Below are 57,671 nucleotides of genomic sequence, written 5' to 3'. Positions count from 1 at the left end.
GCGGCAGCGATGACAACGCCCCGCCGCCGCACTACTAGATCAGCCCTACTAGAACTGAATCCGGCCGCCGCCCTGGCCACCACCGCCGAAGTCGCCCTGACCGGGCACCTGAATCTGCTGGCTCTGCTGACGCTGCATTTCCTTGAGTTCCTCGATGGCGCGCTCGGCCGCGGCATTGACCGCATCGGGGAACTTGTCGATGGCACCGGAGAGCGAATCCGCATCCAGTTCGAACGACAGCGGCAGGCTACCCGCCGGCGTCATCAGGCTCGCCTGACCTTCGAAACGGGTCTCGCGCGCGGGGTCGTCGTCGCCCTCGGCGGTGACCGGCACCAGCCGACGGATACTGCCGACCTTAAGGTCCGTGAATGATTCCTCACGGAACATGTTGTCGGGGTCGATCTTGATTTCTGGCATGTCGTTGGCGGCCATGACTACGGTCCTTGGTTCAAATTATTGCGGCAAGGATAACAGCGCCCGCGGCGTCAGAACGATTGCTGACTCAGGAACGCGGCCGAAATCCGCGCCTTCAGCTGACGCTTGAACGCGTCGCGTAGCCGTGCGCTCGTTTTCTGCTCGTCGCTGCCCTGGACCAGTACCTGCTGCAGGCCGTTATAGATCGAATAGGTCTGGACGACGCCGTCGTGGTCGCGATCGTCGGTGCGCAAAAGCTGGGTGGAGGCCGATGCCGACAGCGTCACCTCGTCGCTGCCCGGTTGCCGGTGAACGATATACAGGATGCGAAGTACATACACGCCCGGCGGCAGCGTCTTGTCGCCCATAACAATGGCCGACCGGTTCATCGACGCCAGCTTGTCACGCGCCATGTCCGCGATCAGGTCATCGGACAGGCTCGAATGATTAGGATTGGCTACCGGGCGGATATCCAGGTAGACGGGCCGCTGTTGCGCGCTCTGCGGCGACTGAGCGAGGGCCGCACCGGCCATTGCCAGCATCGAAATCGCGACCAGGAGGGCAGCCAATCGTGTGTGGTTGTTCTTTTTTTTCATGAAGATACTTAAAGGGTGAGTGAATAAACGGCCGGCATCATGCGTACCCGTCGCGATCGCCTGAAGCGCGCGCAGCACCGAACAGACTGGCTGCTGTGCCTTCTACGCGGCGCTACGAAACGCCGACCGGAACCATGCGGCGAGCCGCCCTGTGGACGAAGGCGCGCGGCAATACAGGCCACCGCGATTGCCGCGGACACACCAGTCCTCAGAGCGCCTGGGCGTTCTGGAAGGCTGACGAAATACGCGCCTGCAGTTCTTTCTTGAACGCGGCACGCAGCAGTGTCTGCGCACGATCCAGATTCGGCCCCTGAACCAGGGTCTGCTGCATGCCGTTATAGACCGAGAAGGTCTGCACGCCGCCGTCGCCTTCGTTGGCCGTGCGCAGCAGTTCGGTCGAGGCGGCGGCAGCTAGCGTCATGCCGTTCTCGTCGGGCTGCTGATGGACGATATACATGATGCGCAGCACGCGTACACCCGCCGGCAGCGCCTGGTCCTTCATCCGAATCGTGGCCTGGCGCGCGCCCGACAGCGCTTCGCTGGCCATGGCCGCGACCACGTCCTCCGGCAGGATCGCGTTGTCGGCGTCGGCCACCGGCATGATGTCCAGATAGACCGGACGCTCGGGCGTGTCGGCCGTGGGGCCGGCCTGCGCCGCCATGGCGCTCTGCGAGAGCAGCATCACGGCCACCACAGGCAGCAGGCGGGCGATCCAGGTCATTCGATTCATGGTCATTTCCGGTCGTCAAAGCAAAGCCGGCTCGAGGCGTATGCCCGAGCTCGTGGCGTTAGCCTATCGCCTCGAACCGAAACCGCAGATTAACCGGTATTGCGCATGCCCGCGGCGATTGCGTTGATCGAACGCAGCACCGGGTCCAGCCAGGCGCGGTCGCCCTGCTCCCGGTAGCGCGCGAGCGCGACGATCTGGATATGATTGAGCGGATCGAGATACGGTCGGCGCCGATCGAGCGACGTCTGCAGCACGACATCGTCGTCGAGCAACGCCTGTTCGCCGGTGATCGCCAGCACGCCGGCGACCGCGCGATCGTATTCGGCGCGAATCTCGTCGAACACCGGCGCGTGCTCGCCGGCCAGCCGCGCGTAGCTGGCAGCGATCGGCATGTCGGCCTTGGCCAGCGACATCTGCACGTTATCGATGATGGTGGCGAAATACGGCCAGTCCCGATACAGCTGACGCAGGGTATCGGCGTCGACACCGGCCTGCGTGAGCGCGGTGCCCAGCCCCAGCCAGCCGGGCAGCGTATGCCGCGACTGCGCCCAGGCGAATACCCAGGAGATCGCGCGGATCGAGGATTTGTTCATCTTCGCCGAGGACGGCCGCGAGCCGGGCCGCGAGCCGATATTGAGCGCGCTGATCTCGGCCGTGGGCGTGGCGGCCTGAAAATAATCGAAGAAGGCATCGGTATTTTCGGTCAGCTCGCGGTAATAGCGTTCGCCGGTTTCGGCCAGGGTATTGGCGACGGCCGAATGATCGGCGTCGTCCGCGGCGATGCCGCTGGCCTTGAGCGTGCCGGTGACGCCGAGCGTGAGCTCGTGGATGGCGGTTTCCGGGTTGCTGTACTTGGCGAAGATCATCTCGCCCTGTTCGGTGAACTTGATATGCGAGCGCACCGTGCCGGGCGGCTGCGACATGATCGCCTGATGGGTCGGGCCGCCGCCGCGCCCGACCGTACCGCCGCGGCCATGAAAGAGCACACAGTCGATGCCGTGGTTTTCACAAAGCGTCACCGCGATCTGCTGCGCCCGGTAGAGCTGCCAACGCGAGGTCATGATGCCGCCGTCCTTGCAGGAGTCCGAATAGCCGAGCATGACCTCCTGGCGCAGGATATCGTCATCGCGCTTGCCGGCCGCGATGAAGGCGCGGTAGGCCGGATGCGCGAGCAGCGTATCGAGCACCGGCTCGATGTGTTCCAGATCGGCCACGGTCTCGAACAGCGGCGAGATCGCGAGCGCCGGCTCCTGGGCCTGGCCGGGCTCGTAGACGCCGGTCACGCGCATGAGCCACAGCAGGGCCAGCACGTCGGAGACGCTATGGGTCATGGAGATCACATAGCTGCCGAAGGCCGCCGTGCCCAGCGTGCGGGTGAATTCGCGCACCACGTCGAGGCTGGCCAGCGTATCCGCCACGTCGGCGGACACATCGAGCCGAGCGATGGACGGCGCGTGGTCGCGCTCGAGTTCGCGACCAAGAATTGCCACCCGCTGCGACTCGTCGCCGTCGGCGTAGGCCGTCTCGATGTCGAGCGCGCGCAGCAGTTCATCCACGCACTGGGTATGACGGGTGGATTCCTCGCGCAGATCCAGGCGCGCCAGATGAAAGCCGAAGGTCTCCACCAGCCGCTGCCAGTCCTTGATCTCGGCGTTGGCGATGGCGCCGTCGCCGTGGCTGACCAGCGATTCGCGCATGATGCGGATATCGTCGAGCAGCGCGGCGGCGCTGTCGTAGGCGATCGCGCTGCGTTCGCTGCGCTCGGCGCGCAGGCGCAGTTCGGTCTGGATCTGGTCCACCATCGCCTCGATGCGCTGGCGGATCAGATAGAGCTTGCGCCGGTACGGCTCGGCCGCGAAGCGCTCGGCGCGCACGCCGGTATGCGACGCAATCAGGCGTTCGTCGGCGTCGAGCGCCGCCCAGAAAGCGTCGCTGGGCGTACACCAGCGCGTGGAGAACGCCAGTCGGCTGGAGAGATTGTCGATACGGCGCAGATATTCGGACAGCACCTCGCGCGCCTGCATGCGCAGCGCATAGCGGGTTTCGCGCGCGGTGACATAGGGATTGCCGTCGCGGTCGCCGCCGATCCAGGAACCGAAGGTGAGCACGTTGGGCGCTTCGACATCCTCGTCATAGGCGTTCTTCAGCGCCCGTTCGAGGTTGCGGTAGATCACCGGCACGCTGGCGAACAGCGAGGCGCGGAAATAATACAGGCCGTTGCGAATCTCGTTCTCGACCGTCGGGCGGCTGCCGCGTACCTCCTCGGTCTTCCACAGCACCTGTATGTTCTGGCGGATATGCTCCTCGATCTCGGCTCGCCGCAGCGTATCCGGTGAGCCGAAAGTGAGTTCGTGAAACCATTCGAACAGACGACGCAGCGCATCCAGCACGGCGCGCGGCTTGGCCTCGGTCGGATGCGCGGTGAATACGGGCATGAACGACAACGACTCGAGCCGCTGCAGCGCGTCCTGCAGGCTGTCGCCGTTGGCGGCCATATCGGTGAACGTGCGGTTGAACGACCCCAGCCACTGCGGGTTGCCGTCGGCCGCCAGCGCGCGCCGCGTGCGATGCGCATGCAGTTCTTCCAGCAGATTGGCCAGATTGAAATAGATCGCGAAGGCGCGCGTGACTTCGGTCATGGTCTCGGCTGGCAGATCGTCGATCAGCGCCTGCAGTTCGGCGCGCTTTTCGGCGTCCTCGATCTCACGCAGGCCGATATAGCCCTGGCGCAGCGTCTCCACGGTATCGAACACGTCGGCGCGTGCCTGCGAACGCAGCACATCGCCCAGCAGCGCGCCGGCCGAGCGCACCTGGGAGCGCAGTTCATCGTCCTGCTGGCGAAGGTCGGCCTGACTTGCGGCCGGGTGGTTCTCGTTGATCGCTGGATTCATCGTTCAATCGTCACCGTTTCAAAGCGTTGATTCGAGCATAGCAGCGCTATCGCAGCTACAGACGTCGTCGCCTGACAGACATTCACTGCTCAGGCTTCTGCTACCCTTCACGATCTATGCCAAAACCCATGTCCTTCTGTCCCAACTGCGGCGCGCCGATCGAATTCCGCGTGCCCGAGGGCGACGATCGCAAGCGCAATATCTGCAGCGCGACCGGCGAAATCTTTTACCAGAATCCGGTCAACGTAGTCGGCTGCATCGTCGAGCACGAGGGCCGGATCCTGATGTGCCGGCGCGCGATCGAGCCGCGGCTGGGCTTCTGGACGCTGCCCGCCGGTTTTCTCGAGCTCGGCGAGACGATGCGCGACGGCGCCGCGCGCGAGACGCGGGAGGAAGCGCAGGCCGAGGTGGTCGACGCGCAGCTGTTCACGATGATCGATGTCACCCATATCGGTCAGGTGCATGTGTTCTATCGGGGCCGCCTGGCCGGTACCCACTACGGCGCCGGTCAGGAAAGCCAGCTGGTGGCCCTGCTGAACGAAGACGAGATCGACTGGCCGCAGCTGGCGTTTCCGACCATTTATCGAACCCTCCAGCACTATTTTGCCGACCGCCGTGCGGGCGAGTTCAGCCTGCACACGGAAACGCTGGGCGTCGACGACTGGAAAGCCATGCATCTGGCGCGCGAGCCCGACGTATCGTCGGGCAGCTGATAAACTTACGCGCAATTTTCCAGGCTTTATGACGAGGATTCCGGCATGACGTTCGTTGTCATCGAAAACTGCATCAAGTGCAAATACACCGACTGTGTCGAAGTCTGCCCGGTCGACTGTTTTCACGAAGGCCCGAACTTCCTGGCCATCGACCCGGAAGAGTGCATCGACTGCACCCTGTGCGAGCCCGAATGTCCGGTGGAGGCGATTCTGTCCGAGGACGATCTGCCGGCGGATCAGGCGGAATTCCTGCAACTCAACGCCGATCTGGCCGCCGAATGGCCGGTGATAACCGAGGTCAAGAAACCGCCGGAAGACGCCGACGAGTGGGCCGACAAGCCCAACAAGCGCGAGCTGCTCGAACGCTAGTCAGCGACCCGCGTCCGGCCCGCGACCATCACGGCCCGCGCCGGGCGATCAGCAGATCCATATAGGCGCCCTCGACCAGCGACGCGTCATCGATCGCGAGTGCACGCATCAGTGCCGCGGCTTCGGCCTGGCCGGCATTTTCCGGCTCTCGTTCGGCGAGCACCACCTCCAGTTCGACGAAATCACCCAACCCCTGGACCCGGTCGATATGGATGCGCGTGCGCCCGGCCATGAACAGCATCCGCGTCTTGATCACCTCGCCGAGCACGCCCAGCGCATCGGCAAGCGTCTGGCGCAGGCCGGCCGGGTCATCAGTGGCGGTACGCCGGTAGAACGACGGCTTCGGCCCGGCGGCGTCGGCGCGCCGGTAAAAGATCAGCTCGCCGCTGGCATCGCCGAAGTCACGCAGCTTGAGCCGACCCTCGGCGCAGGCGAAAAACGTATCGTGCTGTCGGATTTCGTACGGCCCGTCGTCAGCCACGGCCACCACGGCGCGAAGCAGCGATTCGCGATCGTCGATACGCGCCTTGATTTCGATATTACGGGCCATCCATCAGCCACGCGGATGATGTTCGGCGTGCAGCGCGGCCAGACGCGCGCGGGCGACATGGGTATAGATCTGGGTGGTCGACAGGTCGGCGTGGCCTAGCAGCATCTGCACCGCCCTGAGATCGGCACCGTGATTGAGCAGATGAGTGGCGAAGGCATGGCGCAGGGCATGCGGTGAGACCTGTGAATTGATGCCCGCCTGGTCAGCGTAGTGGCGAATCCGATGCCAGACGTTCTGGCGCGTCATGCCGCCACCGCGCCCGGTCACGAACAATGCATCGCTGGCCGCGGCGCCCAGCAGCAGCCCACGGGCGCTGCGCAGATAGTTCTCCAGCCAGGCCACGGCGGTATCGCCGAGCGGCACCAGCCGTTCCTTGCCGCCCTTGCCGGTGACCCGGATCACGCCCTGGCGGGTGTTGACCTGGGCACGACTGGCATTGACCAGTTCCGATACACGCAGGCCGGCGGCATACATGAGCTCGAACATGGCACGGTCGCGCAGGCCGAGATCGGTTTCGGTCGCTGGCGCATTCAGCAGCGCCTCCACGTCGGCCTCGGTGAGCGTCTTGGGCAGACGCCGCCCCTGGGTGGGCATGGCGATGAGCGCGGTCGGATCTTCCTCGATCGTGCCGGCTCTAAGCTGATAGCGATAATACTGACGCAGGCTCGACAGCAGGCGCGCGGCACTGCGCGGGCTCGAGCCCGGCGTGTTGCGCGCCGCCAGATAAGCCTGGATATCGCTGCGCTGGGCGCGCTCGATCAACGGTGCGTCACCGAGCCAGCGGGCGAAATGGGCCAGGTCGTTGCGATAGGCCGCGAGCGTGGCATCGGCCAGCCCGCGTTCGGCCCAGAGGCCGTCCAGGAAGGACTCGATGCGCAGCGCGGTATCGTCGTCGAGAGCGTCGATGGCAGCCATGGACGCGAGGGTATACTGGAGCCCATTTTTTGGCGAGACGACAAACCATGGCAGACGGAGACCAGACGCCGCGGACGCCGCGTGCGCGCTACGAAGCCGACCTGAAGAACGACGGCTTCAGCCACGATCCGGAACAGGCGAAAGCCGTCGATGCGCTCCAGGCCATCTACGACGGGCTGGTGGCAAACCGCAGCCACAAGAGCCTGTTCGGCAAGACCCGGCGGGAGCCGGTCAAGGGGCTGTATCTGTGGGGCGGCGTGGGCCGCGGCAAGACCTATCTGATGGACTGCTTCTTCGACGCCCTGCCGTTCGAGCAAAAGACACGGCTGCATTTTCATCGTTTCATGCAGAAGGTCCACGAGGCGCGCAAGCGCTACGCGAACCGATCCGACCCGCTCAAGCTGATCGCAAAGGAATGGGCCAGCGACCGCGTGCTCTGCTTCGACGAATTCTTCGTCTCGGACGTGGCCGACGCGATGATCCTGGCGCGGCTGAGCGAGGAACTGTTCGAACGCGGCGTCACCCTGGTGACCACCTCCAACGTCGACCCGGACGATCTGTACCGCGACGGCCTGCAACGCGAGCGCTTCCTGCCGGCGATCGAGCGCATCAAGCGTTATTGCCGGGTCATGCATCTGGCTGACGGCACCGACTACCGGCTCGATCATATCGACGAGTCGGCCACCTACCAGACACCGCCGGGCGAACGGGCCGACGCGGTGCTGGCCGAACATTTCGACCGCCTGGCCGCGCGCCAGCACGAAGCCGCCAACAACGTGAAGGTACTGGGGCGCAAGATCCCGATCCGCCGGCGCGGCGACAACGTGGTCTGGTTCGATTTCGAGGATCTGTGCCGCTCCAATCGCTCCGCCAACGACTACATCGAGCTGGCACGCGAATTCTCGACCATCATGATTTCGAACGTGCCGGTATTCGACGACAACGAGAACAATGCGGCCCGGCGCTTCATCAATGCCGTGGACGAATTCTACGACCGCCGCGTCAAGCTGTTCTGCACCGCCGCCGCCGAGCCGGACGATCTCTACGACGGCTCGCGTCTGTCCTTTGAATTCGAGCGCACCGCCAGCCGCCTGCACGAGATGAGCTCGACCGACTATCTGGGCGAGCCGCACCGGGCCTGATCGCGGGCCCGCACCGCGCATGCATCGGCGCGGTGCGTTATGCGTACACTCATCGAGTCGAGCGCACAGCGCGCGGAGGCACGATGAACCAGAACAACAACCCCGGTGCGGCCCCGCGTGTGGTCGTGCTGGTCATGGCTCTGTTGCTGACACAGGCGAGCACAGCCGATACGACCGCGCCCGGCGACGAGGCCACGTCTGCCCCGCTGCCCGGCCATCTGGTCGACGTCGCCGGCCACCGCATGTACCTCGACTGCGAAGGCTCCGCCGTCGATCACGGCGCGACCGTGATATTCGACTCGGGGCTGGGTGACAGCGCGGTCGTCTGGGCCCGCGTGCAGCCCACGATCGCCGGTTTCACCCGTGCCTGCAGCTACGACCGGGCCGGCTACGGCGAAAGCGATGCGCGCCGGCCGCCGCGCACCAGCACGATCATCGTGAGTGAACTGCATCAACTGCTCGCGCGCGCGGATATCGCGCCGCCCTATGTGCTGGTCGGCCACTCCTTTGGCGGCTGGAATATGCAGCTCTACGCCTCGACCTATCCGCAGGACGTCGCCGCGCTCGTGCTCGTGGACAGCAGCCAGGTCAACCAGATCGAGCGCTATCAGCGCGATGTCGGGGCGACGATTGCGCCCAAGGGCGATTTTCATTTCACCATGACCCCGTTCGTGCCGCCCGACCTGCCTCCGCTCGCGGCCGAGCGCGCCCGCGAGCTCACCTACGACCCGGTGACCTGGCGTACCGCTCACCACGAATTCGTGGCATTTCGTGTCAGCGAAGCCGAGGTTGCCGCCGCCCGGCCCCTGCCACGGGTGCCGATCATCGTTGTCAGCCGCGGCGCCGCCATCGACGCCAGCGATACCCGCCACGCCGAGCGCGAGCGGCTATGGCGCACGCTGCAACAGGAATTCGTGGATGCACATCCGGGCAGCGTGCACTTCGTGGCCCGCAACAGTGGCCACTATATCCAGCTGCAACAGCCGCAGCTCGTGATATACAGCATCTGCCTGGCGCTGGAGCGCGCCCACGAGGACAGCGGCGACTGTGCCCTGCCGGTGCCGCCGGCGAGCCTGCGCCCGAGCACGACAGCCGCCTCGCCGCGCTGATCGACGCTAATCGGTCTCGCGCCGGGCCACCATCGAGACCGTATCCAGCCGCATCACCACGACCTCGTCCTGATTGAGTGTTTCCACCAGAAAATGCACGAGGCCCATCTCGGGGCGCGATTTCGACAGCCGTTTTTCGGTCACCGTCACACGCGCGGACAGAGTATCGCCGGGATAGACCGGCCGCAGCCAGCGCAGATTATCGAAACCGGGGGAGCCAAGACTGGCCAGCGGCGCCTCGCGCCCGGTCATCATCATCTTCATGGTCAGCGAGGCGGTGTGCCAGCCGGAAGCGGCCAGCTTGCCAAAATAGGTGTCGCGGGCGCCCTCGTCGCTCAGATGAAAACGCTGCGGATCGTAGCGCCGGGCGAAATCCACGACCTCCTCGGCACTCAACGTCACCGGGCCCAGCACCACGCACTGGTCGAGCGGCAGATCTTCGTAGTGAATCACGAGGCGGCCTCACTGGCCGCACGGCGGCCGAACAGCCCGGCAGATGCGATTTCGCAAACCACCTCGCCACTCTGGTTGAGTACTTCGAAACGATTCTTGACCAGGCCCATCTCCGGACGGCTCTCGAGCACGCGAGTGGCCACGATCTCCTGGCGCACCGACAGCGTATCGCCGGCAAACACGGGCTTGTTGAAACGTACCGAATCGCAGCCCGGCGAGCCCATCGAGGCGGATTGCTTGAGGACGTTGTCCACCAGCATGCGCATGAAAATCGAGCAGGTCAGCAGGCCGGGCGCGGTCAGCGCGCCGTAAGGGCTGTCCTTGGCCGCCAAGGGGTCGACGTGGAAAGGCAGCGGATCATATTCCTCGGCGAAGGCGATGATCTCCGCTTCCGAGACATGATAGGCACCGTAGGTCTCGACATGGCCGAGCTCGAAGTCTTCCCAGTAACGCATCTGCCGACGATTTCCTTTCCGCGGGAACGGCGGCGACTATAGCAAGCGCGATCTCCGGGGTGAACAAACCCCGGGCAGAACCCGACCGCGAGGCGGGGCTACTCGTCGACCACCATGCCCTTGGCGCTGTCCATACCGGTCGCGCCGGTCAAGGTGGCGCTGTCGAAATTCGCGCCGCTGGCATCAGCCCCCGCGAATTTCGCGTTGCTGAGATTGGCGCCGTTGAATTCGGCGCTGCGCAGGTCGGCATCGCGGAAATCCGCGCCGGTGAGATTGGCGAACTTGAACAACGCGTGGTTGAGCGACGCGCCGGAAAAATTCGCGTTGGTCAGATCGGCGCCTTCGGCCTCGAAGCGCATCAGGCCCATGGACTGATTGCCCATGTCGGCGCCCAGCGATGCCTTGCTGAAATCGGCCTCGGCGTCGTTGCCCTGGGACAGCTTGGCGATTACCCGCGCGCCGGACAGATCGGCGCCCTTGAACACCGGCGACTGCTCACGCGATGGGTCCAGCCCGCGCGCGACCACCGGGCCGAACATATGCACATCGCGCAGATTGGCGTTGGAGAAGTCCGCGCCGATCAGCCAGGCGCCGTCGAGGTTGGCCCCCATGAGGTTGGCGCCGGTGAGGACCGTATTCTCCATGCGCGCGTTGTTCAGGTTGGCACCGGCGAGGTTGACCCCCGACAGATCCATGCCCGACAGGTCCAGGTGGCTCAGATCATGGCCGGAAAAATCGGCCGGCTGCTCCGGCGTCGCGGCATCCAGCTCGCCCTGTATTTCATCGATGGTCAGCTCGCCCGCCATCACCCCGCCGGCATGGCCGATGACCACGGCCGCGGAAAACAACAGGGACCAGATACGATTTTTCATCTATTCATTCCTCCGGACACTACCTGACACTCTGTGCGCACAGCAGGCACGCGCCTGTTTGTTCGGAGCATACGCATGTGGCGGTATGGCAACTGAACGCAACGCGAGGTTCCACCCCCTGCCGCTGGCGCAAACCCGCAGCCATCTCCAGTAATAGCAATTACCGTATCAGAATGCACGAGAATACAGGTATAGACCAAAGAATATGGACGCCCGACAGCGTCCGGTGCCATGCTCGGTGATCCAATAAAAAAAATCGTTACACCGTTTTACCAGCCCAAGAACGAGGAGATTCCATGCAATCCACCATGATGGACCGCCCGCTGCTGCTCGACGATATTCTCGAGCGCGCGAGCACCCAGTTCGGCGACGTCGAAATCGTCACCCACATGCCGGACAAGAGTCTGCACCGCGAAACCTACGCCGACATGGTGCGGCGTGCCAAGCAGCTCGGCCAGGCGCTGATCCAGGCCGGCATCAAGCCCGGCGATCGCGTCGCGACCTTTTCCTGGAACACCTACGCCCATCTGGAAGCCTACTTCGGTATTCCGATCACTGGCGCGGTGCTGCATACGCTCAATCTGCGCCTGCCCCCGGACGACGTCTCCTGGATCGTGGACCACGCCGAAGACCGTTTTCTGATCATCGACGATGTGTTGCTGCCGCTGTACGAGAAATTCGCCGACCAGGTCAATTTCGAGAAAGTGATTGTCGTGCCGCTGTCCGGAAAACCGGTACCGGACGGCATGACCAGCTATGAGGATTTCCTGGACAGCGCCGAGGGCGAGTTCGTCTACCCCGAGAAGAGCGAATACGACGCCTGTGGCATGTGCTACACCTCGGGCACCACCGGCAAGCCCAAGGGCGTGGTCTATTCGCATCGCTCGAGCGTGCTGCACGCCATGATCGCCGGCGTGCCGGATACCCTGAATCTGTCCTATAACGACACCATTCTCGCGGTTGTGCCGATGTTCCACGTCAACGCCTGGGGCCTGCCCTATGTCGCGACGATGACCGGCGCCAAGCAGGTCTTCCCCGGCCCGCATATGGACCCGGAAAGCCTGCTCAACGTCTACGAGGCCGAGCAGGTCAACGTCACCGCCGGCGTACCCACGATCTGGATGGGCATTCTCAACGCGCTCGACGCCGAACCCAAGCGCTGGAAGCTGCACCCCGAGATGCGCATGACGGTCGGTGGCTCGGCCGCGCCCGAAGCGATGATTCGACGTTTCGATGCCTATGGCTGCACCGTCATTCAGGCCTGGGGCATGACCGAGACCTCGCCGCTGGCCTCCGCGGCCCGGCTCAAGCCGTCGATCCAGAAACTCTCCGAGGACGAGCAGTACGCGCGCCGCGCCACCGCCGGCATGCCGGTGCCGTTCGTGGATACCCGCATCGTCGGCGACGAGGGCACGCCGCTGCCGTGGAACGGCGAGGACATGGGCGAAATCCAGGTGCGTGGCCCGTGGATCACCGGCAGCTACTACCGACTGGAAAACAGCGACGAGAAATTTACTGCCGACGGCTGGCTGCGTACCGGTGATATCGCCACCATCGATCAGGACGGCTATATCAACATCACCGACCGCACCAAGGACGTGATCAAGTCCGGCGGCGAGTGGATCTCCTCGGTCAAGCTCGAGAACGAACTCATGGCCCACGAAGACGTCGCGGAAGCCGCGGTCGTGGCCAAGACCGACGAAAAATGGGGCGAACGCCCGCTGGCCGCCGTCGTCCTTCGCGAAGGCCGCACCCTCGAGCCGGAAGCCCTGGCCGAGTTCCTGCGCGGACGCATGGAGAAATGGATGGTGCCCGACGACTATGTCTTCGTCGACGCCATCCCGCGCACCTCCACCGGCAAGTTCAGCAAGCTGGACTTACGCAAGAAGCTGTTCGACGAGGCGTAGCGGCGAGCACGCGCCACGCTCGGCCCGGCCTGCCTGACGGCGGCCGGGCTTTTTATTGGGGCTTTGTGAAGCCTAGGCGGGCGGCCCACGTGTGCTCGCGAGCGCAAATGCAATGCCTCGTCGCACGCTTGTTGCGGGGCAGCCGAGACTGTCGCACCAGCAGTTCTTCGGGTCCGCAAAGACGAGCGGCCTAGGGCCTATTGCCGTTTCGTGCGAGCGCCGCGTTGGCGTCCTCAAATCGCGTCAGGCAAGGCGCGAGTCGCCGGTCGTGGCTCTAGCCACGATCAAGACTTGCAACGCCGCCTGAGGTGATTTGAGGCCCAACCCTTCGGGACAAGGGCTGTTTTGCGGCAATACAGCGTTACAGCGCGCTTGCGTAGAATGACTACGCGGCACTTGCTGCGCCTCGTCTTGCCGCAAAACAGCCCTTGGCGCGGTCTCGCACGAAACGGCAACAGGCCCTAGCCCTCGACCGCAAGAGATTCTGTTTGGCCGAGATATTCGGATAAACGCGCGCTCAACTCGGGTTTGAGTGCCGATGACTGTTCGTCACCCGGAAAACGTCTGTCGGCCACGTCAGCCTTGAACTGTCTCGCGGCCCCGGTGATATCTTCGGCAACATTCAGATATCGCCGGGTGTGGCGCGGCTGGAAATCGGTAAACAGGCCGAACAGATCGTGGAACACCTGGATTTCGCCATCACAATCGGGCCCGGCACCGATACCGATGGTCGGGATATCCAACTGCCGTGAAATGGCCGCAGCAATCTCGGTTGGCACCAGTTCCAGAACAACGGCAAAAGCACCCGCGGCTTCGAGCGCCTTGGCGTCTCCGATAAGCTGCACCGCAGCGTCGAGGTTACGCCCCTGAACACGGGCGCCACCTAGCGTATGGGTGGATTGCGGCGTATAGCCAAGATGACCGCAGACCGGAATACCGGCTTGCACCAGACGAGCCACCGTTTCGGTGATTTCGGAGCCACCCTCGAGTTTTACGCCGCCAACCCCGGTGGTCTGCATCAGCCGACCGGCGTTGCGCAGCGCATCTTCAACGCTTATGCGATAGGTCATGAACGGCAGGTCCGCAATCACCAAAGCATGGGGCGCACCGCGCCGGACCATCCGGCTGTGGTAGATCACATCGTCCAGCGTGACTGCGAGCGTTGATGCCTCGCCACGCACGACCATGCCAAGCGTATCGCCGACCAGAATCACCGGAATGCCGGCCGCCTCGCACATCTGTGCCGCCGTGTAATCGTAGGCCGTCAGCGCGGCAATTCGTTCGCCCTTGTCTTTCATCGCGGCCAGACGGGACGGTGTGATCGGGTGCATCGAGATCTCCTGCAACGCTCATTGAAGACGAGCGACGCAGCGTTCCACTAGGAAGCCATCGAAGTCAACGCTAAGATAAATCCTGTATATCTCGTATTTTTCTAAGAGCCCATGACGTTCGAAGACCTGCGTATATTCGTCGCCGCCTGCGACACGGCCAACCTGAGCGCGTTGGCCCGCCGGCTGGGGCGTACCCAGTCGTCGGTCAGCCAGCGTATGGCTCGTCTGGAAAACGAGTTCGGGACTGCATTGATCGAACGCAGCGCCAAAGGCATTCGCCCCACTCAAGCTGGAGAGCTTCTGCGCGAACTGGCGCTTGAGAGCCTGGGTTCGATCGAGTTGGCTCGAGAGCGCATTCAGGCGCTGATTCATGGTGAACACGACACGCTGACCGTCACCACCGGTGGTACGACCGTTCGTCATTTCCTGAAGGATACGGTGGTGCGGTTCAAAGCCCGGCATCCGAATGCCCATATCCGATTCGTACCCGCGGGTTCGACGCAACGCTGCTTCGAACTGCTGAGAACAGGCCAGGCTGATCTCGCGCTCATCACCACGCATGAGCCGTCGCCCGGAATAGCCACGCGCGCGCTGGCGATGCAGGATTTCTACCTGCTCGTGAACGAGACTCACGAGCTGGCGAGCCGCAATCATCTGCGCCTGCAAGATCTCTGTACGATTCGTTATCTCGGACTGGCCGAAGGCACCGCCCATCGTCGCCTGATTGATCTCGCGGCGGCTGACCAAGGTCTGCAACTGACCCCGGAGTTGGTATTGGACGACTTCGATACGGCCAGCGTATTTGTCGAGCTCGGCCTGGGGCAGGCGATCGCGCCAGCGGTCCAGGCATACAATTTTGTCCAGAATGGCAAAGTTCGCGCCGTCCCTATCGTGGATATTCCGCCGGCGTCTTTTGGGTGGGGCTTTCGACACTGGAAGCACTTGTCTGCGCTGTCGAAAGACTTCGTCGACTTGTTCGACGACGCGCTCGGCCAGATGGCGTTCATCCCCGGCCTGCAGCTCATCGCCACAACGACGGGAAAGGCTCTGGCGCCGCCCGCGCCCGGACCCAGGTGAGTTTCCGTTTGTAGCCGATAGCGCAACGCGGATAGTCACATACGCCGAAAGATCTTCGCCCGCCAAGAGGCCCGCGCAGCACGACGAATCCACGCAAGCCGGGGTCACGACTCGCGTGGATTCAAGCGTCTGGCTTCAAGTGCGCGATTACGGCACCGCTACAAATGGCGCGCGGCGTCCACCATATCGACCGCGTCCGGGCCGCCGGCGACCATCGCTGCATAGCCGCGTGCCTTGGGCAGGATCTGGCGGATATAGAAACGGGCACTGGCCTGGCGCGCCTGGTAGAAATCCGTTTCGTCGGTTTCGCCGTCGAGGGCCACCCGGGCCACGTCCGCGATACGCGCGGCATACCAGGCGCCGACCACATAGCCGGCCAGCATCATGTAATTGAACGCATTGGCCATCGCGACATCCTGCCCGCCCGCGATCAGCGTATCCGTGGCCTGCTCGAACAGATCGAGCGCGGCTGCCAGACCGGGATGCGCATTGGCGCCCGGCGCGGTGCCGTCGGCGGTGGCGCGCATGTCGGCAATCAGTGCTTTCATTGCCGAGCCCTGATCGCGCAGCAGTTTGCGGCCGACAAGATCGATCGCCTGAATGCCGTTGGTGCCTTCGTAGATCGGCGCGATACGCGCGTCGCGCAGATACTGGGCCGCACCGGTCTCCTCGACGAAGCCCATGCCGCCGTGGATCTGGACACCGGTGTTGGTCAGTTCCACGCCGAGTTCCGTGCCCCAGCCCTTGACGATGGGAATCAGCACATCGACACGCGCCTGGGCGGTTTTGCGCTCGGCCGCATCGTCGCTGGATTCGGCGACGTCCATCTGGCTGGCGGTGTCCAGACACAGGGCCCGCAGGACATCGATCTGGCTGCGCATGGTCATGAGCATGCGCTTGACGTCGGCGTGCTCGACGATGGCGGTACCGCCCTGCTGGCGGTCACGCGCATAGGTCAGCGCGGCCTGATAGGCACGATCGGCCACGCCCAGCGCCTGCAGGCCCATCTTGTGGCGGGCGGCGTTCATCATCGTGAACATGCAGGCCAGACCGCGGTTTTCCTCGCCGACCAGATACCCGAGCGCGCCGTCGCCCTCTTCACCGTAGGTGATGGTGCAGGTCGGACTGGCGTGGATGCCCAGCTTGTGCTCGATCGACGCACAGCGCATGTCGTTGCGCGCGCCGGGGCCGCCGGCGTCGTCGAGAATGAATTTCGGCACCAGAAACAACGAGATGCCTTTCACGCCAGCGGGCGCGTCGGGCAGCCGGGCGAGAACCAGATGGATGATGTTGTCGGCGACGTCGTGCTCGCCCCAGGTGATGTAGATCTTCTGGCCGAACAGGCGATAGGCGTCGCCATCGGCCTGCGCGCGGGTACGCACGGCGGCGAGATCGGAGCCGGCCTGTGGCTCAGTGAGATCCATGCACCCGGTCCATTCGCCGCTGACCAGCTTTTCCAGATAGCGCGCCTTCTGCTCATCGCTGCCGTGATGCGACAGGGCCTCGACGGCGCTGGCGGTCAGCAGCGGGCACAGGGCGAAGGACATGTTGGCCGCGTTCCACATCTCCGTGGCCACCGAGCCGAGTACCCGCGGCATGCCCATGCCGCCGTGATCGGGGCTGCCGGTAAGGCCGTTCCAGCCGGCCTCGACGTACTGCCGGTAGGCATCGCCAAAACCCGGTGCGGCGGCGACGCCCTCCGGTGACCAGGTCGCGCCTTCGGTATCGCCGACCCGGTTGAGCGGCGCCAGCACCGACCCTGCAAAACGGCCGGCTTCCTCGAGGATGGCGTCGACCGTATCCGGCTCATATTCATCGAAGCCCGGCAACGCACGGATACGGGCCGCGTCCAGTACTTCGTTGAGGATAAAACGCATGTCGCGGGTCGGCGCTCGATAATCAGCCATGAGGAGCCTCTCGTGGATATTCTTCTTGCAAATGTGGCGTGCCGATCGCATCTGCTCGACGCCGGCATTCTGCATGGTAAGGGTAACCGGCATTACGCACCGGTCGTGGTCCGGTTACAGGCGCTGGCAATCCGCTGCCCCGCGCAGCGGCCGTGCCGGCAGGCGGTCGGTCGCGAGCCGGTTGCCGCGATACAAGGAACATACGGCGGACCGGCGCTGTCGAAGCGGCGATTTTCCAGGAACCGACGTGCTACGTGATGGCCGCGGTCGGCATGAGCACGGCCCGGCGTATGTTTGCCGCGCGGCGCTGCTTTTACGATAAGCTATTGAAGGCGTGAACATTCGCCTTCGAGGCAGGAATAGAGAGGGGAACCGGGTGGTCCGCCTGCGGCACGGAGTGCTGCAGCGTGGGGACACTCGTTTTTTTTCAACGATTTGCACGCGGCATGCGCCGTGGCATCGTTACTGACAGAGGCGCTGCGTTGCCCCGCCCAAGAACGATCGTATTTTCGCTGTGTCTGGCTGCGCTACTCTACGTCACCCTGGTGGCGGGCATCGACAGCGGGCGCACCTTCGCCGCGATGCGCAAGCTCGACGTGGTCTGGTGGCTCATCATCCTGGCGCTGTCGCTGTTCAACTACGCGCTGCGTTTTGTGCGCTGGCACGGCTATATGCGCTGGCTGGGCCATCGGCTGGCGCCGGCCCGGCACGCGCTGATCTATATCGCCGGTTTCGCCCTGACGACCACGCCCGGCAAAGCCGGCGAGGGACTGCGCTCGGTCTATCTGGCGCGCCTGGGCGTGTCGTATGCGCACAGCCTGGCGGCGTTCTTCGCCGAACGCTTTCTCGATCTGCTCGCGATCGCCCTGCTCTCCATGCTGGTGCTGATCGCGTTTTCCGGCTACGTGTGGTGGGTGATCGCGCCCCTGCTCGGCCTGGCCGCGCTGCTCATGGCGATCCGTCAGCGGCGCCTGCTCGAATCCATGCAGGCGCGTTACGCGAGCCCCGACACGCGCATCCAGACATTGCTGCATAACATCGCGGCAGCCTGGGATCAGGCGTTTGCGCTGCTTGCCAATCGGCCGCTGTACGCCGGGCTGGCGATCGGCCTGGTGGCCTGGGCGGCGGAGGGCATATCGCTGTTCGTGGTCGCTCACGCGCTCGGCGTGAGCATCGGCCCGGAAACCGCGATCGGCATTTACGCGGTGAGCATGCTGGTCGGCGCGCTGTCGTTCATTCCCGGCGGCCTGGGCAGCACCGAGGCGGTGATGGTCGTGCTACTCAAACTCTCCGGTGCCGACACCAGCACGGCCATAGCCATCACCCTGATCGCGCGTATCGCGACGCTGTGGTTTGCGGTCGTGCTCGGGCTGTTCTCACTGAGCGCACTGGAAATCGGGCGCCGCCGCAACCCATCCATGGCCGCCGCCGCAGCAACGGATCCCCCACAGACGCTGGACAGGACGAGTCGATGAACATGCAGGTGAATACGGTAGCCGATCCGGCAGTGGACGAGACCGATCCGGTGCCGCTGGTCGTCGATCTCGACGGTACATTGGTGAACAGCGATCTGTTGATCGAGTCCGCTTTCATGGTGGCGCATCGGTCGCCCCATAGCCTGGTCAAGCTGCCGAACTGGCTGCGCAGCGGCAAGGCGACGCTCAAGGCCGAACTCGCCCGCCGCGCCGACCTGGGCATCGCCGATCTGCCCTACAACGAGGCGCTGATCACTTTTCTGCGCGCCGAAAAGGCCAACGGCCGCACGCTGATTCTGGCCACCGCATCGAACGAGAAATACGCCCATCAGGTCGCCGAGCATCTGGGCCTGTTCGACGCCGTGCTGGCCAGCGACGCACGCACCAATCTGTCCGGTCAGACCAAGCTGGACGCCCTGCGCGCACATCTCGACGGCGGCGCCTTCGACTACGCAGCCGATGACGACGTCGACCGTGTCATCTGGCGCCACGCCCGCAAGGCGGTGCTGGTCAACGCGGATGCAAAGCTCACCGCGCATATGCGCGACGAGAGCAATCTCGGCGATACCTTCGAGCGCGAACATGCGGACTGGCGCACCTGGGCGCGCGCGCTGCGCATCTATCAGTGGGCCAAGAACGGGCTGATCTTCGTGCCGCTGCTCGCCGCGCACGAGCTGGCCGACGTCGGCACCGTGGCGATGGCGCTGCTCGCCTTCATCGCCTACAGCCTGCTCGCTTCCAGCGTCTATCTGCTCAACGATCTGGTGGATCTGGGCGACGATCGTCAGCATCCGCGCAAGCGCGAGCGTCCGTTCGCTTCCGGGCGGCTGCCGATCCTGCACGGCGCACTGGCCATCCCGGTTCTGATCCTGGCGGCGTTCGTGATCGCCCTGTTCCTGCCGCCGCTGTTCTGGCTGGTGCTGGCCACCTATTACGTACTCACGCTGGCCTATTCGCTCGGGCTCAAGCAGCTGGCGCTGCTGGACGTGCTCACGCTGGCGGGCCTGTATACGTTGCGCATCATCGCCGGCGGTGCCGCCACCGGTATCGAGCTGTCGTTCTGGCTGCTGGCGCTGTCGATGTCGATTTTCCTGAGCCTGGCGATGGCCAAGCGCTGCACCGAACTGCTGGTGATGAAGGAACACAGTGGCGACGCGCCGCTCGGGCGCGGCTATGTGGCCTCCGATCTGCCCCCGCTGCGCAGCCTCGGCACCGCGGCCGGCTATACCAGCGTTGTCGTGCTGGCGCTGTATATCAACAGTCCGGACATCACCGACCATTATTCGCATCCGGCACGTATCTGGCTGCTCTGTCCGGTGGTGCTCTACTGGATCAGCCGGATCTGGCTGACCACGCTGCGCGGGCAGATGCACGACGACCCGATCGTGTTCGCCGCACGCGATACCGGCAGCCGCGTCTGTGTGCTGCTGGGCGCGCTGATCATGTTCCTGGCCTTGTGAACCGGCCCGTATGAGCTCAAGCGACTACGCCTCCTGGGGTCGTTTTCCGGCGAGCACGCCGGCCGAAGTCCAGCGCCCTGGCGCCCACGGTGCACTGCCGCCCGGTGACGGCCACACACGGCTGGCCTACGGCAACGGGCGCAGCTACGGCGACAGCTGCCTGAACAACGGCGGCGCGCTCATCGACATGCGCGCCCAGGATCGGTTCATCGCCTTCGACCCCGCCACCGGGGTCCTCGAATGCGAAGCCGGGGTGCTGCTCGCCGATATCCTGGCACTGGCCGTGCCCCAGGGCTGGTTTTTGCCGGTCACCCCCGGCACCCAGTTCGTGAGCGTCGGCGGCGCCATCGCCAACGACGTACACGGCAAGAATCATCATGTCGCCGGCACCTTCGGCCGGCACGTGCTGGAACTGGAGCTGCACCGCAGCGACGGCGAACACCTGCGCTGTACACCGCGTGCCAACCCCGAATGGTTTGCGGCCACCATCGGCGGACTCGGACTCACCGGCTTGGTCACGCGCGCGAAGATTGCGCTGCGTCGTATCCAGGGCGCGTTCATGGATGTGGATACGCTGCGCTTTGCTCATCTCGACGCTTTTCTCGAGCTGTCCGCGGACTCCGACACCGACTACGAGTACACGGTCGCCTGGGTGGACTGCACCGCCCGCGGCAATCGGCTGGGTCGCGGCTGGTTCATGCGCGCCAACCACAAGCCCGCGCTCGGCCAGCGCCCCGACCCCGGCCGCCGCGACGGCCCGACCTTTCCGTTCGTGGCTCCCGTATCGCTGATCAACCGGGCCACGCTCAAACCGCTGAATACGCTCTACTATCACCGTAAACTGCGCAGCCAGAGCCGGGACACGCAGCACTACCAGCCGTTCTTCTATCCACTCGACGGCATCGCCCACTGGAACCGTGCCTACGGCCCGGACGGCTTTCTGCAGTATCAGTGCGTGGTGCCGCTGGCCGATGCGAAAGCGTCCATCGCCGAGCTGCTGGACCGGATAGCGGCCGCCAACGCCGGCTCGTTTCTGTCGGTACTCAAAATGTTCGGGGATATCGCCTCACCCGGGCTGCTGTCGTTTCCGCGCCCCGGCGCGACCCTTGCCCTGGATTTCCCCAATCGCGGCCCGGACACGTTCCGGCTGCTGGACGAACTCGACGCCGTGGTCATGGCCGCGGGCGGCGCGGTCTATCCGGCCAAGGACGCGCGCATGAGCGCGGCCGCCTTCGATCGCTACTTCCCGGCATGGCGCGAATTCAGCGCCTATATCGACCCCGGTTTTTCGTCGGATTTCTGGCGCCGCGTCACCGGCCACGATTCAGAGCACAACGCATGAAAAAGATCCTCATCGTCGGCGCCACGTCGACCATCGCCGAACATACCGCACGCCTGTTCGCCGCCGACGGCGACGCGCTGTTTCTGGTCGGCCGCAAGGCCGAACGGCTGACCGCGATCGCCGACGACCTGAGCGTGCGCGGCGCCGCCAAGGTCGGCACCCACGTCATGGACGCCGACGACCTAGGCGCGCACGCGGCCATGATCGACGCCGCCGAGGCCGCGCTGGGCGGGCTGGATACGCTGCTGGTGGCCTACGGCACGCTGCCCGATCAGGCGGCCTGTCAGGCCGATCCCGCGGCCGCGGTGGCCGCATGGCAGACCAATGCGGTGAGCGCGATCGCGCTGATCACCGATGTGGCCAATCGCTTCGAACGCCAGGGCCACGGGCTCATCGCCGCGATCTCGTCGGTGGCCGGCGATCGCGGCCGGGCCAGCAACTATGTCTACGGCAGCGCCAAGGCCGGGCTCAACGCGTTTCTCGACGGTCTGCGGCATCGCCTGTTCAAGGCGAACGTGCAGGTGCTCACCATCCGTCCGGGCATGGTCGATACGCCGATGACGGCGGAGTTCGACAAGGGGCCGCTGTTCGCGCAGCCCGAGAAGGTCGCCGCCGATATCCACAAGGCGATCGGCAAGCGCCGCGCGATACTCTACACACCCGGCTTCTGGCGGCTGATCATGACGGTCATCAGCTGCGTGCCACGCGCCATCTTTCATCGCAGCAGTCTGTGAAGCCGATCGACCGTCCGTATCCGCGCTTTCATCCGCTGGCCTGGCTGACCGGCCTTTACCTAGTATCGCGGCTGGCCTTCTGGCTGGTGGGCGTGCGCTTCGACCTGCGGCCGCTGAATACGTCCTGGCAGATTCTCGACCCGGTGTTGCTGCGCCACAATCTGCTCGAGAGCGTGTTCTACATGCCCGGCCAGCCGCCGCTGTACAACCTGATGCTCGGCGCGGTGCTCAAGATCAGCGACAACGACGTTGTGCTCGCGCTCATCTTTCGCACGCTCTACAGCGCCATGGCCCTGGCCAGCGTGCTGCTGCTGTATGGGGTCATGCGCCGACTGGCGGTCAACCGGGTCCTGAGCTTCCTGGTCGCGGTCGTGTTCATGCTCACCCCCGCGCTGGTGCTCTATGAGGCCATTCCCTACTACACGCTGCCGATTCTTGTACTGCTCGGCCTGATCGCCTGGCTGTTCCAGCGCTGCGTGCAACAGGTCACCTTCGGCCGGGCGTTCGCGCTGTTCGCGGCCATGGCGGTGCTGATCTACGTGCGTTCGATGTTCCAGTGGCAATGGTTCGTGGTACTGGCCGGATTCTGTGTGCTGGTGATGCCGGGCCACCGCCGCCAGGTGCTGGCCGCCGCGTTGGTGCCACTGCTGATCGTGTTCGCACTCTATGGCAAGAACGTGATGGTGACCGGGCATTTCGCGACCTCCGACTGGATGGGCATGAGCCTGTCCAAGCTGACCACGCTGGCCATCGATCACGATGAGCGCCAGCGCATGGTGGACGCGGGCGAGCTGTCGGACATGGCCATGATCGACTTTCCCTTCAGCCCGCCGGACGTCTATGCCGGCATCTTCGATGCCACGCCGGCCACCGGCATCGCCGTACTCGATCAGAAACGCCGGTCCACGGGCCACGTCAACTACAACCATCTCGCCTATGCACAGGTATCTCAGCAGGCGCTCGACGACGCCCTGACCTCGATCAAGACCCATCCCGAGGTCTATCTCGGCTCGATGAAAACGGCCTGGCTGATGTTCCTGCGCCCGGCCAGCGATTACCCGTTCCTGCGCGACAACCGAGCCGAGATCGAACCCTGGAGCCGGGCGTTCTCGACGCTACTCGCGATGCAGCCCATGTATCCGGAAAAACCCGGCTTCGATCTGGAAAAAGGCCAGATCGGCTGGCTGATCGCGGCCGGCTACACCCTGGCAGTGCTGTTCGGCCTGTTCATCGGTATCCGCTGTCTGCTGCGCCGGCGCGTGAGCGCGGTCGAGGCGACGCTGATCTTTCTGTGGCTGAACATCATGTATGTCAGCGTCATCGGCAACGCTTTCGAGGTCGACGAGAATCAGCGCTTCCGGTTTTCGGTGAATCCGTTCATCGCCACGCTGCTGGCGGTGATCGCCCAGCGGCTGCTGTCAGCGATCCGGGCCGGACGTCTGACCCGTGGCCAACACCCGCGCCAATCGCCGTAGCGTCGGTTTCAGATCGGCGTAGAGGCGCGTGTAGACGTCGCGGTAGAGCACGGCATAGCAAGCAACTACCGCGGGCCTCGGCTCGAAACGCGCACCGGCGTGCACCATGGCCGCGGCTGCGGCGCGATGATCGGCGTGCCAGCCGAGACCTACCGCGGCATTGATGGCCGCGCCCAGGCCGCTGGCCTCGAAGGTATGGCTGCGTTCGGCGGGCAGGTCGAACATGTCCGCCAGAATCTGCATGGCCTGATCGGACTGCGACCCACCGCCGGCCACCCGCAGCCGGGTGATCGGCGTGCCGCTGCGTTTTTCGATCCGCTCGCGCCCTTCGCGCAGGCCGAATGCCAGTCCTTCGAGGATTGCCCGGTACACATGGGCACGGGTGTGGACTTCGGTGAAACCGACGATGGCCCCGCGCGCCTCCGGGCCGGGCTCGCGTACGCCGGGCGCCCAGGTCGGCATCACCATCAAGCCATCGCTGCCGGCGGCGATCGGCGCGATCGCCTCGTCCAGCAAGGCCTCCGCCGGCCGATTCTGATCCGCTGCCGCACGGCGCGTATCGGCGGCGAATTCCCGCTTGAACCAGGACACCAGCCAGAAGCCACGATAGATCTGGATCTCGTCGGTAAAGGCATCGGGCATGGCCGCCGGATACGCCGGCACGAACCGGGTGATTTCACGATACTGCTGGCGACAGGTGTTGATGGTGGCGGTGGTCCCCAGCGACACGCAGGCAGTCTCGGGCCCGGTCGCGCCCGCGCCGAGCACTTCGCAGGCCTTGTCCGCTCCGGCGGCAAACAGCGTGAGCCCCGCGGGCAGGCCGAGTGATGCCGCCGCGGGCTCGGTAAGCGGCCCGATCGGCGCGCCCGGCTCCACCAGTTGCGGCATCTGCGCGGGCGCGAGCGACAGTGCGTTCCATTTCCAGTCGCCCGCCCTTGCCCAGCGCCGATGCTTGTAGTCGAAAGGGATATAGCCGACCTGAGCGCTCACGCTGTCGGCCCAGCGCCCGGTCAGACGCTGGGTGAGATAGCCCGACAACAGCACGGCGTGCGCAATATGCGCATGCTGATTCGGCGCATGAGCGGCCAGCCAGTTGGCCGGCGCCGCGCGCTGGAGCTGCGCGATCACCGGCGCCGCGCCCACCAGCGGCGCGAGCAGGCGCAGCGCAAGCGGTAATCGCGGCACGCGGTCGGCGCGCCGCTGGTCGAGCCAGGACACGGCCGGCATGATCGGCTCATCCCGGGCGTCCAGAAATACGGTGGTCGCACGCTGCGTGGTCAGGGCCAGGCCGGCAATGCGTCGTTCCAGGCCCGGATGATCGCGCCACAGCGTCTGAGAGGCACGAGTGATCGCCTGCCAGAACAGGTCCGGGTCCTGCTCAGCGAAACCCGGTTCGGGCGACACATACGGCGGATCGATAGCGATCTGCGCGCGTGCGGACAGCGTGCCCGCACGATCAAAAACGAGTGCACGCACGCTCTGGGTGCCCACGTCGATGGCCAGGATGCGATCGGCTTCGGCCATCACGATCGGACCGGCGCGTGCACGGCACGCCAATGGTCGCGGTAGCGCACCACCTCGGTCTGCCAACGCTCGTCGTCCCAGCCGAGCAGGCCGGTGCACATCGGCCGGATCAGGTCGAGCACGTCGACACCGCCGTCGGTGAGCAGCAGGCCGATACGTGTGCGCCGCAGCAGCAGATCGTCCAGATGCTCGACCGCCTCGTGCAGAAGCGCAAAGCGCAGTTCGGCGATGATGTAATCGCTCGCTCCCAGACGCCGGTCGTCGCCGGGCATTGGCGCCATCGCGGCATAGGCCGGTCCGTAGCGATGCGCGCGCTCGCCGGCGGCACCGGTCGCGGTCACGCGATGCTGGATGATCGGGTCCTTGCGGCTCAGCCGCAGACCGCGACCCAGGGCCGTGCCGACCTGCGTCAGCGCCTCGTGGGCCGTGACCCGGAAAGTGGTGAGCTTGCCGCCCATCACGCTGATCAGCCCCCGTTCCACGATGATTGCCGACTCGCGCGATTCCTGCGACGCGCTCGCCCCCGGCTCGCCGCGCAGCACCGGACGCACGCCCGCATAACTCGATACAGCCTTGTGGGCGCGCAGATCCAGCGCCGGGAAATAATGCCGGGCGGCGGCGATCAGATAGTCCGATTCCGCCGCGCTCATGCGCGGCACCTCGTCTATCGACGACTCGTGGTCGAGATCGGTGGTGCCGAGCACCGTCGCCCCCTGCCAGGGAATCGCGAACAACGGCCGCCGGTCGTCGGGATGAAATAGCGTGATCGCGCGCGCCACCGGCAGGACATGAAACGGGAATACGAAATGCGAACCGCGCAGCGGGCGCAGCTGGGGCGCGCCGTTCACGCCGGCACGCAGACGGTCGCTCCACGGGCCGGTGGCGTTGACCACACAGCCGGCACGGATGCTGAACGAGGCGCCGCTGACTCGATCGACAACCTGCGCGCCGGCGACGCGGTCGTTGTCGATGATCAGTTCTGTGGCGCGTACATAGTTGGCGGCCTGCGCGCCATAACTGGCCGCCTCTGCCAGCACGCGCAGGGTCAGACGCACGTCATCGGTGAGCGCATCGCGATAGACGAAACCGCCCTTGAGCGCCTCGGTGCGTAGATAGGGCATGTGCTCGGCGAAACCCGCCCGGTTCAGATAGCGCGAAACCCACTGACCGGCCATCAGATCGTAGGCGGCGAGCGCGGCGCGCAAAGCCAAGCGTCCCGGTTTGTCACCGGCATAGGCCGGCAGCATGAAATCCAGCGGCGCGACCAGGCCCGGCACGTCGTGCATCAGGCGCTGGCGTTCCTGGACCGATTCGCGGGTCAGACGCCAGTCGCCGCTGGCCAGATAGCGCAGGCCGCCGTGCACCAGCTTGGACGACCAGCTCGAGGTGCCCGAGGCAAAATCGTTCTGTTCGATGAGCGCCACGCGCAGACCGGTACGCGCACCTTCCAGCGCGATGCCCGCACCGGTGATGCCGCCGCCGATGATAAGCAGGTCGAAACCGGTTTCGGCCGCCGCACGGAAACGCGATCGCCAGCCTTCAGTCCACATAGCCGTCCTTTAATCGCTCGCCAGTCATCCTGTCTGTCGGTACGAGCCGGGCCCCGGAAGAACGACTCACGCAAAGGCGCAAAGACGCGAAGAAAAGGAAAAAGGCATTCGTTCTTAACCCTTTGCGTCTTTGCGGCTTGGCGTGAGACCTGCCTTTGCGGTGGAAGAAACCACGATTCAACATAACTTGTGCGGGTTCATCATGCCGTCGGGGTCGAGCTCGGCAAGCGCGGCGCGAATCAGGTCGATACCGGTTTCGCTCTTCTCGGGAGCCAGATACGGCGCGTGATCGACGCCCACGCCGTGCTGGTGACTGATGGTCGCACCCGCGCCCACGATCGCCTGGCTCACCGCGGCCTTGAGACTGCGCCAGCGTTCGATATCGGTCGCGTAATCGCCGCCGCGGCGCCAGATCACGGTCATGTAGAGGCTGCTGCCGGCGGCGTAGACATGCGACAGATGCGCGAACGCGAGCGCGCGCTCGTCGTATCGGTTGAGGGCGGCATGGGCCGCCTGTTGCATGGCGCTCATCGCGGCCGTGGTGCGCGACCAGGGCACGGCCGTCTCCATGGTATCGACGGCGAAACCGGCGTCCCACAGGCTGTTACGAAGATAGGCGCCGGCGAACCGATTCTTCGCCCAGATCGCGCCCATGCGGGTGCCGATATGCACGCCGCCGGCGGCGCGGGCGATGCCCAGGGCATCCCGCCGGATGCGCCGGGCAAGTGCCCGATCACCGGTCACGCCCAGCATCATCATGCAGGGCCGATCGCCGAGCCGGCGCCAGCCCAGATAGGATCTGAGCCAGGCGATCGCGGATTCGTGGCCGGCGATGCGCAGCTGGGTATCGGTTTCCTCGGCGTTGGATACGCGCAGCATCGATACCGCCACCCCGGCGTGGGTGATCGAGCGGGCCGCCGCGAGTGCCGCGTCCCAGTCGGCGAAGAACAGGGTATGAAACGCCTCGTGATCCGCCACCGGGCACACATGCATGTCGGCTTCGGTGACGATGCCCAGGCGCCCTTCCGAACCGAGCACGAGCTGGCGCAGATCCGGGCCGGCGGATGAGGCGACCTGGCCGCCGACGTCGAAATCGCTGCCGGCACAGGCCAGCCGCGCGCCGTGCAGCAGGTCCTCGATCCGCCCGTAGCGGCGCGACTGCTGGCCGGCCGAACGGGTCACGATCCAGCCGCCCAGGGTCGAGTAGTCGAACGACTGCGGATAATGGCCGAGCACGAAACCGTGCGCGCGCAGTTGTGCCTCCAGTACCGGGCCGGGGGCGCCGGCGCCGATCCGGGCGATACGATCTCTGGGGTTGAGATCGAGCAACCGCGCGTTGTGGCTCATGTCCACGCAGACCACCGGACGGCCGTCGTCGATGACCTTGAGATGCCCGACCACGCTGGTGCCACCGCCGTAGGGAATGACTACCGCCCCGAGCGCGCGCGCCCGGTCGAGCACGGCACGCGTATCGGCGTGGGTGGCCGGTGTGGCCACCGCATCGGGGAACGGACCGACATCGCCGTGGCGCACCGCGGCCCAGTCGGCAAAGCTCTGACCATGGGCATGGCGCAGGCGCGCCTCGGCGCTTACATCCCAACCCGGCTCGGCGTTCAGGCGCGACGCGGGCACTTGGGCACAGGCGCTGTCGAGGCTGGCATCGATCGGCGTGTCGCCGCGGCCGAGACGGCTTTCCAGAAACGCGCGCGCCGCCGCGGGCAGCGCCTTGTCGATCGTGTCGTCGCCCCAGCCGTTCCATCGCCGCATCGTTCGTCCTCTTGGCTCCCGCGAGCCGGCCGTCTGTTCTTCGAGCGAGGCTAAACGATGCTCGGGTCACAAAAATTGACTTGACGCGCAACACCGGGCGCAATAGCCGCTGCCATGCCCCATGCCACCGTCGCCCACTCCATGCTGCGCGCGCTGCTCGATTACCTGGGCGCGCAAGGACTCGACCGTAGCCGGCTGGCGCATGACGCCGGCGTGGCCATGGCCGCTCTGGCCTATCCCGAGCGGCGCGCCGACGCAAGCCGTTATATCGCCCTGTTGCGCGCCGGCATCGAGGCCAGCCAGAACCCGTTGCTGGGACTGGAGTTCGGCATGGCGGCACGACCGCAGCGCTGGGGGACGCTGGGCCTGCTACTCGGCCACGGCGCCAATCTGGGCGAAGCATTGGCGGTACAGGCGCGTTTCGCGCATCTGGTGAACTCGGTCGGCCACGGCGAGTTGGTGCAGCGGCCAAAGCATGTCGAACTGATATGGCGCAGCGATGTGGCCATGCCCGCGCTCGTCGAGGAGGCCTTTGCTGCATGGGTCTGTTTCGCCCGCTGGGCGAGCGGGCAGGCGCATGCGCCGCTGCGGGTGACGTTTGCCCATCGTGCCCAGGGTGATCCGGCGATCTATGGAGCGTTATTCAAATGCCCGGTCGACTTCTCCCGGGCCACCAGCACGTTGCAATTCGATGCCGACCTGCTCGACCAGCCGCTGCGGGCGCCGGACGCCGAACTGGCCGCTACGCTCGAAGCCCGGGTGGCTCGACACGAGCAGAGCGAGGCCGCGCAGGATGTCGTGCACGCGCTCGAGCGCTGGCTCGCCGGTCGGCTGGCCCATGGCAGCGCCGATCTCGCCCGCGCCGCGGCGGCGCTCGATCTGAGCGAACGCACGCTCCAGCATCGTCTGCAGGCCGGCGGCACGAATTTCCGTCAATGCCTGGATCGGGTCCGGCGCGCGCTGGCCACGCGGTATCTGGCCGACCCCGCCCTGTCGATCGGCGCGGTAAGCATACGGCTCGGTTTTTCCGAGCAGAGTGCGTTTCAGCGCGCCTTCCGGCGCTGGCACGGCTGCACGCCCATGGCCTGGCGGCATCGGCTGGGCCGGCCGGATGGTTGCGGCTGAAACCGCGTCAGGCCGCGCCGCCCAGGGTCGTCGGCCGGGCCGTGGCCAGCCGCGACATGTCGCGCACCGCCACGGTCAGATGCTCGTGACCGGGTTGTTCGATACCGCGCAACTCGTCCATGCGCGCGCCGATAAAGGCGAGCGTACGTTCGTGCGCAGCGCGCCATTCGGCCAATGGATCGTCGCCAGGCACGTCGAGCACCTGGGCCACGATCTGTTCATGGATACGGTAGCTGTCACCGCGCAGGCTGGCCCGCGCCAGTGCCGCCCAGCGACCGTCCGCAGGCAGGCCGTGGATGGCGTCCTGCAGCCAGACCACGCCCAGTTCCGTGCCGAGCGCGAAGTAGATACCTGCAACCTCGAACACGTCGCGATCGTGGGCCTCGGCGAGACACACGATGTCCATGATGCCGCCGCCCGCGTCGGCACAGGCGATCCGATCGGCCAGCGTCTCGTCGAGGCCGGCCGCGACCCAACGCTGCTTCTCGGCCTGCCAGCGCTCGGCGTAGGCGCCGGCAAGATAGCTCGGTAATTCCGCCAGCAGACGGCGCGCCGAATCCTGATAACGCGCGACCAGAGTGGCCAGATCGCCGTCGATCGTCGGCGTGCCCAGCAGCCAGCTCATCGCATGTTTCAACAGCGCGGTGACGATCTTGTGCAGATCGTACTGCGCCTCGCTCGAAATGACGTTGTCGAGCGCGTCGATCTCGCTGAACAATGCTTCGCCGCCGAGCCATGTATCGGCCAGCACATAGGCACGCACGGCGGCGTCCATACGCGCGCCGAAACCGGCGGGCAAGCGATGCGCGGTGGTGATGCCGAGCCGGTCGACCATCTGATTGGTCAACAGCGTGGTGATCAGTTCGCGCTTGAGTCGGTGTCCGGCCACCGCGTCCGGGAAGCGCGCGGACAGCGCCGACGGGAAACCGGCTTCCAGCACTCCTTCCAGATAGGGGTCGTCCGGCAGTGTGCCCGTGAGCACCGAGTCGGCCAGTGCGATCTTCATGTACGAGATCAGCACCGCCAGTTCCGGACGCGTCAGGCCCTGCCGGCTGCGCAGGCGCTCCTCCACAGCTTCGTCGTCGGGCAGGCGCTCCAGCCGCCGGTCCAGCCAGCCATCGCGCTCCAGCGAACGGATGAAGCTGACCTGTTCCTCCAGGCGTGCCACGGCATCGCTTTCCATCAGGCTGATCTGCTGGGTCTGAAGATAGTTGGTCGCCAGCACCAGTTCGATGACCTCGGGCGTCATCTGTTCAAGCAGCGCGTTGCGGTCCTCGCGCGTGAGCGCACCGGCGACCTCGACCGTGCCCAGCGCTATCTTGATGTTGACCTCGAGATCGGACGAGTCGACACCGCCGGAGTTGTCGATGGCATCGGTATTGATACGCCCCCCGGCAAGCGCGTATTCGACGCGCCCGGCCTGGGTCAGACCCAGGTTGCCGCCTTCGCCGACCACCTTGCAACGCAGATCGCGCCCGTCCACGCGCAGGCCGTCGTTGGCGCGATCGCCGACCTGGGCATGCGATTCGGCGCGTGCCTTGACGTAGGTACCGATCCCGCCGTTCCAAAGCAGATCGACGGGCGCCCGCAGGATCTGGTGGATGAGCGCCGCCGGTGCCAGCCGGCGTGCCTCGATACCGAGTGCGGCACGCGCGGCGTCCGAAAGGTCGATGATCTTGGCGCTGCGCTCGTAGAGGCCGCCACCCGCCGAGATCAGCGACTCGTCGTAGTCGGTCCAGGACGAGCGCGGCAGCTCGAACAGGCGCTTGCGCTCGGCAAAGCTCACCGCTGGGTCCGGGTTCGGATCGATGAAGATATGCATGTGATTGAAGGCCGCGAGCAGCTGAATATGCTCGGATAGCAGCATACCGTTGCCGAACACATCGCCTGCCATGTCGCCGATGCCGACCACCGTGAACGGCTCGCTCTGGATATCGCGGCCGATCTCGCGGAAATGCCGCTTGACGCCTTCCCAGGCACCACGCGCGGTGATCCCCATGATCTTGTGGTCATAGCCGGCCGAGCCGCCGGAGGCGAAGGCATCATCGAGCCAGAACCCGTATTCCTGGGAAATACCGTTGGCGATATCCGAGAACGTCGCCGTGCCCTTGTCGGCGGCGACCACCAGATACGGATCGTCCTCGTCGAAACGAACCACCTCCGGCGGATGTTCGATGGTCTCGCCGACACGGTTGTCGGTGATATCCAGCAGACCGCGGATGAAGGTCTTGTAGCAGGCAATGCCACGCGCCTGGCGCGCCTCGCGGGATTCGTCGGCAGGCGCGTTCTTGACCACGAAGCCGCCCTTCGCTCCGACCGGCACGATGACCGCGTTCTTGACCATCTGCGCTTTCATCAGGCCCAGCACTTCGGTACGGAAATCCTCGCGCCGGTCGGACCAGCGCAGGCCGCCGCGGGCCACGCGACCGCCCCTGAGATGCACGCCCTCGACCTCGGGCGCGTAGACGAACGCCTCGAACATGGGCAGCGGCCGCGGCAACTCCGGCATACGGGTGGGGTCGAGCTTGATGCTCACATAGGACTTGAAACGCGGCGTGTCGTCGGCCGTGTCCGCGGCCTGCGTAACGTGCTGAAAATAATTGGTTCGCAAGGCCGCGGTCACCACACCGTGGAACGCACGCAGGATCCGGTCGGCGTCCAGACTCGCCACCGCGTCGAGAGCGGCGTCGATATCGCCCTGCAGGCTCATGTCCTCGACTCCGGCGCCGTCGGCATTGGCGTTGGCCGGGTTGAAACGGCGCTCGAACAGCGCCACCAGCTGCGCGACCAGATCGGCGTGCGCGGTGAGCTGGGCTTCGACATAGGCCGGCGAATACGGCAGGTCCGTCTGCACCAGATAACGGGTGATCGTGCGTACCAGCACCACCTGGCGCGGCGAAAACCCGGCCGTGATGATCAGCCGGTTGAGGCTGTCATCCTCGGCGCGCGCGCTCACGATATCGGCAAACGCCTCGGCGATGGCCTCGGCCACCGCGACATCCTGGCCGGGGCTGGCGCTAGCCGAGGCGTCCAGCACGGCCGCCTGGGGATGCTCGGCCTCGAATTCATGAATCCATTGCGGCGCATGACCGCCGCGCTGAATCTCGTAGGGCCACTGGGTGTGCACCGACAGACCGAAATTCTCGAGAATCGGCAGCACCGTCGACAGCGGCATCTCGGCGCCGCTGCCGTAGAGTTTGAGGCGTACGTTGTCGCCGACCACACCGATCACGCGCAGTACCGGCGGCGCGTCATCCTCGAGCGTAGCCAGCAGCTGCGCATCGGCCACCGCCTCGGCGCCGTCGAAGCGTTCGCGATAGCCGATATCGAAAGCTCGCGCATAGGCCGGCATGAGCGTGCCCGCGGCATCCGCGGCCTTGGCAAAGCGGTCCGGCCAGGCGCGGGTCGCGGCGATCAGCTCCGCTTCGAGGGTTGCCGTATCCCGGGTCAGTTCACTGCTGGCTTCCACCACGATTTGGTAGTACACCCGCACCAGATCGCTGCGCAGGAACTGGGCGTCGAACTCATGCGTGCGGCCATCGAGCCGGCGCTCGAGTTCACCCTGAATCTGGTCACGCAGCTCGAGGGTGTAGCGCTCGCGTGGCATGTAGACCAGGCAGGAATAGAAGCGATCGTAGCGATCGCGGCGCAGGAACAGGCGCAGGCGCTCCGTTTCGCGCATGCCGAGCACGCCCATGACCACGGTATAGAGTTCGTCCTCGGAGGACTGGAACAGTTCGTCGCGGGGAAAGGTTTCCAGGATATAGCGCAGGCTCTTGGCCGTGTGCGAACGCGGCCGCAGCGCCGAGCGCGACATCACGTCGCGCACCTTCTGGCGCAGCAACGGAATCTGGCGCGGACTCATGGCATAGGCTTCGCCCGAGAACAGGCCGAGGAAGCGATGCGCGCCGATCACGTTGCCGATATCGTCCAGGCGCTTGATCGCAATCACATCCATGGTCTCGGCGTGATGAATCCAGGCTTTCATGTTGGCCTTGGTCACCACCAGCACGCGCGACGACTGGGTGTACTTGTCCATCGACGCGGCGGGCGCGACATAACCGTCGGGGTCGATATCCGGCCGATCCTCGCGCAGCAGGCCCAGGCTGGTACCGGGGCTGTCGACCATGATCTCTTCGCCGTCTTCACCTTCGGTGACCTGACGACAGCGATAGCCCAGCAGGGTGAAATGATCGTCGGCGAGCCAGCGCAGAAATGCCTGTGTCTCGGCACATTCATCGGCCGACACACCGGTAGGCACCGTATCCAGATCGGAGACCACGCGCTGGAGTTGGCGCCGCATCGGCTGCCAGTCGGAGACCACCCGCGCCAGATCCTGCAGATTGGATTCGACCCGCGCAATCAACGCCTCGCCGTCGGTGCCGGCGGCGGCGGCGAATTCCAGCCGGATCAGCGATTCCTCGTCGCCGTGGTCGGTGGTTTCCGAGGCGCTTCGGATCGCCTTGACGCGGCCGTCGCCGTCGCGGCTCACGCGCACCACCGGGTGCATCATCCAGTCGATCTGCGCGCCGGTGTCGCGCACCGCCATGCCTACCGTATCCACCAGAAACGGCATGTCGTCGGCGATGGAGATCAGCGCCATGTCGCAACGGCCTTCGCTGCCATCCAGCGGCTGCACCGTGGCCCGGGCATGGCCGCGCGTGCGCGGCTCGCGAATCAGCTCGAACTCGTCGCAGACAGCGGCGAACAGAGCCGCCGGCGAACGCGCCGCCAGTGCGCCGTCGAGCACGCCGTCGAAGCAGGCATCGACGAAGTCCAGTAGCAGGGCCTTGTCTTCACCGTCGTAGGCGGCGGCCCGGGCCCTCACATCTGCAACGATCGTGACTGTCTTGTTCATTGCCTGCCCTTGTATTCAGCGGTTGGCCTAGCAGCCACACTAGCGCCGGGTCGATGACAAGAACAAGCAGCAGGAACGCGCCGGTCGCGAAAACGGCGCCGGCGATCGCGCTCGCGTCAGCGCGTATCCGGCTGGGTGTCCGGATCGGCGGCCTGAAAAGCGGCGAGGGTCATGCAGGCGCGATAGACCCGACGGATGGTCGGATAAGCGCTCAGATCGACGTCGTAGCGCGCCGCCATCGACACCTGCGGTACCAGACACACGTCCGCCAGACTCGGCTTTTGGGTGAAGCAGTAGCTGTAGTCGTCGTGCTCGCGCGCATGCTCGGCCAGAATCGATTCCATCGGCCCGAAAGCCTTGCGGATCCAGTGCTCGAACCATTCCCGGCGCTGCTCATAGGCGACGTTCATGCTGTCGCGCAGATAGCGCAGCACGCGCAGGTTGTTCAATGGGTGGGTGTCCGCAATCGCGATCTGCGCGAACGAACGGATACGCGCGCGTTCGGCGATATCGCCGTGCAGCAGCGGCCGTTCAGGATAGCGTTCTTCCAGATATTCTAGAATGGCGGACGATTGCGAAATGACCAGATCGTCTTCTGCCCACAGGGCGGGAATCAGCCCCTGCGGGTTGACGTTGAGATAGCTCAGCCGATCACCCCGGGCGTGATCCATGTCGGTGAAGATCGACTTGTAGGAGACGCCCTTGTAGTTGAGGGCGATCCGCACGCGATGCGCGGAAACGCTGCGATGGTGGGTGAAAAGCTGAAGCATGAATTCCTGGCCGGTTGAACAACCCGATAGCTGGCGAGTCTAGCAAACCACGGCCCCTGTTCCCGGCCCACCATTCCCTTGCGACGCGATACAGCCATGGCATACGAACCCGACCACACGCCCGTGACCCGAGACGAAGTCGAGCGCAACGTGCTGCTCGTGACCTACGTGCTCTACGGGCTTGGATTCTTCACCGCGATCACGGCGGTCGCCGGGGTGATCATCAACCACGTCAAACTGCGCGACTGCCGCGACGGCGTGGCGTTCACCCACCATCGCTGGCTCATGCGTACGTTCTGGTTCGGCCTGCTGTGGTCGCTGGTCTGCACCGTGCTGGCCACGGTCGTCATCGGTCTGATCGGTTTTGCCGTGCTCTGGATATGGTGTCTCTACCGCGTGATCCGCGGCGCGCTCGCCTACGCGGAGCGCCGCCCCATGCCCGGGCCGACCTCTTGAGTACAGTCGCCGCCCGTGTCGTTGCGCCCGGCATCACCGTCGGCTATCTGGTGGCGGGCGCCACCGCCGCCGCGCTCTGGATCGGCGTGGGTGTGCTGCTGATGCCCCTGATGCTGGTGTTCGCGCTGCTGCACTGGTTCGCCGCGGGCGGCCACAACCCGATCGCACACTCGCATCACCGCTGGCTGGCCCGCCATCACGCGCTGTCGTGCGTGGTGCTTCTGCTCGTGCTGATCGCGCCCCTGTTGGTGTTGCCAACGCTCTACAACAGCGCGATGACCGTACTCAACACGCTGGCCTATGCGCCCCATCCGGCGGAGACGCTGGCCGCCGCCTGGCCGCAGCTGGGTATCGGCCAGCTGATGTTCGCGGTATTCGTCACCAGCGCCGGCTGGCTGCTGGCCACGCTGTGGATCAGCGTCCGCGTGATCCGCCGCTGGCTGCGCTGGACCGACCGCCGGCCGGCCTGAGCGGCACGCGACCGGGCTAACCGGCGATCGCCTGCAGGGCGATATTCGCAGCCGCCGCGCGTGTCTCCACGCCCAGCTTGGGAAAGATATGCTCGAGATGCTTGTTGACCGTGCGCGGGCTCATGTCGAGAATTTCGGCGATATCGCGGTTGGTCTTGCCACGCGAGACCCAGAGCAGCACCTCGGCCTGGCGCGGCGTAAGCCCGAAGCGCTCGACGAAATCGTGCAGCGAAGCATCGTCGTCGACTTCGGCCAACGTCAGTATCCAGCCGTCCGCGCCGGCCGGCCCGGCGATGCGCACCGACAGCCGCGCCTGGCCGTCGGTGCACTCGTAGGGGCGCGACGGCGAATCGCACTGCCCCAGCCAGCGCCTGAGCGGCACGGGCAGCAGGCCGGCGGCATCGGTATCCAGATAGCGCTGCAGATAATAGCCGGCGCGTGAACTGTGCCAGCGCACCCGGCCGTCGGTACCGGCGATCAGCGCTGCGCGCCCGCCGGCGTTGACCACCATGTCGGCCTGACGCTGGGCACGGGCGCGTTTGAGATGCGCCTGAACGCGCACCCGTACTTCGTCCGGCTTGACCGGCTTGGTGACGTAGTCGGAACCGCCGACGCGAAAGCCGTGCACGATATGCTCGCTTTCGGTGAGACCGGTCATGAAGATCACCGGAATATCCGCCAGGGCGCGGTCGGCGCTCATGCGCAGACAGACCTCGAAGCCGTCCATCTCGGGCATGCGCGCGTCCAGCAGCACCAGATCCGGCGTGATCAGACGCGCCCGCTCGAGCGCGCTGGCACCGTCGAGGGCCGCGATCACGGTATAGCCGTCGTCGCCCAGCACCTCGCAGATATAGGCCAGCGCCTCGGGCTGGTCGTCGACCACCAGGATCACGCCACGAATCTCTTCGTCGTCGACGACCGGCGTCATCGGCGGCAGCCGAGCTCGACTGTCGCTGCTGTCGGCGGCCATCATTACGCTATTCATGTCTGTGTCCCCATGGTCGAATCCGTGCCCGCCGCGTCACCGAGCAGGCCCTGCAGTCGGTTCAACTCGTAGCGGCGCGCCGCCCGGCGTAGCACCTCCAGCTTCGACGCCAGTTGCGGATACGCCTGCTCCAGTTCGTCGATGACCACGATCACCCCCGCCATATGGCCCGTATCCACTGCCGCCACGAGGCGTGCGGTGACCGCGGCGGGAAGCGATCCAACGGCCGGCACCGACTCGCTGTGCCGCGTCGACGCCACAGCGGCCGGTCCCTGACCCGACGATGACGCCCGGCACCACTGCAGATGCAATAACGCTGCCAGCTTGTCGCGCAGACGGCTCATATCGACGGGCTTGGGCAGAAACGCATCGCAGCCGGCTTCGCGACTGCGGGCCACGTCGTCGGCATAGGCATTGGCCGAAATCACCATTATCGGCGCCAGGCTCAGGCCGCGGTCGCGGATCAGCCGTGCCGTCTCGAAGCCGTCCAGTCCCGGCATGGCGACATCCATGATGATCAGGTCGGTCGTCTGCGTGCCCAGCCAGTGCAGTGCCTGCACCCCGTCCGTGCATTCGTGGATCCCGAAACCCAGCGGTGCGAGTGTTTCGCGCAGAATACGGCGCTGATCGGGTAGATCGTCGACGATCAGGATCTGCCGGCGCGCGCCCTCGTAGCCCACGATCGGTTCCCGGTCGGTAGCCAGAGTCGCGGCCTGCTTGCGCTGGGCCAGGAACAACCGCAGCGTGAAATGCGAGCCCGCCGGTTTATTGGGCACCACCGACAGTTCGCCACCCATCAGCTGGGTCAGCAGCTGGCAGATCGTCAGCCCCAGCCCCGTTCCCGGGTTGGCGCCGTCGGCGCGGGTATCGAAGCGCTCGAAAGGCAGCCAGATCTGTTCGACCTGATCGGCCCCGATGCCGGGGCCGGTGTCGAGTATCTCGAAGGTCGCGATTTCCCAGGCATAGCTCAGGCGCAGACGCACCGTTCCGGTGCGCGTGAAGCGAATGGCATTGCCCAGCAGGTTGATGAGGATCTGTCGTACCCGTTGGGCGTCGGCCTTGACCGCCGCGGGAATACGACCGATGCGCTCGATCTGGAAATCCAGACCCTTGGCATGGGCTTGCGGCGCGAACATGGCGTCGAGCTGATCGAGCATCGCGTCGACGTCGATATCGCTATAGTTGAGGCTGAGCTTGCCGGCCTCGATGCGGGCGATATCGAGCAGGCCGTCGACCAGCGCCAGCAGATGCTCGCCGCTGCGCTGGATGGTGGCCAGCTTGTCGCGCTGTTCCGGCAGGGTGGCCGGGTTACCCAGCAGTAGCTGGGTGTAGCCGAGCACATTGTTGAGCGGCGTGCGCAGTTCGTGGCTGAGCCCGGAGATATACCGGCTCTTGGCCCGATTGGCGGCTTCGGCCTCGGTGGTCGCGCGCTGGAGTTTGGCATCGGTCTGCTTGTGCGCGGATATCTCGCGCATCAGCAACTGGGTCTGGCGCGAGGTTTCCTGCTCCGCGACCTGCCGCGATTCACGGGTGAGCACCAGCCACCAGGCGAGCACCCCCGCCAGCGCCAGCATGAGCAGGAAGGTGCGCAGGAAAGTATCCAGCAGCAACCGCGTGTCGGCGGCGGCGACCATCGGTGCTACCTGTGCGTAGACGGCGACCAGGGCGCCGGCCAGCACCAGCACGAGAATGCCCAGCACCACCGTATAGCGCGCCAGGCGCGTATACAGATGCGGCAACAGCGACGGCGGTAGGACCCGACGGATCACCGCACTGGCCTGCACCGTCACGCGACCCTGGGGCCGGCACAGATCCCCGCAGCGCATGTCGAGACTGCAGCACAGCGAGCAGATCGTGCCGGCATAGGCCGGACACATCGCCATGTCTTCCGGCTCGAACCGATTGTTGCAGAGCACACAGCGGGCCACCTTGGCCCCGCCCGGTGCAATGTCGGCACGGCTGGCCGGCGTGCGGGCCAGATAGAAACGCCCGCCGGTCAGCCAGGCGATCGTCGGCGCGGCCGCGAACGCGCCGAACAGGGCGATGGGCGCGGATGCGGCGCGCACGCCTTCGCCGAAGATACCGCAATAGGCCAGCATCGACCCGGTGCCGGCCAGCAGCAACGAGCCGATACCGACCGGATTGATATCGTAGAGGTGGGCGCGCTTGAACTCGATGCCCTTGGGCGACAGCCCCAGCGGCTTGTTGATCAGCAGATCGCCGGCCAGCGCGCCAATCCACGCGGCGGCCACGTTGGCGTACAGGCCGAGCACGCTGTCGATGGCCGAAAACACCCCCACTTCCAGCAGAATCAGCGCAATCAGCACGTTGAATACCAGCCAGACCACCCGCCCCGGATGGCTGCGTGTGACCCGCGCAAAGAAGTTCGACCAGGCCAGTGAACCGGCATAGGCGTTGGTGACGTTGATCTTGACCTGCGAGACGACCACGAACAGCACCGTGATCGCGAGCGCCAGACCGGGCGAAGCGAACACATAGCCGAACGCCACCTGGTACATATGAGTAGGCTCGGTCGCGCGCGCATAGGGCAGCTGATGCTGTAACGCCAGGAAAGCCAGCAGCGTGCCCCCGAACATCTTCAACGCCCCGAGAAACACCCAGCCCGGCCCGGCCGCGATCAGGGCGACCCACCAGCGCAGGCGGTTCTCACGCGTCTTCTCGGGCAGGAAACGCAGATAGTCCACCTGCTCCCCGATCTGCCCGACCAGCGCCAGCACCACACCACAGGCCGCGCCAAAAGAAATCCAGTTGAACGCCCCGTCTCCGTGCAGGCCCACGAAGGTGGTGAAATCACGATAGGTCTCGGGTCGCTGCCACCACACACAGAGGTAGGGCAGCACCAGCAGGCCCAGCCAGAGCGGCTGGGTCAGCCACTGCAACCGGTTGATGGCGGTGATGCCGAAGGTCACCAGCGGAATGATCGCCAGCGCGCTCACCAGATAGGCCACCGGCAGCGCCACCCCGAAATACATCGAGATCGCCTGGCCCATGATCGCCGCTTCCAGGGCAAAGAACAGGAACGTGAAGCTGGCATAGATCAGTGACGTGATCGTCGAGCCCAGATAGCCGAAACCGGCCCCGCGCGTGAGCAGATCGATATCCACGCCGTAGCGCGCCGCCGTGTAGCTGATCGGCAGACCGACGGCGAAGATCGCACTGAATACCGCAACGATTGCCCAGGCCGCGTTGGTGAATCCGTAATTGACCATCAGCACCGCGCCGATCGCCTCCAGCGCCAGAAACGAGATCCCGCCGAGGGCGGTATTGGCGATGCGCAGCTCCGACCATTTGCGAAAAGAACGCGCGGTGAAGCGCAGCGCGTAGTCCTCGAGCGTTTCATCGCCCACCCAGCGGTTGTAGGCACGACGGATCTTGATGATGCGTTGGGGCGACGAGCTCATGGCTGCCTTGGACTGGAGCAATGGACAGGGCGTGGTGCCCTCCGATGGTAAGGGCAGTCCCTTGCAGGAACCGGGCCAGGGCATACGTCGAATGACGTAGGCAGGTGCGTTGATCGGCGTATATGACCGCTCCCGAGCCTGCGCCAGTCTAGATCGCAAGGGGACGCCGGCAGCCGAGCCGATCCTTGCCATGCCGAAAGCGCAGGCGTTTGAAGCTGCTTTCGAGCACCACGTAATCAAGGGAGACCATCGATGAAATCGCGTATTCCGGGCCGACGCCCGCTCACCCGCCAGCTGTTGCACAGCCTGGTCGCCGCCACCCTCGGGGCCGGTGTCCTGATGTCACAGGCCCAGGCCGCCGCGCCGCCCACCGACGAAGTCATGACCACCGGCCTGTCGGTGACCGACGACACCGTCAATGTCGGCATCCTGCATTCGCTGACCGGCACCATGGCGATCAGCGAAACCGGCTCGATCCAGGCCGAGAAGCTGGCGATCAAGCAGATCAACGCACAGGGCGGCGTGCTCGGACGCCAGATCAAGTACACGGTCGAGGACGGCGCCAGCGACTGGCCGACCTTTGCCGAAAAAGCCCGCAAGCTACTGGAATCGGACAAGGTCGCGACCGTATTCGGCTGCTGGACCTCGGCCTCGCGCAAGGCCGTGCTGCCGGTGTTCGAACAGGCCAATGGCCTGCTCTACTACCCGACCTTCTATGAAGGCCTGGAGCAATCGCACAACGTCTTCTACACCGGCCAGGAAGCCACCCAGCAGATTCTGGCAGCACTCGACTGGGCCAGCGAGACCCTGGGCGCCAAGAGCTTCTACCTGGTGGGGTCGGACTACATCTGGCCGCGCACCTCGATGAAGATCGCGCGCAAGCACATCGAGCAGCATCTGCACGGCAAGGTCGTGGGCGAAGACTACTACCCACTGGGCAACACCCAGTTCGGCTCGCTGATCAACAAGATCAAGCTCAAGCGTCCGGACCTGGTGTTCGCGGCGGTGGTCGGCGGTTCAAACGTGGCCTGGTTCAAGCAGCTCAAGGCGGCGGGCATGAGCGCCAAGCGTCAGCCCATGCTCACGATCTCGGTCACCGAGGACGAAGTGCTGGGCATCGGCAAGCAGAACGTGGCCGGTTTCTACTCCTCCATGAAGTATTTCCAGAGTCTGGATCTGCCGGGTAACGCCGCCTTCGTGAAGGCGTTCAAGGCCGAATACGGAGACGACGCGGTGATCGGCGACGTGACCGAATCCGCCTATCTGGGCCCGTGGCTGTGGAAGCGCGCGGTCGAGAAGGCCGGCAGCTTCGATGTCGACAAGGTCGTGGCCGCCTCTCCGGAAATGGAATGGAAGGATTCGCCGCACGGCTATCTGAAGATCGACCCCAACCACCATCTGTGGATGCGTACCCGCATTGGCCAGTGGCAGAACGACGGTCAGGCCAAGGTGGTCTTCGAGTCCGACGTGATCAAGCCGAACCCGTTTCCCAAGGGCTACAACTAGACGCCCCTCGGGCCTCGCGTTCACGCCTTTTCATCTGATGATTGCCGGGGAGCACGTGCTCTCCGGCAATCCTAGCCGGAGCACATCATGGGCGACTTCACCGGGCAGGAACTGACCGCCATCTTCGTGATGCAGGGCTTTTCCGGCCTCAGCCTGTTCTGCGTATTTCTTCTCATGGCCCTGGGTCTGGCGATCATTTTCGGCCAGATGGGCGTCATCAACATGGCCCACGGCGAGTTTCTCACCCTGGGCGCCTACATCACCTATCTCGTATCGGCCCAGGCGGCCGACTGGGGCGAATTCGCGCTGACCTGGTATTTCCCGGTCGCGATCGTCTGCGCCTTCGCGGGCACTTTCGCACTCGGCTATCTGGTCGAACGCTTCATGATCCGCTATCTCTACAAGCGACCTCTGGACACGCTGCTGGCGACCTGGGGTCTGGGACTGATTCTGCAACAGGTCTATCGCTCCACCTTCGGGCCACGCGAAAAGACCGTGACCATGCCGGACTGGCTGCTGGGTTCCTACCGCGCCACCGACATGATCGATATTCCGCTCAACGGGCTGTTCCTGGTCGCCATCACCGTGGTGATGACCATCGGCCTGTTCGCCCTGCTGTATCGCTCGCGCTGGGGCATCAAGGTCCGCGCCACCACCCAGAACCGAATGATGGCCAACGCCGCCGGCATCAACACCGACCGCGTCGACCGGCTCACCTTCGCGCTGGGCTGCGGCATCGCCGGGGTGGCGGGTGCAGCCTTCACCACCATCGCATCGACCGGGCCGACCACCGGCTCGCTGTATATCGTCGACGCCTTCCTGGTAGTCGTGTTCGGCGGCGCGGCCAGCCTGCTCGGCACGGTGGTGTCGGCCTTCGGCATCGCCCAATCGCAGTCGATTCTGTCGTTTTTCTGGTCCGGCTCGATGGCCAAGGTCTACACGCTTCTGTTCGTGGTCATCGTGCTGATGCTGCGTCCGCAGGGCCTGTTCGCCAGCAAGGTGCGCCGCTAGGCGCCTACAGGGAGACTCAATCGTGCAACGTTTTCTCAAGGCATTCGGCGGGCCGACCCGCCTGATCCAGATCACGGTCATCGCCGTGCTGCTGATCATCGTGCTGCCGCTGGCCACCGACATCTTCCGGCTCAGCCTGTTCGGCAAGTATCTGACCTATGCCTTCGTCGCGGTCGGCCTGGTGCTGTGCTGGGGCTATGGCGGCATTCTCAGTCTCGGCCAGGGCGTGTTCTTCGGCCTGGGCGGCTACTGCATGGCCATGTTCCTCAAGCTCGAGGCCTCCACGCCGGAGGCCACCAAGATCCAGAGCACGCCCGGCATTCCGGATTTCATGGACTGGAACCAGATCACCGCCCTGCCCTGGTTCTGGCAACCCTTCCACAGCTTCGCCTTCACCGTGTTCGCCATCATCGCGGTGCCGGCGTTCTTTGCGTGGCTGATCGGCTACGCCATGTTCAAGCGCCGGGTGGGCGGGGTCTATTTCGCCATCATCACCCAGGCCGTGGCCACCATTCTGACCATTCTGATCATCGGCCAGCAGGGTTATACCGGCGGCATCAACGGCATCACCGATCTGCGCACCATGCTGGGCTGGGATATCCGTACCGACAGCGCCCATTACATCCTCTACTTCGCCTGCTGTGTCGCGCTGATCCTGTGTCTGCTGATCGGCGAATTCGTGATCAACAGCCGCTTCGGGCGCCTGCTCATCGCCATGCGCGATCAGGAGGACCGGGTGCGCTTCTCCGGCTACGACGTCGCCAACATGAAGGTGTTCGTGTTCGTGCTGGCCTCGGTATTCGCGGCCATCGGCGGCGCCTTCTTCACCCTGCAGGTGGGCTTCATGTCGCCGACCTTCGTCGGTGCGGTCGCCTCGATCGAGATGGTGGTGTTCTGCGCGGTCGGCGGGCGCCTGTCGATCGCGGGTGCGGCCTGCGGGGCCTTCGTGGTGAGCTGGGCCAAGACGTCGCTGTCGGACAGCTTTCCGCAGGTCTGGCCGGTGGTCATGGGCGCGCTGTTCATCGGCGTGGTCATGTTCTTCCCGCGCGGCATGGCCGGGCTGGTGGCCGACTATGCGCCGCGCCTGATTCCACGCCGCGTCAACCGCAAGAAAACCGGCACCCGCCGCGGCGCCCCCCACGCAGTGTCCACGACCGCGACCACCACGCCCCAGGAGCAACACTCATGAGCGACCAGATGCTGCTCGAGGTCGAGGACCTGACCGTGTCCTTCGACGGCTTCAAGGCCATCGACGACCTCAACTTCTATGTCGAACGCAACGAACTGCGCGTGGTCATCGGCCCCAACGGCGCCGGCAAGACTACCCTGCTCGACCTGATCTGCGGCAAAACCCGTGCCTCGGGCGGCAAGATCAAGTTCCGCGACAAGGACCTGACCAAGCTCTCCGAGCATCAGATCGTGCATGCGGGCGTGGGCCGCAAGTTCCAGACCCCGTCGATCTACGAAAACCTGACCGTGCGCCAGAACCTGGAGCTGTCCTCGCCCGGCGGGCGCACGGTGCTGTCGAGCCTGTTCTTCCGGCGCACGCCGACGTTGACCGCACGTATCGACGAAATCGCCGAGACCATCTATCTGGTCGCCGAACTGGACATGAGCGCCGGCCTGCTCAGCCACGGGCAGAAACAGTGGCTGGAGATCGGGATGCTGCTGATCCAGGACCCGGAGCTGCTGATGCTCGACGAACCGGTCGCCGGCATGAGCGTGCCCGAACGCGAGGCCACGGCGGCACTGCTCAACCGGATCAAGGAAAACCGCGCGGTGATCGTCATCGAGCACGACATGGATTTCGTCAAGGACATCGGCCGCAAGGTCACGGTGCTCCACCAGGGCAGGATCCTGGCCGAAGGGCCCATGGAAACCGTGCAGAACGACGAACGTGTGATCGAAGTCTATCTCGGACATTAAGGAACCCAACATGCTCAGTACCAAAGACCTGCGCGTGAGTTACGGCATGAGCGAAGTCATCCACGGCATCTCGTTCGAAGTCGGCGACACCGAAACCGTGGCCATCATGGGCCGCAACGGCATGGGCAAGACCACGCTGTTCAAATCCCTGATCGGCATTCTCGAGTGCAAGGGCGAGATCATGCTCAGGGGTGAATCGGTGGGCTCGCGCCAGGCCTACGAGCGGGTCGCCCGCGGCCTGGCCTATGTGCCCCAGGGCCGGCTCGTGTTCGCCACCCTCACGGTCGAGGAGAACATCGCCGCCGGCCTGGAAGCCACCGGCCGGCGCAAGATCCCGGAGGACATCTACGACCTGTTCCCGGTGCTGCGCGACATGCGTCGGCGCAAGGCCGGCAACCTCTCCGGCGGCCAACAGCAGCAGCTGGCGATCGCCCGTGCACTCGCCGCCGACCCGAAAGTGCTGCTGCTCGACGAGCCCACCGAAGGCATCCAGCCGTCGATCATCAAACAGCTCGCCACGACCCTCAACGAGATCAAGCAGCTGCGCAAGATCAGCATCGTGGTCTCGGAACAGGTGCTCAGCTTCGCCACCGCGATAGCCGATCGGATGCTCGTCATCGACAAGGGCCAGATCGTGCATGAAGCCGCGGGCGCCGATATCGACGCCCAACAGATCAGCCGCTACCTCACGGTCTAGAACCACGGCTAGGGAAAATCCCAGGCGTTACGTCGTCCGACGTATTGCCGGTCCCGCGGCGCCATTCAAGACTGGAATCCGCCGCTATGCAAACCGGGGTCGAACGGCCCTGCCGACATCGTTGTACGGAGAAAAACGACATGACCGACACTCTCATCAAAGTCGACCTCGACACCCACGCCTCGAACAATCCGCAGACCCACAACCGCTGGCACCCGGATATCCCGATGGCCTGCTGGGTCAAGCCCGGCGATGAATTCATCCTCGAAACCTACGACTGGACCTCGGGCGCAATCGCCAACAACGATGATGCCTCCGACGTGCGCGATGTCGATCTGTCGACGGTGCATTACCTGTCCGGCCCAGTGGGCGTGAAAGGCGCCGAAACGGGCGATCTGCTGGTCGTGGACCTGCTCGACATCGGCTCGCTCAAGGGCGCCGAATGGGGCTTCAACGGCTTTTTCTCCAAGCAGAACGGTGGCGGCTTCCTGACCGAGCATTTCCCGCACGCACAGAAATCGATCTGGGATTTCCACGGCCTGTTCACCGATTCGCGCCACGTGCCGGGCGTGAGCTTCGCCGGCCTGATCCATCCGGGCCTGATCGGCTGCCTGCCGAGCCAGGATCTGCTGGATACCTGGAACAAGCGCGAAGCCGACCTGATCGCCACCAATCCCGAGCGCGTGCCGCCGCTGGCCAACCCGCCGGCTCCGCATACCGCGCACATGGGCGCCCTCAAGGGCGAGGCACGCGACAAGGCCGCCAACGAAGGCGCGCGGACCGTGCCGCCGCGCGAGCACGGCGGCAACGTCGATATCAAGGATCTGTCGCGCGGCTCCAAGATCTATTTCCCGGTCTACGTGGACGGCGCCGGCCTGTCGGTGGGCGATCTGCACTTCAGCCAGGGCGACGGTGAGATCACCTTCTGCGGCGCCATCGAAATGGCCGGTGGCTGGGTCCACATGAAAGTGGACCTGATCAAGGACGGCATGTCGAAGTACGGCATCAAGTCGCCGATCTTCAAGCCCAGCCCGATCACGCCCAACTACAAGGACTACCTCATCTTCGAAGGCATCTCGGTGGACGAGTCCGGCGAGCAGCATTATCTGGACGTCAACGTCGCCTATCGTCAGGCCTGCCTGAACGCGATCAACTACATGACCAAGTTCGGCTATTCGCCGGCCCAGGCACATTCGATTCTGGGCGTGGCGCCGGTACAGGGTCACATCAGCGGCGTGGTCGATATCCCCAACTCCTGCGCCACGCTGTGGCTGCCGCAGGAAATCTTCGATTTCGATATCAGCCCCGGCGCCGACGGCCCGGTCAAACATATCCAGGGCGCGGTCGACATGCCGATCGCCTACGACAAGTAGGAGCAGACCATGCCCATCTACGAATTCGTCTGCCGCGACTGCGGCACGTTCAGCGCCATGCGCCGCATGGCCGACTCGCGCGCGCCCAGCGACTGCCCGCAATGCGGGGCCACCTCGCGGCGCGTGATCGCCTCCGCCCCGCGCCTGTCGCGGGTATCCAGGTCGACCCGCGTCGCCCACGAGACCAACGAACGCAGTTCGCATGCACCGCATACGACCCAGACCTACGGCGGCGGCCATCCGGCCGGCTGCGGCTGCGCCAGTCACGGCAAGAGCCGACAAAGCGGTCCGCCGCCCGCGGTACAGACCCAGACTGGCCCGCGCCCCTGGATGATCAGTCACTAGCTGATCCCTGCTAGTTGCTCCCGGCGTCGTCGACCGCGCGAACGGCGACGGCGCCCCTTCTACCTACAGGGCGCCCGTAGCGGCGCCGAAACCCGGAGATAGCATGCGACACGGAGATATTTCCAGCAGCCCCGACACCGTCGGCGTAGCCGTGGTCAACTACAAGATGCCGCGCCTGCATACGCGCGAGGACGTCCTCGACAACGCCCGCAACATCGGCGAGATGCTCAAGGGCATGAAGACCGGCCTGCCCGGCATGGACCTGGTCATCTTCCCCGAATATTCGACCATGGGCATCATGTACGACGGCGACGAGATGATGGCCACCGCGGCCACCATCCCCGGCGACGAGACCGATATCTTCTCGGCCGCCTGCCGCGAGGCCGATACCTGGGGCGTGTTCTCGATCACCGGCGAACGGCATGAATCGCACCCGGACAAGGCGCCCTACAACACGCTCATCCTGATCGATAACAAAGGCGAGATCGTTCAGAAATACCGCAAGTGCATTCCCTGGTGCCCGATCGAGGGCTGGTATCCGGGCGAGGACACCTATGTCTGCGACGGCCCCAAAGGCCTCAAGATCAGCCTGATCATCTGCGACGACGGCAACTATCCCGAGATCTGGCGCGACTGCGCAATGAAGGGCGCCGAGTTGATCATCCGCTGCCAGGGTTATATGTACCCGGCCAAGGAACAGCAGGTGATGATGTCCAAGTGCATGGCCTGGGCGAATAATTCGTACGTAGCCGTGGCCAACGCCGCCGGCTTCGACGGCGTCTACTCCTACTTCGGCCATTCCGCGATCATCGGCTTCGACGGCCGTACGCTCGGCGAATGCGGCACCGAAGAGAACGGCATCCAGTACGCCCAGCTGTCGGTCTCGGCGATACGCGATGCTCGCGCCAACGACCAGTCCCAGAATCATCTCTACAAGCTGCTGCATCGCGGCTATACGGGCACCCACGATTCGGGCGACGGTTCGGAGGGCCGCGCCGATTGCCCGTTCAGCTTCTATCGCGACTGGATCAACGATCCGCAGGGCACACGCGAGCACGTCGAAGCGCTGACCCGCAATACCTCCGGCGTGGCAGATTGCCCGGTCAAGGATCTGCCCACCGAAAGGAAGACCGGCACCGACGGCTGAGCCCGCCGCTTGCTGGAAAAAGCCCGCGGACGATGCGTCTCGCGGGCTTTTTATTACTGTCGACGACGATTGTCATTGATTTTTGGCCGAACGGCTCTCCTGCAAGACATTTCCAGATGCACGCGTCGCACTTGCAGACCGGATTTTAATCATTGATCTACAATGATTTATTCGCCCGAATAAATACGTCTTTCGACGCATCCGAAACACGACCAATTCGACGATAAAGGCGTGCTAATTGCCTCTTTAAACTTGGGAAACTTATCGATCCAAGAAAGTTTCCCATTTTTATACTCAATAACCTTTTAGGGGCAAAAAAGATGATCAAATACAGGACCGCGGGGCGGGCACTGGTATCCGGCGCGCTGATCTGGGGCACCAGCAGTCTGGCGCTGGCGCAGATGACCGATCCATCGATCGACGCCGCACCCAACAGCGATTCACCGGCCAATCTGCAGACATCGGCGCCTGCGGCCACGCCGGGCGACAAGCTGTTCGGCTCCTTCGGTATCGACTATGCCTCTCATTTCGTGTCCTACGGTGGTGATGTCTGGGGCGGCGGCAACGACTTCTATGGCACCCAGGCGACGAATTTCGCGCATGTCGACCTGGGCGCCGAGTTGCCCAGCGGTTTTGCCGTCACCTTTGGTGTATGGAGCGATATCAACAACAACGCCGACGACACGCTGGGCGGCAATATCCAGGAAATCGATATCTACGGTGGCCTTTCCTACACCATAAACGCGCTGACCCTGGGGGTGACTTATCAGCAGTGGTATTACGGCGGTGAAGTCGAGCGCATTGTCGATCTGAGCGCCGGCTACGACGACAGCGCCCTCTGGGGCGACAGCGGATTCGCACTCAACCCGGCCTTCGTTACCCATATCCGTGTCAAGGGCCAGCCGGGGCAGGACGAGGGGGCGGTCTTCGTCGGCTCGGTCGAACCAGCCTTCCCCCTGGTGGATAGCCCCACCTGGCCCATCACCCTGTCGATCCCGACCAGCGTCGGTTTCATGACCGATGATTTCCAGGGCGGCGACGGCGGCTTCGGCTATGCCTCGCTCGGCGCGACCGCCACCATCGGCCTGAGTGCCATTCCGGTGAGCTACGGCGAGTGGAGCCTGGCGTTCAACACCACCTATTACCACACCGACGAGGACGTGATCCCCGGCAACCCGGAAGACGACTTCCTCACCGGCATGGTCAGCCTGGCGATGGCGTTCTAGCGTCACCGCCGTACCAGAGCGGCCGGCTGCAACGGCCGGCCGCTTCCGTGTTGACGTGTCCGGCGTCGACCGATAGACCCTCTCGATCCTTCGCGTACCAGTTCATCGGCTCAAGTTTTGCGGTCAACGGCCGGCATAGTAGTGAACCAACCCGAGCACGGATACGCCCAGTGCACTCGAACGGTGCTTCGGCCGAGCCTGTGTTAACGTCCATTGCTGATAAATCAGGAATTCGGGCGTTTTCTTCGCCGCGGCGTCTTTCAGGAGTCGCCTGTCTGGCCCTCGCGCACCGAATCGATATATGCCTATGAAGACACGCTCAGCACCGTTGCCAGCTCCCCGCGTCCGCATCGCCGGTGGTCGACATGGCAGCCGTTGATCCGGGCACATTGAATGACCCCGCGCGTCTGGCCGAGGATTTCGAGACCGTTCTCGAACGCCTTGAAGCCGCGCGATCATTCGGCAAGGCGATGCAGCAACAGCATCTGTTCGCCCGCGCCAAGAAACTGCTACGCAGCGCCGAGGGCATCCGCCAGCTGTATCGCTTCGCACCACGCTTCGACGCCGGCGGGGTGTTCTCCGGCGGCGACTGGGCCGAGCCGGCGCAGCTGCAGACCGCGCTGGTCAGTGGCACGCTGCGTGGCGGCGGCCCCAATGCCATCCTCGAATGCCTGAGCGAACTGCGCATGCTCGCCATCGCCGAGGGCGAAAGCACCTACGCGGGCATGGACCCGGCCACCGCGCGAACTTTCCTCGAGCAGGTGCTGGCCAACAACCTCGACCTGCTCTTCCCCGTGGTTACGGAGGAAACCCGCGAAGGCGACGCCGAAGCCGCGGAACGAGTCGAGAATCTGTTCCATTTCATTCTCGAACGCCTGGGCGCGAGCGCCATCCTGGAATCGCTGATTTCCGAGGTCGAACGTGTGCTTCTGCAGCGGCCGATCATGGTGCAGCGGGTGGAGTCACTGCTGCGTTCCGCACGCCAGGCGCTGGGCCAGTTCAAAGACGATGACCGCTCCGTGGATTATGCGCGTGACTGGCTCAGCGCGCTGGACGGCCCGACACAGCTGGCGCGCAGCGTCGATCGCGATGAGTACGCGGCCGCCCTGACCGGCCTCACCCACGAGCAGCTCAGCCTGGAAGCCGAGACCTTTGGCTGGTCGATGTCACAGACCGGTCTGGTGGCTGCTCAGCACGCCGACCTGCTGCGCCACCTCGTCGACCATGCGCCCGATCTGCTGGCCTCGTCGCTCGCGCTCAATTCGGTGGGCGCGGTCAGTCTTTCCACTCACCAGAACGTAATCACCGACATCATCCGCTTCGCGATCTGGCGGGAGACCGCACGCTCGATATACGGCTTGTCGAAGATGCTCGATCAGGGCAGCGTGTTCATCCGCCCGGTTCTGCCCGGCCTGCGGCGACTGATGATGCTGACGATCCACCCCGAAGTCGCCGAGACATTGCGCGAGGCCAGCGAGTGGCAGGATCCGCCGGACGCCAACGTGCTGCTGCTGGCAGGCACGGTCTCGGTGCTGGGACAGCCGCGCGGCGTCGATCAAGGACATAACCCGACCTGCCAGGCCGCCCGGGCCATCAGCCTGTGGGCACAGAACGACGTCGGCTATCTGCTTGAATTGATCGCCTTTGCCGCCCGCGAGAACGAGATCATCAGTCATTTCGAAGGCACCACGATCCGCTCCAGCGAATTGTCCTTCGGCCTGGCCAAGACGCTGCATACCGAGCTGGACCCGGTATCGCTGCTGCTGACGCCCCATCTGGATCGCATCTACATGGAGATGAGCCGGCACACGATCGGCCGCGAGGGCGACGGTCATCGCTGGGTCAATCCGGAACTGCACGGCTGGTGGGTGCATCGCGGCTTCGCCGAACTGATCGATACCGGCACCGGCGCGGTCACGCACTGCGACGATTTCATCCGCACCTTCTATTCGGCCTACCATCCCCTGTACAACGGCGGTCGCGATCTGGTCTATGCCCAGCCCTGCGGCATCGCCACCACCAACCACAGCGCCGAACTGGTGGGCTGGCACGCGGTCTCCATCCAGCGGGTCGGTTGTGATCCGCACGGTCAGTGGCGGGTGTATTTCTTCAATCCGAACCGGGACAAGGGTCAGAACTGGGGACAGGGCATGTTCACCTCGACCCACGACTGTGGCGAGTTGGAAGGCGAGTCGTCACTACCGTTCGAGCAGTTCCTTGCCCGTGTCTACGTCTTTCATTACAAGAAACGCGAAACCGGCGATTCGAGCACGGTGCCGGACGATGCGGTGGCGCGGGTGCGCCAGCTGATCGCCGAGAGCTGGGCCGCGGACAAACCATGGGACGACGGCTGACTCCCGCAGAGGCCGCGAAACGCCCATAAAAAACCCCGCGCCGGTAACGCCGACGCGGGGTTTTGTTTCTTCAGGTCAATGGTCTAGACGTAGAAGTCCAGATCTTCCTGATGCTTGAGCAGATCCCGCAGTTTGTGCGGACTGTCGCCGAAGAAGAACACCAGACCCCAGTGCGTGCCGAAGGCACTGCGCTTGGTCACGGTTTCCTGCAGCGGCGTACTCAGCTCATGGAAATCGAAGTACGGATGATCTTCCGTTTCCTTCGGAACCTCGAGCTTGCTGACCACGCGGCGACGCGGATAGACGCCGAAGCAGCCGGCATAGCCCTTGGCGCCGGTGACTTCTTCCGGGAAAAAGTTCTCGACCTCTTCCGCCGTCGTCTTCGGATCGAATACCAGGATATTGGCCTGATAGGCATTGAAGCCGTAGGCGCGCTCGATCAGCTCGAAGGCTTTGAAGCCCGGCGGGCGATAGGCAACCTCACCGAAATACATGGTGCCATCGCTGGTCACGAAGTACTCGGGATGGATCTGGCCGAACTTGATATCGAAGGTCTTGATCAGCTTTTCGATCTGCTCGGTGATCAGCGCACGCCAGCTTTCGAGCTCGGGCGTGGCCGGCACGAAGACCGAGTAGCCCAGCGTGACGTACTCCGAGATATTCAGGAACTGGATCTTGCCGTCCCATACCCAGGCTTCGACCGCGAACTCCCAGCCGTCGAGATGGCTTTCCATCAGCAACGGAAATTCGGTATCCGGAATCGCATCGACTTCTTCCGGCGTACGGATCATGCGATGACCCAGGCAGCCGGCCTTGTCGAAAGCCTTCAGATGGATGGGATCGTCCGGATCGCCGTCGAGCTTGAGCAGCGTCTGGTTGACGCGCTTGAGAAAGCGTACGACGTCGTCCTTCTCGTGAGCTTCTTCGAAAATGCCCACGCGGATGCCACCCAGCTGCGCACGGCGTTTCATCAACGCCTTGTCGCGGAACAACACGGCCTGACCATGCAGACGCGGATTGTCCATGAGCACGGCGTTGATCGCGCCAGCCCACTCCACTGTTTCCTCGAACAGCGGAATCGCGACGTCCACGCCCTCTTCCTTGAGCCTCTCTGCAATCTCCATGGAGCGGTCGTTAAGACGCTCGAAGTTCCATGGGATGTAGGGAATGTCGTGCTCTGTGCAGTAGGTCTCTGCCCAATCAGGGGCGACCACCACATAGCGCCGGTCGAAACGATCGGCTGCCTCGATAGCGCCGAGCGACCAGCCCAGCAGCGCGACGTAACCCTTTTCGGGATTTTTTTCTGTCATAAATGCCTCTAACTTTGATTCCCTTTGACCGTAGCACAACGAGGAATTCGTTGAGGGGAGCGGGGTTCGCGGTTCCCACGAGTGTGGCCGCGAACCGCGCCGTGCCCGTCATGCCAATCGGCCGGGAGAAGCGTGTCTACCGGCGCATCACGCCGGAATAGAGTCAGCATACGCCTGCGGCGCAAGATCGCACGGCCCTGCCGGAAATATTTCCTGAAAACAGGAAAAGCTGCGCCGGACCAGAGAAGCGGCCCGGAACGCCTAGACGACGGTCAACGGGTGTCGATTTCGGGCGCCGAGATCGGCCACAGCCGGGCGGCGCCGCGCACACCGGACGCATCGCCGTGAAGGGCCGCCCGCAGCGGTGTGTCGATCGCGCTGGCGAACACATGCTCGGCCCATATCTTGGGCACCTCGCTATAGAGCCAGCGAATCTGCGACAGCCCGCCGCCGACCACGATCGCGTCGGGATCCAGCAGGTTGACGACCATGGCGAGCGCGCGGGCAACGCGTTGCAGCCAGGCCCGCAGCGTAGCTCCGGCCAGCCGCTCGCCGTCCTCCGCCCGTGCGACGATGTCGTGGGCGGCCAGCTCGTGGCCGCCGCGCCGGACGTGATCGGCGCTCATGGCCGGGCCCGACAGCCAGGCCTCCAGACAACTGGCGAGCCCGCACCAGCAGCGCGGTGGCTGACGGAACTCCGCCGACGTCGGCCAGGGCAGACTGATATGGCCCCATTCGCCGGCCAACCGGTTGCGCCCGGTCAGCACCTGCCCGTCGACGACCACGCCGCCGCCCACGCCGGTGCCGAGAATGATGCCGAACACACAGCCGGCATCGGCGGCCGCGCCATCATGCGCCTCGGACAGGGCCAGACAATTGGCATCGTTGGCGATGCGCACCTCGCGCCCCAGCGCCGTCTTCAGATCGGCCGGCAACGGCTGCCCGTTCAGACACTGAGAGTTGGCGTTGCGGATACGACCGGTATCGGCAACGACGCTGCCGGGCGAGCCGAGACCCAATGGCAGTCCACGCACACCGGCCTCCTGCTCCAGTGCATCCACCAGTGCCGCGATTGCGGCCACGGTGGCCCGATAATCGCCGCGTGGCGTATCCACCCGGCGCTCCACGCGCACCGCGTCCTCGCCGTCGAGGATAATGCCCGCGATCTTGGTGCCGCCCAGATCGATACCCAGACGCAATGCGCCCTGCGATGTGCTCATGTCATCCACGCGTCACGAAGCACGCGCAGACTCACGCTGTACACAGATGAAGATGCGCGGAACGTACCCGACTTAGAGGTGCTAGACATGATTAGAAGAAAGCTCCATTTCCTGACCTATGTTATCGCGGCTCGCCTGGTTGTGGGCGCCGTACCGTTCGGCGAAATCGACGGTACGACAGAATAAGCCGGACCGCGCGGGGTGCAGCACGATCGGCTCCGACGGGGTCGCGCAGCGGCGTGGCAGCTTTCGGAACCCGCGCCCGCGCGATCGGTATCAGGCGATCGCGGCGGACAGCAGCGCGCCGCAGTCGTCATCGAGCTTGTGGGTGATCAGATCGTCGGCGCGTGTGCGGCCGCGGTTGATCGCCATGATCGGCAACCCGCGCCGCGCCGCCTCGCGCACAAAACGAAAGCCCGACCACACCATCAGCGATGACCCGGCCACCAGCACCGCATCCGCCGCCTCGAGGCCAGACCAAGCGCGCGCAACCGTGGGCTTGGGCACCGCGCCGCCGAAAAACACCACGTCCGGTTTCAATATCCCGCCGCAGACCGGACAATCGGGCACGTTGAACACCTCGTAGTCGACATCGCCCAGCTCGATATCACCATCCGGCCGAATGGCGGCGGCATCGTGCAGCCAGCCGCTGTTGTGCTCGATCAGCAGGTCCTGTACCGCACGCCGCGCCAGGCGCGTGTCGCATTGCAGACAGATCACGCGGTCAAGACGTCCGTGCAAGTCGACAACCGCGCGCTGGCCGGCGGCCTGATGCAGACCATCCACGTTCTGGGTCACGAGCAATTCGGTACGCCCGCCCTTTGCCAGGCGGGCCAGTGCCTGATGGCCCGCGTTCGGCCGGGCGCGAGCGACCGCCGGCCAGCCCGCCAGGCTGCGCGCCCAGTAGCGTTTGCGCTTGGACAGCTGGCGCACGAATTCCTGATGCTGAATGGGCGTGGCCCCCTTCCAGCCGCCATCGCGATCGCGATAGTCCGGAATACCGGAGGCAGTGCTGATGCCAGCACCGGTGAGCACGAACAGACGATCATGCGCGGCCAGAAAATCGTTCAACACGTGTAGATGATCCGCGGGCGCCACGGCGCCCATGTCTAGCCTATTCACGGCGCCACCGGCACCGCGACGCCAAGGCGGGTCAGATCCCGCTCCAGCGTGGCCGCATCGGTGAACAGCAGCGCCTGCCAGCCCGCGGCCCGCGCGCCGTCAATATTGACGGCCCGATCGTCGATCAGCAGACAGCGTGCCGGTGCCGATGCCAGCCGCGCTACGACCGCGTCGAAGCCGCGCCGATCGGGTTTGGCATAGCCCAGCTCCTGCGATGCAAACGCCCGTTCGATATGGGCAAAGAACGAAAAATGTGCCTGCAGATGACGCCAGTGGGTGGCGTTGGTATTGCTGTAACAAGCGATCCGATGCACCGATGCGAGTCGTGACAGCAATGCCACGGTGTCCGGCTGGTCGCCTTCCAGCATGGTCTCGAGCGCGCCCTTCAGCGCGTCGAACGACATGGGTCGTTCGAGTTCGTTGTTCAGCGCCGCATGGAACGCATGTTCGTCGAGCAGGCCGGTCTGGAACTGCTCGGCCAGCGAGAACGGCTGCTCGGTGAAGCGCTCGCGCAATACCTCGTCAAGACGGTCACGGGGCGTTCCGGTACGGCTCGCTAGATCCGAAAGCGTCACTTCGGCACAAGCGACATCCACCAGTACGCCGCCGAGATCGAAAACCAGCCAGTCGATAGCGCCGCTCATGGAATAGTCCTTACGAAGCCAGCCGTCGTGGCGATGCAGCACATCCCCGCCAAGCGCAGACACGCCATGCGCTCCCGGTTACGGACGCGCCGTACGCGCTCCGTATGCGCACTGCCGCGATCCGTGGAACTCAGCTGTCGGCATCGATCAGCGAATCGACCTTGCCGATATAGCCCCGCATCGCGGTGTCCGTATCCATGCCGTCGAGCTTTGCCCAGGCGTCGTATTTGGCCCGCCCCTTGAAATCGGTGAATCCGGGGCGCTTGCCCTTCACGTCGCCCGAGGTGGCCTGCTTGTAGTGTGCGTACAGGGCGAGTAGATCTTCGTTTTCCGGACGCGAAGACAGTTTGGTGACTTCTTCCTGCGCTTTCTCGAAATCGGCTTTCAGATCGTCTGCCATGAAAATCTCCTGATGGTGTTGCGTTATCTTGTAGATGGGCCGAGACGATGGCCGTCCGGCGGGCATCCGACCAGTCTAAGCGCCGCGGCGATGCAATGTCATGAAACAATGCGCCGGCGTGTCGTTGGCGGCCGGTATGCTCTGTTCGTCCACTGTTTCCCATTCGTCCCAGTCCACATCGGGAAACCAGGTGTCGCCGGCATAACAGGCCTCGATCCGGGTGATCTTCAGGCAGGTCGCCCGCGGCAGGGCGAGTGCATACACCTGGGCCCCGCCAATCACCACGAGTTCGTCGCCATCGTCTTCATCGAGCAGCGCCAGGGTGGCGTCGAGGCTGGCGACGCGCTCGACCCGTGGGCCAGCAAAGTCCGGATCACGCGTGAGCACGAGGTTGCGGCGCCGAGGCAGCGCGCGGCCGATCGACTCGAAGGTACGTCGACCCATGAGGATCGGCCGGCCGATCGTCTGCGCCTTGAACCAGCGCAGATCACCCGGAATATGCCAGGGCATGCCGCCGTCGGCACCGATCACGCCGTGTCGGTCCAT

Annotated in this window: 50 protein-coding genes (2 of these 50 only partly in view); 26 read left to right on the top strand and 24 right to left on the bottom strand. The window is 64.7% G+C overall.

Features of this window, described 5'->3' with window-relative positions; genetic code table 11:
* Nucleotides 1–38, top strand: the 3' end of a protein-coding gene (locus ACFOSU_RS20660; protein ID WP_380691926.1) for a SlyX family protein. Its footprint begins 169 nt before the window's first position; the window shows 38 of its 207 coding nt (coding positions 170–207); its start codon lies off the left edge, out of view; its stop codon occupies nucleotides 36–38.
* A 10-nt stretch (nucleotides 39–48) separates the two neighbouring features.
* Here the strand turns inward: ACFOSU_RS20660 and ACFOSU_RS20655 are convergent, their stop codons facing one another.
* The 4 genes from ACFOSU_RS20655 to ppc form a co-directional block, all read right to left on the bottom strand.
* Complete coding sequence (locus ACFOSU_RS20655) at nucleotides 49–432, bottom strand: hypothetical protein (protein ID WP_380691925.1); 384 nt, start codon at nucleotides 430–432, stop codon at nucleotides 49–51.
* A 53-nt stretch (nucleotides 433–485) separates the two neighbouring features.
* A complete protein-coding gene (locus ACFOSU_RS20650) occupies nucleotides 486–1,088 on the bottom strand; it encodes a hypothetical protein (protein ID WP_380691924.1) in 603 nt (200 codons plus the stop codon).
* 130 nt (nucleotides 1,089–1,218) lie between these two features.
* A complete protein-coding gene (locus ACFOSU_RS20645; protein ID WP_380691923.1) occupies nucleotides 1,219–1,740 on the bottom strand; it encodes a hypothetical protein in 522 nt (173 codons plus the stop codon).
* 89 nt (nucleotides 1,741–1,829) lie between these two features.
* Complete coding sequence (gene ppc / locus ACFOSU_RS20640) at nucleotides 1,830–4,631, bottom strand: phosphoenolpyruvate carboxylase (RefSeq protein WP_380691922.1); 2,802 nt, start codon at nucleotides 4,629–4,631, stop codon at nucleotides 1,830–1,832.
* Nucleotides 4,632–4,759: 128 nt separating this feature from the next.
* Between ppc and ACFOSU_RS20635 the strand changes: the two genes are divergently transcribed.
* On the top strand, nucleotides 4,760–5,344 hold the full coding sequence (locus ACFOSU_RS20635) for an NUDIX hydrolase (RefSeq protein ID WP_380691921.1): 585 nt from the start codon (nucleotides 4,760–4,762) through the stop codon (nucleotides 5,342–5,344).
* A gap of 45 nt (nucleotides 5,345–5,389) precedes the next feature.
* Nucleotides 5,390–5,713: a ferredoxin FdxA gene (gene fdxA, locus ACFOSU_RS20630; RefSeq protein WP_380691920.1), complete on the top strand. Its 324-nt coding sequence runs from the start codon at nucleotides 5,390–5,392 to the stop codon at nucleotides 5,711–5,713.
* 28 nt (nucleotides 5,714–5,741) lie between these two features.
* Here the strand turns inward: fdxA and ACFOSU_RS20625 are convergent, their stop codons facing one another.
* Together ACFOSU_RS20625 and xerD are read right to left on the bottom strand one after the other, a co-directional pair.
* A complete protein-coding gene (locus ACFOSU_RS20625) occupies nucleotides 5,742–6,263 on the bottom strand; it encodes a class IV adenylate cyclase (RefSeq protein WP_380691918.1) in 522 nt (173 codons plus the stop codon).
* Between the two features lie 3 nt (nucleotides 6,264–6,266).
* Entirely contained in the window at nucleotides 6,267–7,178 is a 912-nt protein-coding gene (xerD, locus tag ACFOSU_RS20620; RefSeq protein WP_380691917.1) for a site-specific tyrosine recombinase XerD, read from the bottom strand.
* 47 nt (nucleotides 7,179–7,225) lie between these two features.
* Here xerD and zapE point away from each other — a divergent pair, with 47 nt between their 5' ends.
* Nucleotides 7,226–8,320 carry a cell division protein ZapE gene (gene zapE, locus ACFOSU_RS20615; protein ID WP_380691916.1) on the top strand — a complete coding sequence of 365 codons (1,095 nt, stop codon included), beginning with the start codon at nucleotides 7,226–7,228 and terminating at the stop codon, nucleotides 8,318–8,320.
* Between the two features lie 83 nt (nucleotides 8,321–8,403).
* Complete coding sequence (locus tag ACFOSU_RS20610) at nucleotides 8,404–9,429, top strand: alpha/beta fold hydrolase (protein ID WP_380691915.1); 1,026 nt, start codon at nucleotides 8,404–8,406, stop codon at nucleotides 9,427–9,429.
* A gap of 6 nt (nucleotides 9,430–9,435) precedes the next feature.
* On the opposite strand, the gene ACFOSU_RS20605 is transcribed toward ACFOSU_RS20610, so the two are convergent.
* The 3 genes from ACFOSU_RS20605 to ACFOSU_RS20595 all read right to left on the bottom strand — a co-directional run bounded on the left by ACFOSU_RS20605 (nucleotide 9,436) and on the right by ACFOSU_RS20595 (nucleotide 11,209).
* Nucleotides 9,436–9,882, bottom strand: coding sequence for a MaoC family dehydratase (locus tag ACFOSU_RS20605; RefSeq protein WP_380691913.1), 447 nt, complete (start codon nucleotides 9,880–9,882; stop codon nucleotides 9,436–9,438).
* A complete protein-coding gene (locus tag ACFOSU_RS20600) occupies nucleotides 9,879–10,337 on the bottom strand; it encodes a MaoC family dehydratase (RefSeq protein WP_380691912.1) in 459 nt (152 codons plus the stop codon). Before ACFOSU_RS20600 ends, ACFOSU_RS20605 begins: the two co-directional genes overlap by 4 nt.
* Before the next feature lie 98 nt (nucleotides 10,338–10,435).
* A complete protein-coding gene (locus tag ACFOSU_RS20595) occupies nucleotides 10,436–11,209 on the bottom strand; it encodes a pentapeptide repeat-containing protein (RefSeq protein WP_380691910.1) in 774 nt (257 codons plus the stop codon).
* Between the two features lie 296 nt (nucleotides 11,210–11,505).
* On the opposite strand from ACFOSU_RS20595, the gene ACFOSU_RS20590 reads away from it, so the two are divergent.
* The gene (locus ACFOSU_RS20590) at nucleotides 11,506–13,116 is read left to right on the top strand and encodes a long-chain fatty acid--CoA ligase (RefSeq protein ID WP_380691909.1); all 1,611 of its coding nucleotides are present in this window, start codon (nucleotides 11,506–11,508) and stop codon (nucleotides 13,114–13,116) included.
* A gap of 461 nt (nucleotides 13,117–13,577) precedes the next feature.
* Here the strand turns inward: ACFOSU_RS20590 and panB are convergent, their stop codons facing one another.
* A complete protein-coding gene (panB, locus tag ACFOSU_RS20585) occupies nucleotides 13,578–14,447 on the bottom strand; it encodes a 3-methyl-2-oxobutanoate hydroxymethyltransferase (protein WP_380691908.1) in 870 nt (289 codons plus the stop codon).
* A gap of 111 nt (nucleotides 14,448–14,558) precedes the next feature.
* Here panB and ACFOSU_RS20580 point away from each other — a divergent pair, with 111 nt between their 5' ends.
* Nucleotides 14,559–15,524 (top strand): LysR family transcriptional regulator, encoded by a 966-nt coding sequence (locus tag ACFOSU_RS20580; RefSeq protein ID WP_380691906.1) that lies wholly within the window; start codon nucleotides 14,559–14,561, stop codon nucleotides 15,522–15,524.
* Nucleotides 15,525–15,682: 158 nt separating this feature from the next.
* Here the strand turns inward: ACFOSU_RS20580 and ACFOSU_RS20575 are convergent, their stop codons facing one another.
* Nucleotides 15,683–17,431 carry an acyl-CoA dehydrogenase gene (locus ACFOSU_RS20575; protein ID WP_380691905.1) on the bottom strand — a complete coding sequence of 583 codons (1,749 nt, stop codon included), beginning with the start codon at nucleotides 17,429–17,431 and terminating at the stop codon, nucleotides 15,683–15,685.
* Between the two features lie 12 nt (nucleotides 17,432–17,443).
* On the opposite strand from ACFOSU_RS20575, the gene ACFOSU_RS20570 reads away from it, so the two are divergent.
* The 6 genes from ACFOSU_RS20570 (at nucleotide 17,444) to ACFOSU_RS20545 (ending at nucleotide 23,917) form a co-directional block, all read left to right on the top strand.
* Nucleotides 17,444–17,689 (top strand): hypothetical protein, encoded by a 246-nt coding sequence (locus tag ACFOSU_RS20570; protein WP_380691903.1) that lies wholly within the window; start codon nucleotides 17,444–17,446, stop codon nucleotides 17,687–17,689.
* A 224-nt stretch (nucleotides 17,690–17,913) separates the two neighbouring features.
* Complete coding sequence (locus ACFOSU_RS20565; protein ID WP_380691902.1) at nucleotides 17,914–18,906, top strand: lysylphosphatidylglycerol synthase transmembrane domain-containing protein; 993 nt, start codon at nucleotides 17,914–17,916, stop codon at nucleotides 18,904–18,906.
* A complete protein-coding gene (locus ACFOSU_RS20560) occupies nucleotides 18,903–20,366 on the top strand; it encodes a UbiA family prenyltransferase (protein WP_380691901.1) in 1,464 nt (487 codons plus the stop codon). Before ACFOSU_RS20565 ends, ACFOSU_RS20560 begins: the two co-directional genes overlap by 4 nt.
* A gap of 10 nt (nucleotides 20,367–20,376) precedes the next feature.
* Entirely contained in the window at nucleotides 20,377–21,708 is a 1,332-nt protein-coding gene (locus ACFOSU_RS20555; RefSeq protein WP_380691900.1) for an FAD-binding oxidoreductase, read from the top strand.
* On the top strand, nucleotides 21,705–22,442 hold the full coding sequence (locus ACFOSU_RS20550) for an SDR family oxidoreductase (RefSeq protein WP_380691899.1): 738 nt from the start codon (nucleotides 21,705–21,707) through the stop codon (nucleotides 22,440–22,442). Before ACFOSU_RS20555 ends, ACFOSU_RS20550 begins: the two co-directional genes overlap by 4 nt.
* Complete coding sequence (locus ACFOSU_RS20545) at nucleotides 22,439–23,917, top strand: hypothetical protein (RefSeq protein ID WP_380691898.1); 1,479 nt, start codon at nucleotides 22,439–22,441, stop codon at nucleotides 23,915–23,917. Before ACFOSU_RS20550 ends, ACFOSU_RS20545 begins: the two co-directional genes overlap by 4 nt.
* On the opposite strand, the gene ACFOSU_RS20540 is transcribed toward ACFOSU_RS20545, so the two are convergent.
* The 3 genes from ACFOSU_RS20540 to ACFOSU_RS20530 all read right to left on the bottom strand — a co-directional run bounded on the left by ACFOSU_RS20540 (nucleotide 23,861) and on the right by ACFOSU_RS20530 (nucleotide 28,758).
* Nucleotides 23,861–25,441, bottom strand: coding sequence for an FGGY-family carbohydrate kinase (locus ACFOSU_RS20540; protein WP_380691897.1), 1,581 nt, complete (start codon nucleotides 25,439–25,441; stop codon nucleotides 23,861–23,863). The two genes, ACFOSU_RS20545 and ACFOSU_RS20540, sit on opposite strands and share 57 nt — an antisense overlap.
* Complete coding sequence (locus tag ACFOSU_RS20535; protein ID WP_380691896.1) at nucleotides 25,441–26,991, bottom strand: glycerol-3-phosphate dehydrogenase/oxidase; 1,551 nt, start codon at nucleotides 26,989–26,991, stop codon at nucleotides 25,441–25,443. Before ACFOSU_RS20535 ends, ACFOSU_RS20540 begins: the two co-directional genes overlap by 1 nt.
* 177 nt (nucleotides 26,992–27,168) lie before the next feature.
* Nucleotides 27,169–28,758: an FAD-binding oxidoreductase gene (locus ACFOSU_RS20530; protein WP_380691895.1), complete on the bottom strand. Its 1,590-nt coding sequence runs from the start codon at nucleotides 28,756–28,758 to the stop codon at nucleotides 27,169–27,171.
* A 114-nt stretch (nucleotides 28,759–28,872) separates the two neighbouring features.
* On the opposite strand from ACFOSU_RS20530, the gene ACFOSU_RS20525 reads away from it, so the two are divergent.
* Nucleotides 28,873–29,883, top strand: a complete 1,011-nt coding sequence (locus ACFOSU_RS20525; protein ID WP_380691894.1) for an AraC family transcriptional regulator — start codon at nucleotides 28,873–28,875, stop codon at nucleotides 29,881–29,883.
* Between the two features lie 7 nt (nucleotides 29,884–29,890).
* On the opposite strand, the gene ACFOSU_RS20520 is transcribed toward ACFOSU_RS20525, so the two are convergent.
* Both ACFOSU_RS20520 and maiA read right to left on the bottom strand, forming a co-directional pair.
* Nucleotides 29,891–34,741, bottom strand: a complete 4,851-nt coding sequence (locus tag ACFOSU_RS20520; RefSeq protein ID WP_380691893.1) for an NAD-glutamate dehydrogenase — start codon at nucleotides 34,739–34,741, stop codon at nucleotides 29,891–29,893.
* Between the two features lie 116 nt (nucleotides 34,742–34,857).
* Nucleotides 34,858–35,511 carry a maleylacetoacetate isomerase gene (gene maiA, locus ACFOSU_RS20515; RefSeq protein WP_380691891.1) on the bottom strand — a complete coding sequence of 218 codons (654 nt, stop codon included), beginning with the start codon at nucleotides 35,509–35,511 and terminating at the stop codon, nucleotides 34,858–34,860.
* A 96-nt stretch (nucleotides 35,512–35,607) separates the two neighbouring features.
* On the opposite strand from maiA, the gene ACFOSU_RS20510 reads away from it, so the two are divergent.
* Complete coding sequence (locus ACFOSU_RS20510; protein WP_380691889.1) at nucleotides 35,608–35,967, top strand: DUF4870 family protein; 360 nt, start codon at nucleotides 35,608–35,610, stop codon at nucleotides 35,965–35,967.
* Nucleotides 35,964–36,437 (top strand): hypothetical protein, encoded by a 474-nt coding sequence (locus ACFOSU_RS20505; RefSeq protein ID WP_380691888.1) that lies wholly within the window; start codon nucleotides 35,964–35,966, stop codon nucleotides 36,435–36,437. Before ACFOSU_RS20510 ends, ACFOSU_RS20505 begins: the two co-directional genes overlap by 4 nt.
* 16 nt (nucleotides 36,438–36,453) lie before the next feature.
* Here the strand turns inward: ACFOSU_RS20505 and ACFOSU_RS20500 are convergent, their stop codons facing one another.
* Together ACFOSU_RS20500 and ACFOSU_RS20495 are read right to left on the bottom strand one after the other, a co-directional pair.
* A complete protein-coding gene (locus ACFOSU_RS20500; protein WP_380691987.1) occupies nucleotides 36,454–37,365 on the bottom strand; it encodes a response regulator in 912 nt (303 codons plus the stop codon).
* Nucleotides 37,366–37,418: 53 nt separating this feature from the next.
* Nucleotides 37,419–40,844 (bottom strand): response regulator, encoded by a 3,426-nt coding sequence (locus tag ACFOSU_RS20495; protein ID WP_380691887.1) that lies wholly within the window; start codon nucleotides 40,842–40,844, stop codon nucleotides 37,419–37,421.
* Between the two features lie 252 nt (nucleotides 40,845–41,096).
* Here ACFOSU_RS20495 and urtA point away from each other — a divergent pair, with 252 nt between their 5' ends.
* The 10 genes from urtA (at nucleotide 41,097) to ACFOSU_RS20445 (ending at nucleotide 52,429) form a co-directional block, all read left to right on the top strand.
* Nucleotides 41,097–42,350 (top strand): urea ABC transporter substrate-binding protein, encoded by a 1,254-nt coding sequence (gene urtA / locus ACFOSU_RS20490; RefSeq protein ID WP_380691885.1) that lies wholly within the window; start codon nucleotides 41,097–41,099, stop codon nucleotides 42,348–42,350.
* Nucleotides 42,351–42,437: 87 nt separating this feature from the next.
* The gene (gene urtB / locus ACFOSU_RS20485; RefSeq protein WP_380691884.1) at nucleotides 42,438–43,361 is read left to right on the top strand and encodes an urea ABC transporter permease subunit UrtB; all 924 of its coding nucleotides are present in this window, start codon (nucleotides 42,438–42,440) and stop codon (nucleotides 43,359–43,361) included.
* A gap of 22 nt (nucleotides 43,362–43,383) precedes the next feature.
* Nucleotides 43,384–44,550, top strand: a complete 1,167-nt coding sequence (gene urtC, locus ACFOSU_RS20480) for an urea ABC transporter permease subunit UrtC (RefSeq protein ID WP_380691882.1) — start codon at nucleotides 43,384–43,386, stop codon at nucleotides 44,548–44,550.
* On the top strand, nucleotides 44,547–45,287 hold the full coding sequence (urtD, locus tag ACFOSU_RS20475; RefSeq protein ID WP_380691880.1) for an urea ABC transporter ATP-binding protein UrtD: 741 nt from the start codon (nucleotides 44,547–44,549) through the stop codon (nucleotides 45,285–45,287). The genes urtC and urtD overlap by 4 nt, the downstream gene beginning before the upstream one ends.
* A 10-nt stretch (nucleotides 45,288–45,297) precedes the next feature.
* Nucleotides 45,298–45,984, top strand: coding sequence for an urea ABC transporter ATP-binding subunit UrtE (gene urtE, locus ACFOSU_RS20470; RefSeq protein ID WP_380691879.1), 687 nt, complete (start codon nucleotides 45,298–45,300; stop codon nucleotides 45,982–45,984).
* 140 nt (nucleotides 45,985–46,124) lie between these two features.
* A complete protein-coding gene (fmdA, locus tag ACFOSU_RS20465) occupies nucleotides 46,125–47,357 on the top strand; it encodes a formamidase (RefSeq protein WP_380691878.1) in 1,233 nt (410 codons plus the stop codon).
* Nucleotides 47,358–47,366: 9 nt separating this feature from the next.
* On the top strand, nucleotides 47,367–47,702 hold the full coding sequence (locus ACFOSU_RS20460) for an FmdB family zinc ribbon protein (RefSeq protein WP_380691876.1): 336 nt from the start codon (nucleotides 47,367–47,369) through the stop codon (nucleotides 47,700–47,702).
* 103 nt (nucleotides 47,703–47,805) lie between these two features.
* Nucleotides 47,806–48,849, top strand: a complete 1,044-nt coding sequence (locus ACFOSU_RS20455) for an aliphatic amidase (RefSeq protein WP_380691874.1) — start codon at nucleotides 47,806–47,808, stop codon at nucleotides 48,847–48,849.
* 320 nt (nucleotides 48,850–49,169) lie between these two features.
* The gene (locus tag ACFOSU_RS20450) at nucleotides 49,170–50,075 is read left to right on the top strand and encodes a hypothetical protein (protein ID WP_380691872.1); all 906 of its coding nucleotides are present in this window, start codon (nucleotides 49,170–49,172) and stop codon (nucleotides 50,073–50,075) included.
* A 365-nt stretch (nucleotides 50,076–50,440) separates the two neighbouring features.
* Entirely contained in the window at nucleotides 50,441–52,429 is a 1,989-nt protein-coding gene (locus tag ACFOSU_RS20445) for a hypothetical protein (protein WP_380691870.1), read from the top strand.
* Nucleotides 52,430–52,512: 83 nt separating this feature from the next.
* Here the strand turns inward: ACFOSU_RS20445 and ACFOSU_RS20440 are convergent, their stop codons facing one another.
* The 6 genes from ACFOSU_RS20440 to ACFOSU_RS20415 all read right to left on the bottom strand — a co-directional run.
* A complete protein-coding gene (locus ACFOSU_RS20440; RefSeq protein WP_380691869.1) occupies nucleotides 52,513–53,739 on the bottom strand; it encodes an ATP-grasp domain-containing protein in 1,227 nt (408 codons plus the stop codon).
* Nucleotides 53,740–54,011: 272 nt separating this feature from the next.
* Nucleotides 54,012–54,959 (bottom strand): ROK family protein, encoded by a 948-nt coding sequence (locus ACFOSU_RS20435; RefSeq protein ID WP_380691867.1) that lies wholly within the window; start codon nucleotides 54,957–54,959, stop codon nucleotides 54,012–54,014.
* A 276-nt stretch (nucleotides 54,960–55,235) separates the two neighbouring features.
* The gene (locus tag ACFOSU_RS20430) at nucleotides 55,236–56,066 is read right to left on the bottom strand and encodes an NAD-dependent protein deacetylase (protein ID WP_380691986.1); all 831 of its coding nucleotides are present in this window, start codon (nucleotides 56,064–56,066) and stop codon (nucleotides 55,236–55,238) included.
* 11 nt (nucleotides 56,067–56,077) lie between these two features.
* Complete coding sequence (locus ACFOSU_RS20425; RefSeq protein ID WP_380691866.1) at nucleotides 56,078–56,725, bottom strand: HAD-IA family hydrolase; 648 nt, start codon at nucleotides 56,723–56,725, stop codon at nucleotides 56,078–56,080.
* A 130-nt stretch (nucleotides 56,726–56,855) separates the two neighbouring features.
* A complete protein-coding gene (locus ACFOSU_RS20420) occupies nucleotides 56,856–57,125 on the bottom strand; it encodes an acyl-CoA-binding protein (protein WP_380691865.1) in 270 nt (89 codons plus the stop codon).
* 75 nt (nucleotides 57,126–57,200) lie between these two features.
* A protein-coding gene (locus ACFOSU_RS20415) for a dihydrofolate reductase (protein WP_380691864.1) crosses the window boundary here: on the bottom strand, nucleotides 57,201–57,671 show its 3' portion. It continues 39 nt past the right edge of the window; only the last 471 of its 510 coding nucleotides appear in the window; the start codon falls outside the window, past its right edge; the stop codon is at nucleotides 57,201–57,203.

It is taken from the genome of Salinisphaera aquimarina, assembly GCF_042643355.1.
In the GTDB taxonomy this organism is placed as follows: Bacteria; Pseudomonadota; Gammaproteobacteria; order Nevskiales; family Salinisphaeraceae; genus Salinisphaera; species Salinisphaera aquimarina.
Note: the sequence above shows the minus strand (reverse complement) of the source record. Positions and strands in the feature narration are given on the sequence as shown.

Coding starts and splice junctions, on each gene's coding strand:
- ACFOSU_RS20655 (WP_380691925.1), bottom strand. CDS start 432: ATGGCCGCCAACGACATGCCAGAAATCAAGATCGACCCCGACAACATG.
- ACFOSU_RS20645 (WP_380691923.1), bottom strand. CDS start 1,740: ATGAATCGAATGACCTGGATCGCCCGCCTGCTGCCTGTGGTGGCCGTG.
- ppc (WP_380691922.1), bottom strand. CDS start 4,631: ATGAATCCAGCGATCAACGAGAACCACCCGGCCGCAAGTCAGGCCGAC.
- ACFOSU_RS20635 (WP_380691921.1), top strand. CDS start 4,760: ATGTCCTTCTGTCCCAACTGCGGCGCGCCGATCGAATTCCGCGTGCCC.
- fdxA (WP_380691920.1), top strand. CDS start 5,390: ATGACGTTCGTTGTCATCGAAAACTGCATCAAGTGCAAATACACCGAC.
- ACFOSU_RS20625 (WP_380691918.1), bottom strand. CDS start 6,263: ATGGCCCGTAATATCGAAATCAAGGCGCGTATCGACGATCGCGAATCG.
- xerD (WP_380691917.1), bottom strand. CDS start 7,178: ATGGCTGCCATCGACGCTCTCGACGACGATACCGCGCTGCGCATCGAG.
- zapE (WP_380691916.1), top strand. CDS start 7,226: ATGGCAGACGGAGACCAGACGCCGCGGACGCCGCGTGCGCGCTACGAA.
- ACFOSU_RS20610 (WP_380691915.1), top strand. CDS start 8,404: ATGAACCAGAACAACAACCCCGGTGCGGCCCCGCGTGTGGTCGTGCTG.
- ACFOSU_RS20600 (WP_380691912.1), bottom strand. CDS start 10,337: ATGCGTTACTGGGAAGACTTCGAGCTCGGCCATGTCGAGACCTACGGT.
- ACFOSU_RS20595 (WP_380691910.1), bottom strand. CDS start 11,209: ATGAAAAATCGTATCTGGTCCCTGTTGTTTTCCGCGGCCGTGGTCATC.
- ACFOSU_RS20590 (WP_380691909.1), top strand. CDS start 11,506: ATGCAATCCACCATGATGGACCGCCCGCTGCTGCTCGACGATATTCTC.
- panB (WP_380691908.1), bottom strand. CDS start 14,447: ATGCACCCGATCACACCGTCCCGTCTGGCCGCGATGAAAGACAAGGGC.
- ACFOSU_RS20580 (WP_380691906.1), top strand. CDS start 14,559: ATGACGTTCGAAGACCTGCGTATATTCGTCGCCGCCTGCGACACGGCC.
- ACFOSU_RS20575 (WP_380691905.1), bottom strand. CDS start 17,431: ATGGCTGATTATCGAGCGCCGACCCGCGACATGCGTTTTATCCTCAAC.
- ACFOSU_RS20560 (WP_380691901.1), top strand. CDS start 18,903: ATGAACATGCAGGTGAATACGGTAGCCGATCCGGCAGTGGACGAGACC.
- ACFOSU_RS20555 (WP_380691900.1), top strand. CDS start 20,377: ATGAGCTCAAGCGACTACGCCTCCTGGGGTCGTTTTCCGGCGAGCACG.
- ACFOSU_RS20550 (WP_380691899.1), top strand. CDS start 21,705: ATGAAAAAGATCCTCATCGTCGGCGCCACGTCGACCATCGCCGAACAT.
- ACFOSU_RS20540 (WP_380691897.1), bottom strand. CDS start 25,441: ATGGCCGAAGCCGATCGCATCCTGGCCATCGACGTGGGCACCCAGAGC.
- ACFOSU_RS20535 (WP_380691896.1), bottom strand. CDS start 26,991: ATGTGGACTGAAGGCTGGCGATCGCGTTTCCGTGCGGCGGCCGAAACC.
- ACFOSU_RS20530 (WP_380691895.1), bottom strand. CDS start 28,758: ATGCGGCGATGGAACGGCTGGGGCGACGACACGATCGACAAGGCGCTG.
- ACFOSU_RS20525 (WP_380691894.1), top strand. CDS start 28,873: ATGCCCCATGCCACCGTCGCCCACTCCATGCTGCGCGCGCTGCTCGAT.
- ACFOSU_RS20520 (WP_380691893.1), bottom strand. CDS start 34,741: ATGAACAAGACAGTCACGATCGTTGCAGATGTGAGGGCCCGGGCCGCC.
- maiA (WP_380691891.1), bottom strand. CDS start 35,511: ATGCTTCAGCTTTTCACCCACCATCGCAGCGTTTCCGCGCATCGCGTG.
- ACFOSU_RS20510 (WP_380691889.1), top strand. CDS start 35,608: ATGGCATACGAACCCGACCACACGCCCGTGACCCGAGACGAAGTCGAG.
- ACFOSU_RS20500 (WP_380691987.1), bottom strand. CDS start 37,365: ATGACGCCGGTCGTCGACGACGAAGAGATTCGTGGCGTGATCCTGGTG.
- ACFOSU_RS20495 (WP_380691887.1), bottom strand. CDS start 40,844: ATGAGCTCGTCGCCCCAACGCATCATCAAGATCCGTCGTGCCTACAAC.
- urtA (WP_380691885.1), top strand. CDS start 41,097: ATGAAATCGCGTATTCCGGGCCGACGCCCGCTCACCCGCCAGCTGTTG.
- urtB (WP_380691884.1), top strand. CDS start 42,438: ATGGGCGACTTCACCGGGCAGGAACTGACCGCCATCTTCGTGATGCAG.
- urtD (WP_380691880.1), top strand. CDS start 44,547: ATGAGCGACCAGATGCTGCTCGAGGTCGAGGACCTGACCGTGTCCTTC.
- urtE (WP_380691879.1), top strand. CDS start 45,298: ATGCTCAGTACCAAAGACCTGCGCGTGAGTTACGGCATGAGCGAAGTC.
- fmdA (WP_380691878.1), top strand. CDS start 46,125: ATGACCGACACTCTCATCAAAGTCGACCTCGACACCCACGCCTCGAAC.
- ACFOSU_RS20460 (WP_380691876.1), top strand. CDS start 47,367: ATGCCCATCTACGAATTCGTCTGCCGCGACTGCGGCACGTTCAGCGCC.
- ACFOSU_RS20455 (WP_380691874.1), top strand. CDS start 47,806: ATGCGACACGGAGATATTTCCAGCAGCCCCGACACCGTCGGCGTAGCC.
- ACFOSU_RS20450 (WP_380691872.1), top strand. CDS start 49,170: ATGATCAAATACAGGACCGCGGGGCGGGCACTGGTATCCGGCGCGCTG.
- ACFOSU_RS20445 (WP_380691870.1), top strand. CDS start 50,441: ATGGCAGCCGTTGATCCGGGCACATTGAATGACCCCGCGCGTCTGGCC.
- ACFOSU_RS20440 (WP_380691869.1), bottom strand. CDS start 53,739: ATGACAGAAAAAAATCCCGAAAAGGGTTACGTCGCGCTGCTGGGCTGG.
- ACFOSU_RS20435 (WP_380691867.1), bottom strand. CDS start 54,959: ATGAGCACATCGCAGGGCGCATTGCGTCTGGGTATCGATCTGGGCGGC.
- ACFOSU_RS20430 (WP_380691986.1), bottom strand. CDS start 56,066: ATGGGCGCCGTGGCGCCCGCGGATCATCTACACGTGTTGAACGATTTT.
- ACFOSU_RS20425 (WP_380691866.1), bottom strand. CDS start 56,725: ATGAGCGGCGCTATCGACTGGCTGGTTTTCGATCTCGGCGGCGTACTG.
- ACFOSU_RS20420 (WP_380691865.1), bottom strand. CDS start 57,125: ATGGCAGACGATCTGAAAGCCGATTTCGAGAAAGCGCAGGAAGAAGTC.